Annotated in this window: 44 protein-coding genes and 1 tRNA gene (1 of these 45 running past the window's edge); 22 read left to right on the forward strand and 23 right to left on the reverse strand. The window is 53.8% G+C overall.

Translation table 11 applies throughout. The annotated features are described in order from the left end of the window. Positions 1–290 precede the first annotated feature (290 nt). The 7 genes from hpsH to G497_RS0106440 form a co-directional block, all read right to left on the reverse strand. Positions 291–1241, reverse strand: coding sequence for a (2S)-3-sulfopropanediol dehydratase activating enzyme (gene hpsH / locus G497_RS0106405; protein ID WP_027187537.1), 951 nt, complete (start codon positions 1239–1241; stop codon positions 291–293). A gap of 237 nt (positions 1242–1478) precedes the next feature. Then, the gene (gene hpsG, locus G497_RS0106410) at positions 1479–3983 is read right to left on the reverse strand and encodes a (2S)-3-sulfopropanediol dehydratase (protein WP_027187538.1); all 2505 of its coding nucleotides are present in this window, start codon (positions 3981–3983) and stop codon (positions 1479–1481) included. Between the two features lie 771 nt (positions 3984–4754). After that, complete coding sequence (locus tag G497_RS17060) at positions 4755–5951, reverse strand: DUF3179 domain-containing protein (protein WP_051257903.1); 1197 nt, start codon at positions 5949–5951, stop codon at positions 4755–4757. Positions 5952–6036: 85 nt separating this feature from the next. Next, a complete protein-coding gene (gene cmk / locus G497_RS0106425) occupies positions 6037–6741 on the reverse strand; it encodes a (d)CMP kinase (protein ID WP_027187540.1) in 705 nt (234 codons plus the stop codon). After that, positions 6734–7852 (reverse strand): histidinol-phosphate transaminase, encoded by a 1119-nt coding sequence (gene hisC, locus G497_RS0106430; protein WP_027187541.1) that lies wholly within the window; start codon positions 7850–7852, stop codon positions 6734–6736. The genes cmk and hisC overlap by 8 nt, the downstream gene beginning before the upstream one ends. A 318-nt stretch (positions 7853–8170) precedes the next feature. Beyond that, positions 8171–9415, reverse strand: a complete 1245-nt coding sequence (locus tag G497_RS0106435; RefSeq protein ID WP_027187542.1) for an MFS transporter — start codon at positions 9413–9415, stop codon at positions 8171–8173. A 372-nt stretch (positions 9416–9787) separates the two neighbouring features. After that, positions 9788–10357, reverse strand: a complete 570-nt coding sequence (locus G497_RS0106440) for a peptidylprolyl isomerase (RefSeq protein WP_211228746.1) — start codon at positions 10355–10357, stop codon at positions 9788–9790. A gap of 356 nt (positions 10358–10713) precedes the next feature. Between G497_RS0106440 and argF the strand changes: the two genes are divergently transcribed. The 5 genes from argF to G497_RS0106465 all read left to right on the forward strand — a co-directional run bounded on the left by argF (position 10714) and on the right by G497_RS0106465 (position 17381). Further along, positions 10714–11619 carry an ornithine carbamoyltransferase gene (gene argF / locus G497_RS0106445; protein WP_027187544.1) on the forward strand — a complete coding sequence of 302 codons (906 nt, stop codon included), beginning with the start codon at positions 10714–10716 and terminating at the stop codon, positions 11617–11619. 73 nt (positions 11620–11692) lie between these two features. After that, complete coding sequence (locus G497_RS0106450) at positions 11693–12886, forward strand: argininosuccinate synthase (RefSeq protein ID WP_027187545.1); 1194 nt, start codon at positions 11693–11695, stop codon at positions 12884–12886. A gap of 300 nt (positions 12887–13186) precedes the next feature. Further along, positions 13187–14575 carry an argininosuccinate lyase gene (gene argH, locus G497_RS0106455; protein WP_027187546.1) on the forward strand — a complete coding sequence of 463 codons (1389 nt, stop codon included), beginning with the start codon at positions 13187–13189 and terminating at the stop codon, positions 14573–14575. Between the two features lie 290 nt (positions 14576–14865). Next, entirely contained in the window at positions 14866–16845 is a 1980-nt protein-coding gene (locus tag G497_RS17065) for an LTA synthase family protein (protein WP_051257904.1), read from the forward strand. A 53-nt stretch (positions 16846–16898) separates the two neighbouring features. Further along, positions 16899–17381 carry a GNAT family N-acetyltransferase gene (locus G497_RS0106465; protein WP_027187547.1) on the forward strand — a complete coding sequence of 161 codons (483 nt, stop codon included), beginning with the start codon at positions 16899–16901 and terminating at the stop codon, positions 17379–17381. Positions 17382–17690: 309 nt separating this feature from the next. On the opposite strand, the gene yfcE is transcribed toward G497_RS0106465, so the two are convergent. Together yfcE and G497_RS0106475 are read right to left on the reverse strand one after the other, a co-directional pair. Then, positions 17691–18236 (reverse strand): phosphodiesterase, encoded by a 546-nt coding sequence (yfcE, locus tag G497_RS0106470; protein WP_027187548.1) that lies wholly within the window; start codon positions 18234–18236, stop codon positions 17691–17693. A 129-nt stretch (positions 18237–18365) separates the two neighbouring features. Next, positions 18366–18575, reverse strand: a complete 210-nt coding sequence (locus tag G497_RS0106475) for a Trm112 family protein (RefSeq protein ID WP_027187549.1) — start codon at positions 18573–18575, stop codon at positions 18366–18368. A 139-nt stretch (positions 18576–18714) separates the two neighbouring features. Between G497_RS0106475 and G497_RS0106480 the strand changes: the two genes are divergently transcribed. Beyond that, complete coding sequence (locus G497_RS0106480) at positions 18715–19596, forward strand: PHP domain-containing protein (protein ID WP_027187550.1); 882 nt, start codon at positions 18715–18717, stop codon at positions 19594–19596. 186 nt (positions 19597–19782) lie between these two features. Here the strand turns inward: G497_RS0106480 and G497_RS0106485 are convergent, their stop codons facing one another. From G497_RS0106485 to G497_RS17090, 9 genes are all read right to left on the reverse strand, one after another. Next, complete coding sequence (locus tag G497_RS0106485; protein WP_027187551.1) at positions 19783–22788, reverse strand: heavy metal translocating P-type ATPase; 3006 nt, start codon at positions 22786–22788, stop codon at positions 19783–19785. A 283-nt stretch (positions 22789–23071) separates the two neighbouring features. Beyond that, positions 23072–23656: a 4Fe-4S dicluster domain-containing protein gene (locus G497_RS17070; RefSeq protein ID WP_084516057.1), complete on the reverse strand. Its 585-nt coding sequence runs from the start codon at positions 23654–23656 to the stop codon at positions 23072–23074. Between the two features lie 86 nt (positions 23657–23742). After that, positions 23743–24126 (reverse strand): hydrogenase maturation nickel metallochaperone HypA/HybF, encoded by a 384-nt coding sequence (locus tag G497_RS0106495; RefSeq protein ID WP_027187552.1) that lies wholly within the window; start codon positions 24124–24126, stop codon positions 23743–23745. Between the two features lie 215 nt (positions 24127–24341). Next, positions 24342–25436, reverse strand: a complete 1095-nt coding sequence (locus tag G497_RS0106500; protein WP_027187553.1) for a hydrogenase large subunit — start codon at positions 25434–25436, stop codon at positions 24342–24344. 70 nt (positions 25437–25506) lie between these two features. Next, on the reverse strand, positions 25507–26175 hold the full coding sequence (locus G497_RS17075; protein WP_084516059.1) for an NADH-quinone oxidoreductase subunit C: 669 nt from the start codon (positions 26173–26175) through the stop codon (positions 25507–25509). Continuing rightward, positions 26153–26686, reverse strand: a complete 534-nt coding sequence (locus tag G497_RS17080; RefSeq protein ID WP_034636986.1) for a 4Fe-4S dicluster domain-containing protein — start codon at positions 26684–26686, stop codon at positions 26153–26155. The genes G497_RS17075 and G497_RS17080 overlap by 23 nt, the downstream gene beginning before the upstream one ends. Then, positions 26670–27146 carry an NADH-quinone oxidoreductase subunit B family protein gene (locus G497_RS17085; protein WP_051257905.1) on the reverse strand — a complete coding sequence of 159 codons (477 nt, stop codon included), beginning with the start codon at positions 27144–27146 and terminating at the stop codon, positions 26670–26672. Before G497_RS17085 ends, G497_RS17080 begins: the two co-directional genes overlap by 17 nt. Positions 27147–27161: 15 nt before the next feature. Continuing rightward, the gene (locus G497_RS0106520; RefSeq protein WP_051257906.1) at positions 27162–28142 is read right to left on the reverse strand and encodes a respiratory chain complex I subunit 1 family protein; all 981 of its coding nucleotides are present in this window, start codon (positions 28140–28142) and stop codon (positions 27162–27164) included. Between the two features lie 97 nt (positions 28143–28239). Beyond that, complete coding sequence (locus G497_RS17090; protein ID WP_051257907.1) at positions 28240–32019, reverse strand: complex I subunit 5 family protein; 3780 nt, start codon at positions 32017–32019, stop codon at positions 28240–28242. A gap of 517 nt (positions 32020–32536) precedes the next feature. On the opposite strand from G497_RS17090, the gene G497_RS0106530 reads away from it, so the two are divergent. The 6 genes from G497_RS0106530 (at position 32537) to ybgF (ending at position 39240) form a co-directional block, all read left to right on the forward strand. After that, entirely contained in the window at positions 32537–33205 is a 669-nt protein-coding gene (locus tag G497_RS0106530) for an HAD family hydrolase (protein WP_027187555.1), read from the forward strand. A 198-nt stretch (positions 33206–33403) separates the two neighbouring features. Beyond that, positions 33404–34099 carry a Sir2 family NAD+-dependent deacetylase gene (cobB, locus tag G497_RS0106535; protein ID WP_034636988.1) on the forward strand — a complete coding sequence of 232 codons (696 nt, stop codon included), beginning with the start codon at positions 33404–33406 and terminating at the stop codon, positions 34097–34099. A gap of 263 nt (positions 34100–34362) precedes the next feature. Further along, on the forward strand, positions 34363–37170 hold the full coding sequence (ileS, locus tag G497_RS0106540) for an isoleucine--tRNA ligase (RefSeq protein ID WP_027187557.1): 2808 nt from the start codon (positions 34363–34365) through the stop codon (positions 37168–37170). Positions 37171–37176: 6 nt separating this feature from the next. Beyond that, positions 37177–37668, forward strand: coding sequence for a signal peptidase II (gene lspA, locus G497_RS0106545; protein ID WP_027187558.1), 492 nt, complete (start codon positions 37177–37179; stop codon positions 37666–37668). Beyond that, on the forward strand, positions 37665–37862 hold the full coding sequence (locus G497_RS0106550; protein ID WP_027187559.1) for a PLD nuclease N-terminal domain-containing protein: 198 nt from the start codon (positions 37665–37667) through the stop codon (positions 37860–37862). The genes lspA and G497_RS0106550 overlap by 4 nt, the downstream gene beginning before the upstream one ends. A gap of 481 nt (positions 37863–38343) precedes the next feature. Continuing rightward, complete coding sequence (gene ybgF / locus G497_RS0106555) at positions 38344–39240, forward strand: tol-pal system protein YbgF (RefSeq protein ID WP_027187560.1); 897 nt, start codon at positions 38344–38346, stop codon at positions 39238–39240. A 267-nt stretch (positions 39241–39507) separates the two neighbouring features. On the opposite strand, the gene G497_RS0106560 is transcribed toward ybgF, so the two are convergent. Beyond that, positions 39508–40011, reverse strand: coding sequence for a cob(I)yrinic acid a,c-diamide adenosyltransferase (locus G497_RS0106560; RefSeq protein ID WP_027187561.1), 504 nt, complete (start codon positions 40009–40011; stop codon positions 39508–39510). 260 nt (positions 40012–40271) lie between these two features. On the opposite strand from G497_RS0106560, the gene purM reads away from it, so the two are divergent. After that, positions 40272–41354, forward strand: a complete 1083-nt coding sequence (purM, locus tag G497_RS0106565; protein WP_245576358.1) for a phosphoribosylformylglycinamidine cyclo-ligase — start codon at positions 40272–40274, stop codon at positions 41352–41354. A gap of 109 nt (positions 41355–41463) precedes the next feature. Here purM and alr read toward each other — a convergent pair whose 3' ends face one another. Next, positions 41464–42633: an alanine racemase gene (gene alr / locus G497_RS0106570; RefSeq protein ID WP_051257908.1), complete on the reverse strand. Its 1170-nt coding sequence runs from the start codon at positions 42631–42633 to the stop codon at positions 41464–41466. Positions 42634–42892: 259 nt separating this feature from the next. On the opposite strand from alr, the gene G497_RS0106580 reads away from it, so the two are divergent. From G497_RS0106580 to G497_RS0106620, 6 genes are all read left to right on the forward strand, one after another. Beyond that, a complete protein-coding gene (locus tag G497_RS0106580; protein WP_169726977.1) occupies positions 42893–45220 on the forward strand; it encodes an LPS-assembly protein LptD in 2328 nt (775 codons plus the stop codon). Positions 45221–45654: 434 nt separating this feature from the next. After that, a complete protein-coding gene (locus G497_RS20335; protein ID WP_169726978.1) occupies positions 45655–45831 on the forward strand; it encodes a hypothetical protein in 177 nt (58 codons plus the stop codon). A gap of 96 nt (positions 45832–45927) precedes the next feature. After that, a complete protein-coding gene (locus tag G497_RS0106595; protein ID WP_027187565.1) occupies positions 45928–46749 on the forward strand; it encodes a transporter substrate-binding domain-containing protein in 822 nt (273 codons plus the stop codon). A gap of 255 nt (positions 46750–47004) precedes the next feature. Continuing rightward, positions 47005–48021 carry an amino acid ABC transporter permease gene (locus G497_RS0106600; protein WP_027187566.1) on the forward strand — a complete coding sequence of 339 codons (1017 nt, stop codon included), beginning with the start codon at positions 47005–47007 and terminating at the stop codon, positions 48019–48021. Next, positions 48021–48752, forward strand: a complete 732-nt coding sequence (locus tag G497_RS0106605; RefSeq protein ID WP_027187567.1) for an amino acid ABC transporter ATP-binding protein — start codon at positions 48021–48023, stop codon at positions 48750–48752. Before G497_RS0106600 ends, G497_RS0106605 begins: the two co-directional genes overlap by 1 nt. A gap of 290 nt (positions 48753–49042) precedes the next feature. Then, the gene (locus tag G497_RS0106620) at positions 49043–50422 is read left to right on the forward strand and encodes a hypothetical protein (protein WP_027187568.1); all 1380 of its coding nucleotides are present in this window, start codon (positions 49043–49045) and stop codon (positions 50420–50422) included. Between the two features lie 134 nt (positions 50423–50556). Here the strand turns inward: G497_RS0106620 and G497_RS0106625 are convergent, their stop codons facing one another. Together G497_RS0106625 and G497_RS0106630 are read right to left on the reverse strand one after the other, a co-directional pair. Then, on the reverse strand, positions 50557–52131 hold the full coding sequence (locus G497_RS0106625) for a TerC family protein (protein WP_027187569.1): 1575 nt from the start codon (positions 52129–52131) through the stop codon (positions 50557–50559). A gap of 8 nt (positions 52132–52139) precedes the next feature. Next, positions 52140–52682 carry a hypothetical protein gene (locus G497_RS0106630; RefSeq protein WP_027187570.1) on the reverse strand — a complete coding sequence of 181 codons (543 nt, stop codon included), beginning with the start codon at positions 52680–52682 and terminating at the stop codon, positions 52140–52142. Positions 52683–53073: 391 nt separating this feature from the next. On the opposite strand from G497_RS0106630, the gene G497_RS17095 reads away from it, so the two are divergent. The 3 genes from G497_RS17095 to G497_RS20085 all read left to right on the forward strand — a co-directional run bounded on the left by G497_RS17095 (position 53074) and on the right by G497_RS20085 (position 55406). Beyond that, on the forward strand, positions 53074–54558 hold the full coding sequence (locus G497_RS17095) for an ATP-binding protein (protein WP_051257909.1): 1485 nt from the start codon (positions 53074–53076) through the stop codon (positions 54556–54558). A 176-nt stretch (positions 54559–54734) separates the two neighbouring features. Further along, a tRNA-Met gene (locus G497_RS0106645) sits at positions 54735–54811 on the forward strand. Positions 54812–55259: 448 nt separating this feature from the next. Continuing rightward, positions 55260–55406 carry a hypothetical protein gene (locus G497_RS20085; protein WP_156907976.1) on the forward strand — a complete coding sequence of 49 codons (147 nt, stop codon included), beginning with the start codon at positions 55260–55262 and terminating at the stop codon, positions 55404–55406. 110 nt (positions 55407–55516) lie between these two features. Here the strand turns inward: G497_RS20085 and G497_RS0106655 are convergent, their stop codons facing one another. After that, a protein-coding gene (locus tag G497_RS0106655; RefSeq protein ID WP_027187571.1) for a HigA family addiction module antitoxin crosses the window boundary here: on the reverse strand, positions 55517–57671 show its 3' portion. 1970 nt of this gene lie beyond the right edge of the window; only the last 2155 of its 4125 coding nucleotides appear in the window; the start codon falls outside the window, past its right edge; its stop codon occupies positions 55517–55519.

Below are 57671 nucleotides of genomic sequence, written 5' to 3' on the forward strand. Positions count from 1 at the left end.
CCCTCCGCCCTCGCTCCACGGCTCGCTACGCTCGCGACTGCCGTCGGCTTTAGGGAAGGTTTTGGCTGCGTGGAGATGTGCGGTCAGCAAAGCTGCCCGCAGACGCGCCTACCCATACCCCCCCCACCTTATGTGCGCTTTGTCGCGCCTCCCATAAGGAAGGTTATCAGAATATTTATAACCATTTTGTTCATGCTGCATCTCCGCCTTGTTCATGCTTTACAAGGAACCACTGAATTACTCCGCGTTTCCAAAACACAAGGCACATGCCTGAATCTATTTACAAACAATTACGCTTTGGTCATTTCACCAGCCAGCCGGGCCAGCGTTGTAAACACGCTAGTATCCAGGGTGGCATCCCCCAGGGGGGCTTCCCGCCCCAAGAATAAATACTTTTGGGTGCCCAACCTGTGGTAGGGTAACAGTTCGTAGGTAATGCCTGCACCATCCAGGGGTCTGCTTTGCCGTGCTTCACGCACAAGGCTGGCAATGCCGGTTATGCAGGCTTCGTCATCGTTAAAGCCCGGAATGACAGGGGTACGCACAACTATGGGCAGGTTGGGGAATAATTTTGCCACGGCGAGAAAGTTGGCAATAATTTTTTCGTTCCCATGCCCGGTGGCAGCGGCGTGCTTTTCACTGTTGCTATGCTTTATGTCGAACATCATGCTGTTCAGAAATTTGGCGGCTTCCACCATCACTTCAAGGGAAGTACAGCCGCACGTTTCAATGCTTGTTTTAATGCGGCGCTTGCGTGCTTCACGCAGCAGGGCCAGGGAAAATTCGGGTTGGGCCAGGGGTTCGCCCCCGCTTAAGGTAAGGCCCCCGCCGGAGCGGGTGTAGAACATGCTGTCTTGCTCCACGGCATCAATCACTGTGGCAACACTCTGCTTTTCCCCATAAGTAATAAGAGCCAGGGCAGGGCAGTGGGGCACGCAGTTTTCCGTGCAGTGTGTGCACCGTGCACGGTCAATGGCAGCCTTGCCATCTTGCGCAAAGCCAATGGCATTTTCCGGGCATACGTTTTTGCAGCGGCTGCATTTATCTTGCCCAAGGCACTTGCCGGGGTTGTAGGCCAGCTCCGGGGTGAACACTTGCGATTCCGGGTTGCTGCACCATGAACAACGCAACGGGCAGCCTTTAAGGAACACCAGGGTGCGTATGCCGGGGCCATCGTGCACAGAGTATTTCTGGATGTTAAAAATGGTTCCCATTTGTTTTGTGTCGTCTATGTGGAGCATGGTCCCTGCCTGGTTCGCTGTGTTTCTGGAGTGTTTGTGCCATGTTATATCAGTTCCAAGTAAATACTGCCGAATTGGTATAACGGAGCCTGCCCAAGCAGACGACCAAAACCGAAGGTTTTGGAGGAGCAAGGCGGCTGGGCCGCCGTTAGCGGCTCTCCAAGGAAAAACGCAATTTTTACTTGAAAATGGAATCAAGCACGGCCAGAGGGCTGTATGCCCCCTGGCCGTGTGGTGTTAGTTAACGGTGGTATGCTCGGTACGGGCAATCAGGTCGTTTTGCAGGTCAGGGGAAAGGTCTACAAAGTATGCGCTGTACCCTGCAATGCGCACAATGAGGTTGCGGTACTTGGAAGGGTCGCGCTGTGCAGCCACAAGGGTGTCGCGGTTGATAACGTTAAACTGCACGTGCCACAGGCGCAGGTCGCAGAAGGTACGAATGAAGGAAGCCAGCTTTTCGGTGCCTTCTTCGCCTTCAACGCACTTGGGAGTGAACTTGATGTTCACCAGGCGGGCGGCGCGTTCACGCAGGTCGTAGTTTTTGGAGTTGAAGTTGGAAAGCATAACGGCGGTGGGGCCGTTGCGGTCTGCCCCGTGGGAAGCGGAAGCACCGTCGGAAAGGGGCGACCATGCCTTGCGGCCGTTGGGGGTTGCGCTAACCACTTTACCAAAGGGCACGTGAGAGGTGAAGGGCACCAGGCGCAAATCAAGGAACACGCCCAGCTCTTTGGCGTACTTCTTGGTGAACTCTACGGAAACCCTGTCAATTTCTTTGGCAATGCTGTCTGCATAGTTGTCGTTGTTGCCGTAGCAGGGGCAGTTGCGCAGCATTTCCTGGATGTCTTCATACCCTTCAAAGTTGTGTTCCATGGCTTCAATAATTTGGGCCAGGGTAATTTTTTTGTCTTCAAACACAAGCTTTTTAATGGCTGCCAGGGAATCTGTTACCGTGCCGTAGCCAATGCATTCAAAGTACCCAAGGTTAATACCTTCGGGAATTTGCGGGGTGTGCAGGTCAAGGCAATGCTTCATGCACAAGTCGTGCAGGGCAGAACCCATGGGGGCTGCAAAGTGGCGTGCCCGCAGCTTGATGATGATGCTTTGCTGAATAAAGGCATGCTTGATGAAGTTCAGTTGCTGCTTCAGGTAGGCATCCCACAGTTGTTCCCAGGAAGTGAAGTTGCGCGGGTCGCCTGTTTCAAAGCTCAGCAACTTGTCGCCAAACTTTTTCATGCGCCCGTTGTACAGGGTCATTTCCAGGGCAGCAGCGTAGTTAATGTAGGCGCAACCGCTGGTGTAGGTGTCGCGGTTGGGCATACGAATTTCAGCGCAACCGGAAACGGCGTAGTCGTATATTTCTTCAAAGTTTGCGCCTTTTGCCAGGTGCAGGGGAATAACTTCTTCGTCGTTAATGAGTTTGGGGAAGCCGGAACCTTCTTTGATGGTTTCCGCAATTTCCCAAATAAAGCGCTCAGGGGCACGGGCGTGAATACGGGCTGCCAGGTCTGGGTAGTGCAGGGGGAATTCACGCTTGGAGCGCAGGAACAGGTAGGAAAGTTCGTTGCTGGCGTCGCGCCCGTCTGGGGTTTGCCCGCCCACGGTAACGGCTTCCCAGTGTGCATACCCTTCGTTAAAGGCGCCGCCTGTAGGGGAAATGTACAGGTCAATAAACTGGGCCATGCCCACCCACATGCACTCAATAAGCTCAATGGCCTTGTCTTCATTCATGCGGCCTTCTTCCACGTCCTTTTTGTAGTAGGGGTAGAAGTATTGGTCCATGCGGCCGTTGGAAATGATGGTGCCTGTTTTTTGCTCCATGCGGGAAAACATTTGCACAAACCACTGGGACTGCACTGCTTCATGGAAGGTACGGGCAGGGTTGGCTGGCACCCATTCGCAGTTTTCAGCAATAAGCAGCAGCTCGGCCTTGCGCTTGGGGTCTTTTTCTTTGGCAGCCATTTCACGGGCAAGCACAGCGTGGCGCTTGGCCCACAAAATAATGGCATCGCTCACAATAACAATGGCTTCAAGGAAGGGCTTTTTTTCCACGTTGTCTGTGGGGGAGAAGGGGTCAAGGGCCGCCAGTTTGTCCAGGGCTTCCTGCTTCAGGCCATTAAAGCCGCGCTTCAGTACCTTTTCAAAGTCATGCACCCATTGCAGGGAAGAACGGAAGGAAGATGTTTCGTTCACGATGAAACGGGAAATCAGCCCTTCTGGGTCATCGTAGGTCAGGGTGTGGGTATCTTTGGGCAGGTGAATGTTCAGGTCTTCGTGGTAGGTTTTGCCTTTCCAGTAGGGGGCAATGTCGTTCACCACGGTAGGAATGTCTTTGGGGTTAATGCTGAAAGGAGAGGTTTTGCGGCTTGGCAGGTCTTCCACGGCCTGGCCCAGGAAGTCGCCATCCAGTTCAGGGTACAAAATGCCATAACGGCCCTGGCAGCCGCAGCGCCCGGCAAGCAGTTGCTTGTCGTCTATGTACACAGAAATGTTTTCGGCAATGTGCTTCATGGCCTTTGCCCAACGCAGCACAAGGGCTTCACCTTCTGTCTGCTTCATGGACTCGGTAAAAAACTTGGCCCGCTCAATGTCAATAATGGGCTGCTTGCCATCAAAGCTGTCGATAATTTCAAATACTCTGGCGTGGGCAGGGGTGTTGCGGTAAGTGTCTTCTTTACCTGCAATTTTGTCCTGAAGGCGTTTTTCGTGCGGAGATAAACATGCACAACAAGGTTCAGCACTCATTTTTTCTCTCCTGAAGCGGTAAAAGTACGGGTTATGATGTTCCTGCAAGGCCGGGGTGAAAACAGGTGAACACGGGGCGTGCCCGCAGCAAAGCACCTTGGAACAATTGCGCAAGGTGGTGTGAGGAGTTCCCAGACACCACCTTTTTGTGAAGGCGTTGGCGGGGCAGCGCGGATTCCCTGAGCGAAAAGGGCATTTGCTTGCGTGCACGTGTTCCCAAAAATGTGAACAGCAAGGTGCACTGCTTTGCTTGTTCCAAATAGAGCAATTATGGTGCCAATGAGTTATTTTTTTGAAAAAGCGTATTAATTTATAGTGTTAAGTGTTGTTTGTGTTGTTGTTCTTTCAGTTTTTTTGGTGCAAAAATGCAACAGATGTTGCTGGCGCTTACTGAGAAATGAATATGGATTACTATAATTGGCCTAAATGATGAGGTTTATTTGTGGTGCAAGGCTGCAACTATGCAAAAGTTCCATGCCATAGGCCTGAACTATTGTGACCGATTTCACAATAAATGTGTGCTGTCATGCTCCCTTCAAAGAAGTGCTTCTAGGGGGCGCTGCCTGATGAGGGAAAGGACCGTGAGGTATGCCAAGCATGAGGGCGGAAAGAACAGAGTGCAATGTTGCAGGGTTGCATCATGGCTTGGGGGTGCCATTCTTATGGCATTACACGCACAAGCCCCCTGTTTCGCAGGGGAAACAGGGGGCTTGCAGAAGAGGCGGGCAGGAGGGCAGGGTTCGTTCAGGAATAGATCTGCATTTTTTTAGGCTATTGCCTTGTAATAGGGGGGAATACCATGGTTTGGCGGTGGAAGGCCGCCCAGGCAAACCACATGGAATCAATGGCCAGCACCGGGGTAAGGCGTTTGCCGTTATACCTGCCATAGGTGCATTCACCTGCTGGTGTCCACTGGCTTTTGGTGGCCTCGTCCACAAACTGGTTTTCAAAAAAAGAAAAATTCATCACGTTGCGGGCGTCACCATCCAGCCTGCGGTCAAACACGCGCACGGCGTCCAGGTCTTTGTCATACAGGGCCACCATGGGCACTATGCCAATGGTAAAGTTCAGGAACATGTTGTCTTTTACTTCCTGCACCTGCACTGCCCCGCGAATGCTTTCCTGCTCTATGCCTAAAATACGTTTTTTGGCAGGCAGGCGGGTGTCCAGGGTAACTACCGGGTGCACAAGGCGCGAGTTGTCGTAATATGTGCCTGTGGACTGGTACGAACCGTAAGGGTCGCGCCCATAGGTGCGCTTGTGCCCTGTAGCGCGTGAAAGTACTTCGGCTTTGCCGTTATACGCTTCCCGCACCCCTTTCCAGGTGGCCCAGAGCACGGGAATGCGTTCCAGGCGTTTGCCTTTCAGGGGGCCATCAATGCACAGGGCCAGCAACTGGCTCCATTGGCTCAGGCTGATGCGGTCGTACAGCACGCTGTTGTTGAACAGCAAGTCGCCCGTAACCCCGAAGGAGGAAGGGTATTGCCCCGCCATAGAGCGAAAGGCTGTTACTGTGCCGGTAAGCGGGCTGTAGCTTATGGTGTAGGCTTTGCCAGCTGCTTCCGGGCTGCCGGGCTGAGGTATGTTGCCCGCGGCGTCGGGCAGCACATCGTTCACCACCTCATGCCACACCAGAATGCGCTGGGGATATATGCGAATGCGTCCTTCCGGGTAAAATACCACAAACACCACTTCATTGTCGTCCATGGCAAGGCTGGCATCGGAAACCGTGACATAGCGCGGGTTGTTCAGGGCAGGAATGCCGTCGCGGCCAATGCCTGTGCGCACAATCTGGTCAAACAGTTTGCGCAGGGCTGCTTGGGAAAGGCCCAGGGGCAGGGCAGGTTCAGTACTGGCAGGTACGCCCTGCGCAGTGTTCTTGGCAGGGGCGGCAGCAAGGGCTGGTGGGCCAGCAATAAGCAGGCACGCAGCGGTAAGGTACAGGGCAAGGGCAAACGCACGAATCATGGTGGCTCCTTGGTAAGGTGGCGAAAGTAGCCCAAGGCGGGGCTGGTGCGGGTAAACACAGCAGCCCCGCCTTGGGGCGCAAACCTTACTGGGGGCAAGCCCCAGGGGCTTTGGCCTGCACGGCCTGGAAAATGGTCTGGAAGACCTCTTCCAGGGAAAGAGTTGAGGTGTCAATAATGACCGCATCGGCGGCAGGGCGCAGGGGGGCAATGGCCCGGTTCCTGTCCTGGGCATCACGCTGGGCAATTTGGGCTGTCAGGGTGGGCAAATCTGCTGGGGAGCCCATTTCCTGCAATTGCAAAAAACGGCGCTTGGCCCGTACTTCAGGGGAGGCATCTAAAAAGATTTTGCAGGCAGCTTGCGGGAACACTTCGGTTCCCATGTCACGCCCTTCTGCCACCAGGGAAAAACGTGCCCCAAGGGCCTGCTGGGCCGCTTTCAAAAAGGTACGCACTTCCGGCGAAACAGCCACAGCAGCCGCCATGAGGCCTGCTTCTTCGCTGCGAATTTCATTACCTACGGGGCGATTGTTGCACAGTAAGGTTGTTGTTTCTCCGTTGCCTTGCAGGGCAAAGGTAAATTGGTGCAGGGCCGCTTCCAGGGCAGGGCCGTGCAGGGTTAGGCAGCGCTGTGCGGTGTCAATATGTTCTTTCAGCCCCAGGGCAATGGTGCGGAACATGGCCCCTGTGTCCATGTAGGCAATGCCAAGGTGGCCTGCCACGTTGCGGGCCAGGGTGCTTTTGCCCACTCCGGCGGGGCCGTCCAGGGTAACCACAAGGGGGCTATGCATGGCGCAGTACCCCGGTAAGTTCCTGTACGAACAGGGCGTTTTCTTGCGCTGTGCCCACGGTAACACGCAAGTGGTCGGCAAGGTTGTAACTGTTGAGGGGGCGAATGATAATGCCGCGCTCCAGCAGGCTGGCAAACACTTCTTTGGCCTGTTTGGTGCAGCCCTGGGGCAGCCGGAACATAAGGAAGTTAGCTTGGCTGGGGAACACGGTGCAGCCAAGGGCGGTGAGCTGTTCCTGCAAATAGGCGCGGCCTGTTTTTACGGTGTGCATGGTGGCAGCGCGAAAGGTGGTGTCTTCCAATGCCGCTATTCCGGCAATTTCTGCCAGAATGTTTACGGAAAACGGCGGGCGGATGGCACACAGGCAGGTTGCCAGCTTTTGCGGCATAACGCCAAAACCAAGGCGCATGCCTGCAAGGCCAAAGCTTTTGGAAAAGGTGCGCAGCACCACCACATTAGGCCGGGTGGCGAGCAGGGGCAGCAGGGAACTTTCCTGTTCGTTTTCGCAAAAATCTATGTAGGCTTCATCCACCACCAAAAGGCAGGTGGGGGGCAGGCTGGCGGCAAAGGCCAGCACTTCTTCCCGCGGGGGGCAAAAGCCGGAAGGGTTGTCTGGTGTGGTAATAAACACCAGGGCGGTGTGTTCGTCTACCGCAGCGCGCATGGCCTGCCAGGGGAAGGAGAAGTCCGGGTTTAGGGGCACTTCACGCAGGGCAACGCCGCACAGCTTGCTTTGCAGGGTGTACAGGCTGAAGCACGGGGTGCAGGTAACCACGTTGTGTATGCCGGGGGTGGGGCAGGCACGAATGAGCAGGTCTATGACTTCATCAGAGCCATTGCCCAGCACCACGCAGGCAGGGGGCACTTGAAAAAAATGGGCCACGGCTTCCACAAGGCGCGGTGCACCAGACTGAATATAGCGGAACATGGTGCCAGCAGCCTTGCACACCCGTTCCTGCACCAGGGGGGATGTGCCCAGGGGGTTTTCATTGCTGGCCATTTTCACCACTTGGGAAAGGCCGTAACGCTCTTTGATTTCATCAATGGAAAGCCCCGGCGTATAGGGGGTAAATTCAAGAACAGCAGGACGAATGGGGTATGAGGCGGTCATGAAGTATCCCATGGGGTTTTGTTGGGGAAACGCTGATTTATTCCGTTTGGCGGCGTTACTTGCTTTTTTTGAAGCGGGGCAGGACCAAAGAGTTGACTCGGCCCGTCCTGGGCCTCGGCCTTCGGCTCCCGCACTGCGCGCGGTTCCCAATTCCGCTTTCCTGCGGAATTGTCAGCACCCGCCTCAAAAAAAGCTGCGCCTTGCCAAACGAAATAACTGCGCGTTTCCAAAATACCAATTAATCAGTGCTTCCCTAATATATTTCGTTAAGCGCCTGCCAATGTACTTTACGCAGGGCTGGTTGACAAGGGTAGTTCTTTACTGCGGGGCATGTTCCTCTGGTATAGACAACCGCAGTGTAATGAGCCCTGCAACAAGCGTTGCGCCAACATACAGCCACAAGGTAAGGGAGAGCAAGGCCGCTGGGCCAGAGGCAAGCCCTAAAGCATGGGTAATGGTTCCGGCAGCCTGGTAGAACACTGCGCCCCCAACAAATGGGAACATGTTCACGAAGCCTGCGCTGGTGGCTTCAAGGCCGGGTGGGGAAAGTTTTCTGGCAGAGGCAAAGGCTATGGCTGCCCCGCCAATGCCCGCCGTGCTGAACAGAAAAAGGGCCACAGCTTGCACCCACACCGAAGGGGGCAACCAGTTGAACAGCATGGGCAGGGTGGTGGCAGCCTGCATAAAGGCCAGCAGAGACATGGCCTTTTGTAAGGACAGGCCTTTTTCATGCAACCAGGTGAAAAAGGGTGCAGTGGCAAGGGCAAAAGCTGCCGGGGTAAGTGCCCAGCCCACTTGGGTGGGTTCCAGCCCCAGTTGGGCAAGGTATTGCCCCCCCCAGGCTCCCATAAAGGAAAAGTAGGCGCCGCAGGTAAGGCTGTACCAAATGCCAATGCGCCACAACCCGCCGTGGCGCAGGAGGCGGGTAAGGTTTTGGTACATTTTTGTGCGGGAATTTGTTGCTGTGGGAGGCAGGTTGGGTTCTGTGGTGCGTTCTTTCACACCCAGGGCAATCATAATAGTGCAGGCAAAGGTAAGAATGCCCACCACGATAAAGCTGCCACGCCAGCCCACCAGGGCTGTAAGGTAGGTCATGGGGGCTGTGGGCAGCCAGTAGCCCACACTGCCAAGGGTGAACAGCCACCCCAGCACCCGCGCATAACTACCAGGGGAAAACCACATGGCCAGCAGCTTCACGCTGGGTATAAACACCACAGAAATAACAAACCCTGCTGCCATGCGGGCGGCAAGGGCGCTGGAAAATGTGGTGGCAAATGAAAACCACACGGTAGCTAAGGCAGCCAACACAAGGGCGGTAACCATGCAGCGCTTGGGGCCGAAGGTGTCTGTGAGCATGCCAGCCGGAATTTGCATAAAGGCATAGGGCAGGGAAAAGGCCATGCCTAGCCAGCCCATGTCTTGCATGGAAACATCAAGGGAAGCGGCAACGTCGCCCATAACGGTGGAAAGGCTGATTTGCTGGAAATACGGAAACATGCTGACCACAACCAGCATGGCAAACAATTTCCGGGAATAGTCGCAGGGGGGGCGCTCTGGAAACATGGCGTTCTTTTTTCCTTTCTCCGCTAGGGCTTCGTGGAGATGCTTCAGCGGCGTAGCCGCTTTCGCCCTCCGCCCTCGCTCCACGGCTCGCTACGCTCGCGACTGCCGTCTACTATTCTTCGCTCGGGCTTCGTGGAGATGCTTCAGCGGCGTAGCCGCTTTCGCCCTCCGCCCTCGCTCCACGGCTCGCTACGCTCGCGACTGCCGTCGGCTTTAGGGAAGGCTCTCCCCCCCCCGGCGTAGAGGCTTTAGGCAGGGCTTGTTCGCGGCTGCTATAGGCTTTCTCCGCTTGGGCTGCTTGGAGAAAAACAACCGCCGCATGGGCCGGGAAAAAACCAAGCAACATGCGGCGGGAAACACAGTGCGGGCGCGTTACTTGCGCACAACAGCCTTGGTAATAATAACAGGCTCAACAGGCACATCGTCGTGAAAGCCCTTGCTGCCTGTGGCAACTTTTTCAATGGCGTCCACCACGTCCTGGCCTTCAATCACTTTACCGAACACAGCATAACCCCAGCCCTGAATGGTGGGGGAGGAGTGGTTCAGGAAGGCATTGTTCTTGGTGTTGATGAAGAACTGGGCACTGGCAGAATGCGGGTCGTTGGTGCGGGCCATGGCAAGGGTGTACTTGTCGTTGGAAAGGCCATTGTCAGCTTCGTTTGTAATGGGTTCGCGGGTGGCTTTTTCTTTCATGTCAGCCGTCATGCCGCCGCCCTGAACCATAAAGCCGCTAATAACGCGGTGAAAAATCATATTGTCGTAAAAGCCGTCTTCTACATACTGCTTGAAGTTGGCAGCCGTTACCGGAGCTTTCTCAGTATTCAGTTCAACAACAATCACGCCTTTTGTGGTGTGCAGTTCAATCACAGGGAACTCCTTTTGAGCGTTGGCTGCCTGGGGCACAAGCAGCATAAAAAGCAGAGCAAAAAGGAAAATACGCATAACCAATGCTCCTTTGTCGCACTCTCATTGTATACCAGTTGCAGATACAACCAGCGTTGGTATCTGAAAAGCCGCAACAAGCGGCAAGGCATGGCCTTGCGGCCCGTGTGTGCGTGTTGTTGGGGTAAGGTAGCGGAGTTGCTTTGCGGGATGTAGCCTAAAATGCCTCCTTAGGCAAGAGTGATTCAGGGTCTTTCTGGCTTCAGCGTTTGTAAGGTTGCTTCCTTTCTCCTGCCCGGCGTCTTTTCCCCCAAAAAGCCCGTGTTGCCACTTTACAAACAGGCCGTGTGCTTCTATGGTATGCGTTTGGTGTTGATTCATCGTGGGCTATGCCCCGTAGCTATTGCGAGAAGCGCATGACCAAACATTTCACTCACATTCGCCAACTTAACGCGGAGCAGGGCATGCACCTGGTTCGCCGGGCCAAGGCCATGAAAGACAGCCGTTTTACCAGCAGCTTGCTGCACGGTAAAACCATTATGCTGATTTTTGAAAAAGCCTCTACCCGAACGCGAATTTCATTTGATATAGCCGTGCGCCAGCTTGGTGGGGGAACCATTTTCATGACCCCCATGGAAAGCCAGCTTGGTCGTTCCGAACCCCTGCGCGACACTGCCCGCGTGCTTTCCCGCTATGCCGACGGCATGGTGGTGCGTACCTTTGGGCAGCAAAAGCTGGACGAACTCATGGCCTTTGGCTCCATTCCCGTGGTGAACGCCCTTACCGACCAAGGCCACCCTTGCCAGGTAATGAGCGACATGCTTACCATGTATGAGCGCACCCCGAACCTTGCTTCCCTTACGGTAGCCTGGGTGGGCGACGGCAACAACATGGCCAATTCCCTGGTGGAAGCTGCCATGGTGTTTGGCTTTACCTTAAAGCTTGCCTGCCCCAAAGGGTTTGGGCCAGACGTTGAATTGCTGGCAGAAGCCGCTGCCAGTGGGGCAAACGTATTTCTTATGGAAAACCCTGAAGAAGCCGTGGCTGGTGCGCACTACGTGCACACCGACGTATGGGCTTCCATGGGCCAGGAAGAAGAAATGCGCGAGCGCGTGAAGGTGTTTTCCCGCTACTCCGTGAATGAAGCCCTTATGCGCAAGGCTGCGCCGGGTGCCTGCTTTATGCACTGCCTGCCTGCCCACCGGGGCGAGGAAGTGATGGAAGAGGTGTTTGAAGGGCAGTCTTCCATTGTGTGGGACCAGGCGGAAAACCGCCTGCACATGCAAAAGGCCATTCTTGAATGGGTGTTCACCCAAGAATAAGCAAAGTTTCTGAAAATTTAGAGGGCGGCTGCAAGCAGCCTGCCCACCCAAGAACAAAGAAGGAATGTTTCAAATGAGTAAAGCGATAAAGAAAGTGGTGCTGGCCTACTCTGGCGGTATGGACACTTCCGTTATTCTGAAGTGGATTAAAGATACCTACCAGTGTGAAGTGGTCACCGTTACCTGCGACCTTGGGCAGGAAGAAGAGCTGGATGGCATTGAAGAAAAAGCCCTGACCACAGGTGCCGTGAAAGCCTTTGTGGAAGATGTGCGCGAAGAATTTGCCAAAGACTTCATTTTCCCTATGTTCCGTGCTGGGGCCCTTTATGAAGGGCGCTACCTGCTGGGCACTTCCATTGCCCGCCCCCTTATTGCCAAAAGACTGGTGGAAATTGCCCGCCGGGAAGGCGCAGACGCCATTGCCCACGGTGCCACTGGCAAAGGCAACGATCAGGTGCGCTTTGAGCTTTCCATTAACTCCCTGGCCCCGGACCTGCAAGTAATTGCCCCCTGGCGCGTGTGGGATTTGTGTTCGCGTACCGACCTGACCTCGTTTGCGGAAAAGCACGGCATTCCGTTAAGCGCAGGCTCCAAGCATTATAGCATGGACCGCAACATGCTGCACCTGAGCTTTGAAGGGGGCGAACTGGAAGACCCCTGGCAGGAAGCGGGTGAAGGCAGCTACATGATGACTGTGCCGCCGGAAAAAGCACCCAACACGCCAGAATATATTGAGGTGGAATTTGAAGGGGGCAACCCCGTGGCTGTGAATGGCAAGGTGCTCAGCCCCGCTGCCCTTATTCGTACCCTCAACGAAGTTGGGGGCCGCCATGGCATTGGCCGCATTGACCTGGTGGAAAACCGCTTCGTGGGCATGAAGTCCCGCGGTGTGTATGAAACCCCCGGCGGTACCATTATTCACGCTGCTCACCGCGACCTGGAAGGCATTTGCCTTGACCGCGAAGTGATGCGCCAGCGCGATACCATGATTCCGGCCTACGCGGCTGCCGTGTATAACGGCTTCTGGTATGCCCCGGAACGTGAAGCCATGCAGGCCTTTTTTGACGCCACCCAGCACCGCGTTACTGGCGTTGTGCGCCTGAAGCTGTACAAGGGCAACGTGTACCCCGTGGGGCGCAAGTCGCCTTACTCCCTGTTCCGCCAGGACCTGTGCACCTTTGAACGCGACGAAGTGTACAACCAAGGCGATGCCACCGGGTTCATCCGTTTAAATGGGTTGCGTATTCAGGGCTACAAAGCTCGGTAAACGCTCATTTTTTCCGTTTGGCGGCGTTGTTTCATGTTTTTTACAGGGGGGCAGGGCCAAAGAGCCCACCCCCCCTATAAAAAACAATCACGCCTTGCCAAACGAAAAAACTGAGCGTTTACCAAGATTCGTGGTTTTATAGGGAAGATGACGTTTCTCTCAAAGGCGTTATGGTGCCGCGCTTTGCATGGGCAGTGCTTTTGGCGCTGTGCTGCAAATGCGCGGCTTTTGCTTATATGGTGCAAAGCGTCTTTTATGGGAGCACGGGAAAAATCAGCGTTTCCTTAATTAGGGGGAGATATGGGTAATAAAGGAACGATGTGGGGCGGTCGGTTTGCCGCTGGCACAGATGCGTTGGTGCAAGAATATACGGAGAGTGTTTCCTACGACAGGGCGTTGTACCGGCAAGACATTGCAGGTTCCAAGGCCCATGCCCGTATGCTGGCCCGGCAGGGCGTGTTGCAGGCGGCGGAAGCGGAACAGATTTGCGCTGGGCTTGATGCCATTTTGCAGGAAATTGAGCAGGGCACGTTTGCATGGAAGGTGGCCCTGGAAGATGTGCACATGAACATTGAGAGCCGCCTGACAGAGCTGGTGGGGGACGTGGGCAAAAAACTGCACACGGGCCGCAGCCGTAACGACCAGGTGGCCCTTGGCTTCCGGCTGTTTGTTTCGGCCCGCACCCAGGAATGGCGGCACCTGTTGCGCCACCTTGTGGCGGTGCTGGTAACCACGGCAGATGCCCATAAGGAAACGCTGCTGCCCGGCTGCACCCACTTGCAGCCTGCCCAGCCCGTAAGCCTTGCCCAGCATCTGTTGGCCTATGCCGCCATGTTCCGGCGCGACTTTGACCGCCTTGCAGATGGCGACAAGCGCACCCGGGTGTGCCCCCTTGGGGCTGCGGCCCTTGCAGGCACAACCTACCCCTTAAGCCCCGCCTTTGTGGCAGAACAGCTTGATATGGCAGGGGTGTTCAGCAACAGCATGGACGCCGTTTCCGACAGGGACTTCGCCCTGGAAGCCTTGTTCGGGGCTTCCCTGATAATGGCGCACCTTTCCCGCCTGTGTGAAGACCTGATTATTTGGGCCAACCCGGCCTTTGGCTTTGTGCGCCTGCCAGATGGCTACGCCACTGGTTCCAGCATTATGCCGCAAAAGAAAAACCCCGATGTGGCAGAACTGATGCGCGGGAAAACAGGGCGGGTGTATGGGGCGCTTATGGGGCTGCTCACCACCCTGAAGGGCCTGCCCATGACCTATAACCGCGACCTTCAAGAAGACAAGGAACCGTTCCTGGACACAGATAAAACTGTAAGCGCTTCCTTGGCCCTTATGGCAGGAATGATGGAGGCCATGGTGTTTGTGCCCCAGCGCATGGAAGCGGCCCTGGAGCGCGGGTTCCTGAACGCCACAGAACTGGCAGACTATTTGGTGGGCAAGGGTATGCCCTTTCGGGAAGCGCACCACCACACCGGGGCGGCAGTGGCCCTGGCCGAAGCACGCGGTGTAACCCTGGAAGCGCTGCCCCTGGCAGACTTGCAGCACATCAGCCCACTTATTACAGATGACGTGTACCCTGTGCTTGCCCACAAGGCGGCGGTGGCCCGGCGCAACACTTCCGGCGGCACTGGCCCGCAGCCTGTGGCGGCCCAAATTGCGGCGTTGCAGGCATGGCTGCAAGTAGAGTAACTCAGTATTTCCTAAGTTGATGCTATTTATTACAGGGGGCTTTTGCCCCCTTTTGTATGACTGGAATGCAGCGATGCAGTGTGAGGTATTATACGTTTGCCAGAGAGGGGAGAGCGCCTGCTCAAGTTTATAATATCATTTCTTGCTATGGGGGTATGCTTGGACTACAATAACCACATAGCAGTCACTACGGTTTGTCACAATAATTCAACCTATTGTCTCAGTTTTCAGGGTCTCTGCTTATGCTGGTGCATGCACAATGCACTCATTTTTTCGTTGCAGGAGCAGATATGAAATTGTGTTTGGCGCGTATTTTGGACAAATTTCGTCTGGATTATATAGGGTTGCTGGCAGTCTTGTTTCTGGTGGTGAACACCTGCACACGGTTTGCGCTGCTCGTTGCCTTCCCCGAAACCCTTGCCCTTTCTGGTGCCTTGTTGCCTGCCCTGGCAAAAGGTATAGTAAACGACCTTGCCACCCTGGGGTTTGTGTTGCCCCTTCCGGCGTTGCTGTTTTTACTACCGAGCAATGCGTTTTTTAAAAAATCAATTGGCCGTGTATATACCGCAGGTATATTCTTCACTTGTTCACTGGTGTTTATTTTTACCGCCTTTGCCGAATACTTTTTTTGGGATGAATTCAGCGCCCGGTTTAACTTTATTGCTGTAGATTATTTGCTCTACACCAATGAAGTGGTGCATAACATTATGGAATCATACCCAATGGCTCCGTTGCTGGGCACCGTGTTTGCGCTAGGGGTTATTTCCACGTATGTGTTGCTGAAAAGCGTGCGGCGCATTCGGGCCAAGCTGAATGTGTTGTTGCAGGGTGCATTGCAGGGGAACACCCTGGGCAGCCGTGTTGCCGCCCCTGGTGCCATATTTGGGGCAGGTGTTTTGCTGTTTGTGTTGTTCTCTCCCGTTGCGGTGCGCACCAACAGCTTGTGGAATGAATTTGCCAAAAATGGCCTGTACGAGTTGTTTTCCGCGTACCGCAACAACCAGCTTGATTACCGCGCCTTTTATAAAACCATGGACAAGGCGGCAGCATTTGCTTTGATGCAGCAGCAAATACGTGACGCTGATCCCATTTTTATGGCCCCAGCGGGGAACAGCCTGATGCGGGTTGTTGCGGCCGGGCCGGAGCAAAAAAAGCCAAATGTTATTGTGGTGGTTATGGAGAGCATGGGCAGCAAGTGGCTGGGGGAATATACCCCTAACCTGAATGAACTCGCTGCGGGGGGGCTTTCCTTTACCAACATGATGTCCACGGGCACGCGCACTGTGCGTGGGCTTGAGGCCGTGATGCTGAGTGTGCCACCCACCCCTGGCAGTTCCATTGTGCGCCGGCCGGATAATGAGCATTTGTTCAGCCTTGGCACGGTGTTTGCCGAAAAAGGCTATGATTTGTCGTTTATTTACGGCGGGCTTGGCTTTTTCGACAACATGGGTGCTTTTTTTACTGCCAATAATTACACCACCGTGGATAAGAACGACTTTGCCCCGGAGAATAAAACTTTTTCCAATGCCTGGGGCCAGTGCGACGAAGATTTGTATGCCCAAAGCCTGACCCTTGCCGATGCAAGCTACACGGCAGGCAAGCTCTTTCAACAGGTGCTGCTTACCACCTCCAACCACAGGCCCTTTACCTACCCTGATGGCAAGGTGGCAATACCTTCCGGCACAGGGCGCAGGGGCGCTGTGCAGTATACGGATTACGCCATTGGGGAATTTATGCGGGAAGCCAGAACGCGGCCCTGGTTTGATAATACCGTTTTTGTGTTTATTGGCGACCACCCTTCTGCCATTGCTGGAAAAACCGACGTTCCGGCGGATGCCTACGGCATTGTGAGCATTCTTTACGGCCCGAAATTTATCCAACCGCAAACGGTAGATACTTTGAGTAGCCAAATTGACCTTGCCCCAACCTTGCTGGCCAGTTTGGGCTGGGGGTATATTTCTCAATTCTTTGGTACCGATGCCCGGACACTCCCCAAGAATGAAGGGCGGGCCTGGATTTCAACCTACCAACTGGTTGCCCTGCGCACCAATGAAAGCCTGGTTGTGTTGAAGCCGGGAAGAAAAGTCGATGCCAGCAGACTATCTCCTTTGTTTGCAGACATAGCAGGACCTTCTTTGCCTGAAGTGACCCAACGGGCAATTGCCTCCTACCAGTGTGCCTATGATTTGTTTGTGGGCAAGGAACTTACCGAAAGCACGGTGCATGCCTATGCCCCGGTTGCCAAAGCCGCAAACACCGTTATACAGTAGCTGAAAATGTACACCCCAGCAGGGCAGCATGTAACGGTGAAAGGAAGAAATTCATGATAATTCAACCCTATACACAGCAATATCAAGAGGCAGTCATTACGCTTATTTTGTCCATCCAGCAGGGGGAATTCCAACTGCCTGTGGGGCGTGAAGACCAGCCAGACCTTGAGCGTATTGCCGAGGAATACCAGCAGAGTGGTGGGAATTTTTGGGTTGCCTTGCAGGGGGGCACTGTGGTGGGTACCCTGGCCCTGAAAGCCGCGGGCACGGGGGTGGGGGCCTTGCGTAAAATGTTCGTGGCCCCGGCGTTTCGTGGCAAGCAACATGGCACGGCCCAACGCCTGCTGGACGCACTGTTTGCCCATGCCCGTGCAGCAGGTATGCAGCATGTGTACCTGGGCACCACGGCTGTTTATTTGGCAGCCCATCGTTTTTATGAACGTAACGGTTTTGTGCGTATTACGCGGGAAGAAGTGCCCGCTTGCGTGCCCTTAATGGCTGTTGATACGGTGTTTTACCGCAAAGCCATTCTGTAGGGAAACGCTGATTTTTTCCGTCTGGCGGCGTTGCTTCATTTTTTTTAAAGGGGGGCAGGGCCAAAGGCCCCCCCATTTTAAAAAAACTTGCGCCTTGCCAGACGAAAAAACTGAGCGTTTCCAAGGTCTGTGCTTTTATGAGAGTTGCCAGAGATCATTATCCGTGAAACCCTCCCTAAAGCCGACGGCAGTCGCGAGCGTAGCGAGCCGTGGAGCGAGGGCGGAGGGAACAGGCAGCTTCGCTGGCTGTTCATCACCACGACGTCTGAGCGAAAGAAAGTCGCCAAACGGAATAACTGAGTGTTTCCCTTAGAGGCCTTCCAGGCGCAAATATACCTCATCAGACTGGGTAATAACCGCAAAGCAACCCCCGTCAAACAGGCCGTAGCAGGCAGGGTGGTCTTGCTTGGGGTTGGTCAGGGTGCCTGGGTTGCACAGCACAATGCCTTTGTGGATGTTGGCTGTGGGAACATGGGTGTGGCCTGAAAGGAAAATGTCCCCCACGGCAAGGGGAGGCAGGTTTTGCGGCGAATAGGTGTGCCCGTGGGTGGCAAAAATGCGCAGCCCTTCGGCAAACAGCCAGGTGAAGGAATCTGCCATGGGGAAGGGCAGCAGGTTCATGTCCACTTCACTGTCGCAGTTGCCGCGCACAGCAATAATGCGTTCTGCCAGGGGGGTCAGTTCACGCACGCAGGCTTGCGGGTCGTACCCTTGCGGAATAGGATTGCGCGGCCCGTGGTATAAAATATCTCCCAGCAGAACAATTTGGTTGGGGCGGTGTTGTACCGCCAGTTCCACAATGCGCCGGGCCGTGGGCAGGCTGCCGTGTATGTCACCAAATACCAGTATTCTCATAGTATGTTGCTTGGCAGGCAAAGGCCGGGTTGTAGGGGAATGTTGGTTCCATCAGCCTATTGGAAATACACAATTATTTTGTTTGGGAAGCAACGCCGCCAAACGGAATAAATCAGCGTTTCTTCAGGGTTATTCCCCTTTGCAGGCCGGGCCGGGGCGCTTGCCCGTGTCCCATTGGGCCTGGGGAATGGCTTCTTCCACCAGCAATACAGGAATGGAGTCTACAATGGGGTACACCACCTGGCAGGCAGCGCACAAAAGGCCTTCAGTGCCGCTGTACAAGGTAAGGGGGCCTTTGCAGCGCGGGCAGGCCAGTATTGAGAGCAAATCAGCGTCCATGTATGGAAATCCTTGGTAAGTAGCTTGTTTTTGGTGGAGAATAACGGTAGGTTGAAGCATGAAAAGCATGGCATGGGCCACACCCTATGGATTACTCATAGCATGACGCACGGCGGCTTTCAAGAGGAGCAAGAGCATCATGCCCCCTTTATGGATAGATTTACATACCCACAGTACTGCTTCTGACGGTACTGATTCCCCGGCAGAACTGGCCCGCAAGGCTGCCCAGTGTGGCCTACGCGCTTTTGCCCTTACCGACCACGACACCATTGCTGGCCTTGATGCGGCGGAAGAAGCCGCCAGGGAACATGGGGTGCAGTGTATTCGCGGGTGTGAACTTGCTGCTGCGTGGCAGGGCAGGGAACTGCATTTTGTGGGCTATTATGTGCCCCGGAATAACCAGGAACTTGTGGCTGCCCTGGAAGTTTCCTGTGGTGGGCGGGCGCAGCGTAACCAGCATATTGTGGAAAAATTGTGCGCCTTGGGTATGGAACTGACCTTGGCAGAGGTAAACGCCCTGGCAGGAGATGGGGTTGTGGGCCGCCCCCATATTGCCATGGCTTTATATTCCAAGGGCTACGTGGCTTCCACGCATGAAGCCTTTGATAAATTTCTTGGTATAAAGGGCCGTGCCTATGTGCCGCGCCCGTTGCTTTCCCCTGAAGAATGCATTGGCTTGCTGCGTAGGGCCGGGGCAACCGTAACTTGGGCACACCCTTTTTTGCAGGCCCATACAGAACGCCAGGTGTTTGAAAACATGCTTGCCACGTTTGTGGAGTGTGGCCTTGGTGCCATTGAAGCCTACCACACCACCCATAACGCTGCCCACATTCGCACCTGCCTGCGCCTTGCCAAACGCCACGATTTATTGCTGACGGGTGGATCAGACTACCACGGTATACGCAAACCCGGTGTGGCCCTTGGCTATGCCGGGGCACAGGTGCGAGTGCCCTTTACCTTGTTGGAAGCGATGGAAGCGCGGCGGCGTGAACAGGGCTTGTGGACCTTGGATGCCCCTTAAATGAAATAACTCGCGTTTCCAGTCCTTGCGGAGTAGATGCATAAAGAAGAAACACAGGCTGAGGCGGCGGCACGCCGCACCAAACCACGCCGTATAAAAACAAGTCGTACCACCTTCTAAAAACTCACAACCGCCCATGTGCTTTGGTAGCGCATGGGCGGTTGTTGTTTCTGTGTATTTCAGTGGTTAGTCAATGACTGAGATAACCTCATACCCGGCATCCGTCACCGTCTTTTCCAGTGTTGCCGCATCCACGTTTTGGGGGGCAGTTACTGCCACCTGTTTTGTTTCCAGGGTTACGGTGGCGGTGACGCCGGGCAGAGTGGCAAGGGCTTTTTCCACCCGTGCTTTGCAGTGCCCGCAGGTCATGCCGTTTACTGTCATTGTCCATTGGGCCGTTGCGGTTTGTTGTGTTGCTTCCATGGTTACTACCTCGTATCCTGCTTCTTGCACAGCGGTTTGCAGTGCCTCGGCAGTGGTTGTTTCCGGTGCGGCAATATGCACCTGTTTTGTTTCCAGGGTGACTGTGGCGGTTACTCCGGGCAGGGTGGCAAGGGCTTTTTCTACCCGTGCCTTGCAGTGCCCGCATGTCATGCCATTTACTGTCATTACCCATTGGGCGTCTTCCGGTGCAACGTCCTTGGGCTGTGTTTGTACTGTATTCAGCGGGGTCAGTGTGGTTTGCCCAAAGGGAGTCTGACCGGGGGCCTGACCTGCTATGGGAATGGGGCAGGCTTCTGCTGTTCCTTCTGCCGTTTTGGCGGCGTTTACTGCTGCCATGGTGGGGAAGGGAGCGGAATTACGAGATGTAAGCGGTGCAGGCGGGGCAGGCTGTGCTGTTGTTACACTGCCCTGTGTTGTTGCCTGTGTGCTTGCCGGGAGTGTTGCAGCGGGCTGCACAATAACCCCCTGGGGCGGAACCGGTTTTTGGAACAGGTTCAGGCGCAGGGCGTTGGTCACCACAAACACGCTGGAAAGGCCCATGGCAGCGGCGGCAAACATGGGGTTCAGGGTTAAACCAAAAGCCGGGTACAGCAGCCCTGCTGCCAGAGGAATGCCCAGAATGTTATAGAAAAAAGCCCAGAACAGGTTCATTTTGATGTTTTTCAAGGTGGCTCGGGAAAGGTCAAAGGCCGTTACCGCGTCCCACAAATCGCTTTTTATCAGCACTACCTCGGCAGATTCAATGGCTACTTCTGCCCCTGCCCCAATGGCCACGCCCACGTCGGCCCGGGCCAAGGCCGGGGCATCGTTAATGCCGTCGCCCACCATGGCGGTTTTGTGGCCCTGGGTCATAAAGCGCTGTACCTGTGCGTCTTTGTCTTGGGGCAGCACGTCAGCAATAGCTTCGTCAATGCCCACTTCCCGGCGCACGGCTTCCGCTGTGGCGGCGTTGTCCCCTGTAAGCATAACCACATGCACCCCGCGCTGTTTCAGGGCGGCAATGGCAGCGGCGCTGCTGGGCTTGGGCTTGTCTGCAACGGCAATAATGCCTGCAAGGCTGCCGTTCAGGGCAAAGTACAAGGGTGTTTTGCCCGCTTCTGCCAGGGTGGTGGGCAGGGTGCCTGCTGCGGCGGTGTTAATGCCTTGCTGGTTCATAAGGCGCAAGTTACCAGCCACGCACAGGCCAAGGGGCGTTTGAGCCCGTAGCCCAAGGCCGGAAAGAGCGGTGAAGCCGCTGGCCTGCAAGGGGGCAATATTTCTGGTGGCAGCTTCCTGCACAATGGCTTTGGCCAGGGGGTGTTCGCTCATGGCTTCCACCCCGGCGGCAAGGGCCAGCAAGGTGGGTTCATCACTGGCAAGGGGCAGAATGTCGGTTACTACTGGCTTGCCAGAAGTGACGGTGCCTGTTTTATCCAGCACCATGGTATGAATTTTACCGAACCCTTCCAGGGCCTGGGCGCTTTTAAACAGAATGCCGTTTTTGGCCCCTTGGCCAGTGCCTGCCATAATGGCCACAGGCGTTGCCAGCCCAAGGGCGCATGGGCAGGAAATAATCAGCACGGCAATGGCACGGGCCAGGGCAAATTCCACTTGGCTGCCAGCCAGCAGCCAGCCCGCAAAGGTAAGGGCCGCAATACCCATGACCACAGGCACAAATATGCCGCTAATGGCATCTGCCAGGCGGGCAATAGGGGCTTTGGTGGCTCCGGCTTGCTCTACCAGGGCAATAATTTGGGCCAGGGTGGTGTCGTTGCCCACGCGCTTGGCCTGCATCACAATGTAGCCGCTGGTGTTTACCGTGGCCCCGGTAACAGTGTCGCCGGGGGCTTTTTCCACAGGTACGCTCTCTCCCGTGAGGGCAGATTCATCCACCGCAGAGGTGCCTTGCAGCACAATACCATCCACAGGCACGCGGGAACCCGGCTTGACTGCCAGGGTGTCTCCCGGCTGAATTCCTTCCACAGGAATGGTTTCTTCCTGCCCGTTACGAAGGCGCAAGGCCGTTTTTGGGGCCAGGTTCAACAGGGCGGTAATGGCAGCGCCCGTGCGGCCCTTGCCCACGGCTTCCAGTGTTTTGCCAAGGGTGATAAGGGCCAGAATCATGCCCGCGCTTTCAAAATATAAGTCGTGCAGGTAGTGGGCTGCCACCATGTGGTTGCCTGCCCCAAGTGCCCAACCCATGTGGTAAATGGCGAAAATCCCGTAAATGAGCGCAGAGGAAGTGCCCACCGCCACAAGGCTGTCCATGTTGGGGCTACGGTGCCAAAGTGCTTTGAAGCCGCCCCGGAAATAGGCACTGTTTACCAGCACCACAGGCAGGCACAGCAATAGCTGGGTAAAGGCCATGGGAATGGCGTTTTCCACCCCCACCAGGGAAGCGGGCAGGGGCAGGCCCATCATGGGGGCCATGCTCAGGTACATGAGGGGCACCATAAACCCGAAGGAAACCACGGCCCGGCGCTTCATGGCAGCAATGGCCTTGCTGGCGTCGAACCCGTTTTTTTGCGGGGCAGGGGCTGCGCCGTGCCCTTGGGGCAGGCGGGGGGTGGCGCTGTACCCGGCGGCTTCAATGGCAGCCTGCACAGCTTCCATTGTGGTCTGGTTCGGGTCGTGTTCCACCAGCATACTGTTGCCCAGCAGGTTGGCTTCCGCCCGGGTTATGCCGGGCAGCTTCTTCACTGCTTTTTCCACATTGCTTACGCAGGCGGAACAGGTCATGCCTGTGACATCAAATAATGTTTGCTTCATTGCTCGCCTGCTTGGGAAACTCTGATGTATGCAGTCTTTCCCTAAGTGTAGGGTGTGTATGCAAAAAGGCAACGGGCAAGGAAAAGGAGATTTCCTGCTGCGGGCAGGTTCCTTGTTGTAGTGCTTCCGTCACATGGGACATATATGCTGTATAGGTAAGGCCGCCGGGCTGTAGCGTCAAGCCGTGGCGTGGGCACCAAGCATAGAAACGCCCAAAAGCCCATGCCACTAAGTATTGGTGGGCATGGGCTTTTGGTAAATACAGCAAATGCAGTGAGGCTGATTATTTTTCCGGAGTGTTTTCTGCCGGGGTTTCTTCCAGCATGGAAGGTTCCACAGCACCACCACTGGCAAGGCGGCGGTATTCATCAATGGGCATCATGCGCAAGGCCCCGGCGGCGCAGGCTTCCACACAGGCGCTTACCTGTTTGCCTTCCCGTTCCCGCCATTCGGCGCACATGTCGCAGCGCACGGCAATCATGCGGTTTTCGGATTTGTCCAAATTGGCTTTTTCTTTTTCCGTCAGCTTGATAAATTCGGGGCTGATGGCCCCATAAGGGCAGGCGGCAATGCACAGCCCGCAGCCTGCACAAAACTGGGTGCGCATAACAATGCGGCCCCGTTCATTAAGCACCAGTGCCTGGGTGGGGCAAATGTTGGCACAGGGGGCATTTTCACACTGGCGGCACTGCACTGGCATACGAATTTTATCGGTTTTTACCACATGCACACGTGATGCAAGGGTTTTACGGTGCTTTACCGCTTCTTTAATGGTCATGTTGTGGTGGGAGGCAATGCAGGCAAGTTCGCACTTGGTGCAGCCCTTGCACTTGGCAGAGTCCACATAAATAACAAAATTGCTTTCCATATAAAGTCCTTATTCTCTCATTGTAACGTATGTGTTGTTTGTACCGATGTCATCGTTTGCCAAATACCAGGCAGTGGTGGTGGGCTTTATGTAACTGCCTGCACTGCGGTGCCGTAGGGGGCCACCTTGATGGTGTCAATGTACAGTTGGTTGCCCTCAGCCCAGCGCACCCCTTCTCCCCCGCATTGCGGGCAGGAAAAACGGCGGCTGGTGGTGCTTACACTGGCCTTGCAAGCCGGGCAATGCCCCGTAAGCGGTTCCACCACCACTTCAAGGGTGGCCCCTTCCGCAGGGGTACCTTCTGCCAGCAACGAAAAACAGCCAGTTAGGGTGTGGGCCTCCACACAGGCTAAAAGCCCTGCCCGCAAGCGCACATGCTTCACCTGCAACGCTGCGCCTTGCGTTTCATGGCGCTTGGCTTCTTCCAGCACGATGCGTAGCAGTGAACTGGCAAAAACTGTTTCGTGCATGATTATATGTTCCTATTGCATTGGGGAAGGCTCTGCCTCCCCCAAGATGAAAACAGTCAGTTTTCCCAAATAGTTGGTTGAGAACTCTGGGAAACGCTGAATTTTTTCGTCTGGCAAGGCGCGAGTGTTTTTTACAGAGGGGGTGGGCTCTTTGGCCCTGCCCCTCTGTAAAAAACAGGAAGCAACGCAGCCAGACGGGAAAAGGCAGTGTTTCCTTATCGTTCGGTGCAGGAAACGCAAGGATCAATGCTGTTGACGATGAGAGAAACGTCAGCCACGGCGCAGTCTTTCATCATCACTTCCAGGGCGTCCCAGTTCATGTAGGAGGGCACGCGCCATTTTAAGCGGGTAGGAATGTCTGATTCATCGGTACGGATGAAGTAGAACAGTTCCCCGCGTGGGGCTTCAGTGCGGGCGCAGCCCTGGCCTGCGGGAATAACGGGCAGTGGGGCGGTGAGCTTGCCTTCCGGCAGGTTGGCCGCAATCTGGCGGATAAGGCTGATGCTTTCATTCACTTCGCGCAGGCGTACCATGGCGCGTGAATGCACGTCGCCGCCTGTTTCCGTAATCACGTTAAAGGACAGCTCCGGGTATATGCCATAGGGTGCGTCGCGGCGCACGTCCACAGCCAGGCCGCTGCCCCGTGCCACTGGGCCTACAAGGCCATAGCGTATGGCTTCATCCTTTGGCAGTACGCCCACACCCACGGTGCGGGAGCACAGCATGGGGTTAGAGGCGTAAATGTCGATGATTTCCTGCATGTGCCCTTCAAGGCGCTGCAAGCTGCGGGTAATGTAGCCGAATAGTTGGGCGTCCACATCGTTCTTCACACCGCCAAGGGTGTTGGCGGCAAGGTCCATGCGGTTGCCATATACGGTTTCCTTCACGTCCTGCATAATTTCACGCACTTCCATAACGTGCATGAACAGTGACTTGTACCCGATAATGTGGGCCAGAATAGCCACGTTAAACAGGTGTGAAGCTACGCGCTTGATTTCATCTGCCAGCACACGCAGGTACTGTGCCCGGCGGGGCACTTCAATGCCTGCCAGGTTTTCAATAGCCATGCAGTAGGTCAGGGGGTGGCTGTTGGAACACAGGGAACACACCCGTTCTGTCAGCACAATGTTCTGGAACAGGTTGCGTTTGGTGGCCAGGGCTTCCATGCCACGGTGGACGTGGCCGGACGTAATTTCCACGTGGCGCACCCGTTCCCCTTCCACTGTTACCTTGAAGTACATGGGCTCTTCCAGGGCAACGTGCATGGGGCCAAGGGGCAATGTAAACTCTTTACCAAGGGCTTCGCTCATAGCGGCTCCTATAAAACTGGCGTTGATGCGGGCCAGTGAATGCTTGCAAATATGTTGTGTTTTGAGTTCCCTAGTTTCCGTTTTCAGGGGCAGTGGCGGAAACAGGGGTAAACGTGGGTTCCTCAATTGGCGGGGTGCTTATGTCGGTTGGTGCCCCGTGCGGGTTTTCAAGCCCGTAGCTGCCGTCGCTTCCGGTAATATCCACCCCTTTTGCCGCCATAACCTGTTCCCACAGGTTGCGGGTGGCAGCGCCATGCACCATGGCAGAAAAAGGAATGAGGGAAGACATAATGCCCGCATCCAGGCGTTCATCCAGAAACAAACGCTTGGGGTTGGGGTGGTCCACAATGTCAATGCCGAACATTTCATGGAACTCGCGTTCGTTCCAGTCTGCATTGCGGAACCAGGAGGTAATGGAAGGCACTGCCACGGGGGTGTCGCACCCGGCGGTATACAGGGGCACAGTCACCGTGACCACGGTATTTGCCAGGGCAAAATGGTAGGCAATGGCTTTTTTATTGCTGTTTTCGCCGCGCTCTTCCACATAGGCTGTCATGGTGCACAGGCGTGCGCCGTTTTCGGCCAGGGCTTTGGCGGCGGGGCGCAGGCTTTCGGTATTGTTCAGGCGCAGCCAGCCAAAGGCGTTCTGCTTCACGTCAAATGTCCACTGCGTGGCAAGCTCTGTGGCTTGCAGCAGGGCATCATGCACTATTTCGTTACTCTTGTTCGTGGGTGTCATTGCTGATTTCCTCCCGGCGGGCCGCAGCCAGTTGGCGGCAGCTTGGGCAGAGTTTCAAAAGGTCGGTCATGTCCACAGGGCTGTGAGCGTATAGCCGGGCTGCCAGTTGTGGGGGCAGCATGCGAATGTGGGCCCCGCACCCGGCGCAGGCAAGGTACGGAATGCTGTAGTGGGCGGCCCAGTCGTATTTATCTTCCTGGGTGTGGGCGTTGTGCCAGTCTGTGCTCAGGGTAATGGCCTTGGTGGGGCAATAGTGCCGGCACATGCCGCACAAAGCACAGGTGTTATGCCACACGGTGAAGTTATAACCTGTTTTTTCTTCATTATCTTCAATGCGAATGGCCCCGCCTGCACACATATGGTGGCAAATGCGGCAACCCACGCACTGTTCCGGGTTTACCACCACCCGGCCACGAAAGCGTTCCGGTGTGTGGGCTTCTTTTGCGGGAAAGGGGTCTGTGGAAGGGCCTTGGGCAAGGTTTTTGCCCAAAAGTTTAAGGAAGCGAAACATGGCGTTCCTCCTTGTGGCCTGGGGCAATGCCGTTGAGCCTGTCCAACCATATTTTCTTTGCCAGCAACACCCCTTCCATAATGGACTGGGGGCGCGGCGGACAGCCGGGTACGTTGACATCAACAGGAATATACCGGTCAATGGGGCCTTCAATGGAGTGCCCACCTCGGAACACACCGCCGCTAATGGGGCAAATGCCCACGGCAACGGTCACTTTTGGTTCAGGAATTTCCTGCCATACGCGCAGCACTTTGTCGCGCACGCGCAGGGTAAGGGGGCCGGTTATAAGGACAATGTCTGCATGGCGCGGGCTACCGCAATAACGGCAACCAAGGCGTTCCACGTCGTAGCGGGGAATGCAGGCAGTGGTGGCCAGTTCCACATCGCAGCCGTTACAAGAGCCTGCGTTAATGCGGTACAGCCACGGGGAGCGAACCACTATATCAGAAAACAAGTTCACGGGAAGCTCCTTGGGTTACAAAGAAACCCATGCCAGCACAACACTTACCAGGGCAAGCGTGGCGGGGTATTTCAGGTAGAAGGAAAGGGCCTGTTCAATGCGCATGCGGGCTGTTGCCGCCTTGCACAGGGTAAGGGCCACCAGCATAAGCAGCAGGCATTTGGCGGCAAACCACACAATGTTTACCAGTGGGCCACCTGCCACTGTGCCTGGGAAGAACATAACCACCCCAAAGCCAAGGGCAATAACCAGCTTCATGGCGCTGGTGAGCTGGAAAAAGGCCAGAAGCCCGCCGGAATATTCCAGCAGGGGGCCTTCCAGAATTTCTGTTTCCGCTTCTGCCACGTCAAAGGGGGGCACACCCATGGTCCCTGGCAGGTACAGCAGGTAGGCCACAAAGGCGGGCAGCATGGAAAGGGTGAACCCGAAGGAGCCGTGTTCACGCTGGTATTCAATGATTTTACGCAGGGAAAATTCCGCGCTGCCTTCCCCGCCCACTTGCATGGCCACGGCCAGAATAACCAGTAGCAGGGGCACTTCATAGGCAAACATCAGGGTCATTTCACGGGAAAAGCCCAGCGCACCGAAGGGAGAACTGGAAGAAGAACCCGCCACCATCAGGGCAATGGCAGGCAAGGGAAGCAGGTAGAAAAACACCAGCATGTCGCCCATGTTTTCCATACCGTAATACACGCCGGGCACAGGCAGCAGGGCAAGGCACACTGCCATGCCTGTGAAGCCCAAAAGCGGGGCATACATAAACAGCGTTTTGTTGGCTGTTTCCGGGATAATGGTTTCTTTGCTGGCAAGTTTTACCAGGTCGTAAAACGGTTGCAGCAGGGGGGGGCCAACGCGCCGTTGCAGGCGTGCCTCCACTTTGCGGTCAATGCCTTTCAGCACAAGGCCAAAAAGCAGGGCAAACAGGCCGCCGGGAAATACCACAAGGTGGAACAGCCCGGTGGCTGATTGGGAGATGAGAGAGAATATGTCGCTCATGGTTTGTGTGCTCCATGCGGGGTAAACACCGTGTATTCATGCCGGGGCTGCTTGTTAGCCCAGCCCCGGTCCACCATAACATTACGCTTGGCTACTGCTATTTTTTCCAGTTGTCCCACAGGGCAGCCGGGGAAGAATAGATGTCTTTTGTGGTGGTGCGCAGGTTCAGGTCGTCCGGGTCAATACCGCAGGTGTGAATGGGGCTTACCCGTTGGTTTTTGGTGAACATGAGCAGCACTTTTCTTCCCCCAAACCAGGCCGCAGCTACCAGCACGCTGGCAACGGTGGCGTTCCATGCCCCTTTGCCCGAAGCAATGCCCCACGGGGCAATTTCAAGGGGCGTGAGGGAGAACTGCGTAAGCACATTGTTCAGCGGGGCAAGGAGCAGGCCGGGGAATACGCTGGTGACTACGCAGGCCAGGGCCAGCAGGCCCATGGGCACCAGCATGGCTTTGGGGGCTTCCTGCACATTTTCCAGGCCAGGGGCTGGCTGCCCCAGGAATACGGAGTGCATGAGCTTGGCAAAGTAGGCCAGGGTAATAACGCTGCCCATGAGGGAAAGAATGGCTACCAGCACGTGGCCTTGCTCCATAAGAGCGTGGTAAATAATCCACTTGGAAGTAAAGCCGTTGCTGGGGGGCACGCCAATAACGCACAAGGCACCAATGGCAAACAACCCCATGGTAATGGGCATACGCTTGCCAAGGCCGCCCATGGCGTCCACTGAATGGCGGTGCGATTGCAGAATAAGGGAGCCTGCCACAAGGAACAGGAGGTCTTTAAAGAACACGTGGTTGAGCAGGTGCAACAGGCCACCTGCCACCCCAAGGGAAGTGCCAAGGGCCACGCCTACTACCATGTAGCCAAGCTGGCTTACGGTGGAATAAATAAGCACCAGCTTGAGGTCTGACTGGAACACGGCGTACGCGGCAGCCATAACAATGGTAATGCCGCCCACCCACACCACAAGGGTTTGGATGGCGTTTTGCCCGAACAGACCGGCTGTTTGGGCCAGCAGCGCGCCGCCGCCCAGCACAAGGAACAGCTTGGCAAGGCCGAAAATGGCGCTTTTAAGCAGAACGGAAGAAATGTAGCCGGAAACAGGCGTGGGGGCCGTTGCCGGGTGCATTTGCACGTCAATGCGGAAGGGGAGCTGGGCTGCCTTCATCACAAAACCCGTGGCCATAAGCAGCAGGGCAATGAATATTTTACTGCTGGAAAGGCCGGGCAGGGCAGCAGTTACCGTGGTAAATTCGGCACCGCCGCAACAGTTTACAAGCAGCACAACGCCAAGGAACAGGAAGGCTGCCCCCAGCACGTTGAAGAAGAAGTACTTGAAGCCTTCTTGCAGCGCTTCTTTGTTTTCTTCATGCACAATAACAAAGTACAGGCTCCAGGAACTCATTATTTCCCAGAACAGGAAGAAGTTGAACAGGTCCTGGCTGGCGGCAACCCCGGTAAGGCCTGCTGTCATAACCAGGAAGAAGGCGTAAAAGCGCCACTGGGTGTGGCTGTGGTCCATGTAGGCCGAAGCGTAGTACATGTTCACTGCGCCAATGGTAGGCACAATAAAGGCGAATATGAAAGAAAGCGTGTCCAACCCTTGCCCGAACAGCAGCACAAGTATGGCTGCAACGGCAAGTACGCCAGCAGTGGCACGGCCTGCCTTGGCAGGTTCAGCCCGCAGCAGCACAGGCACCGCAGCGCCCAGCAGCAGCACCAGGGTAAAGGGCTGCCAGATAATGTTCAGGCTGGGCAGGCTTTGGGCGGCAATTTTGCCGGAAGCCACAAGGCCGTTCACCACGGGCAACACAAGGGAAAGGCCCAGTTGCGGGAACAACCCAAGCACCACGCACAGGGCGGCAAGAATGCCTATGGGCAGGCGCATGGCCAGGGGAGCTTCTTCCACTGCTGCGCCTTCATAGGGTTCAAACACCAGCACGCGCACAATGCGCATGTAATACACACACCCGGCAAGGCTTGCCAGCAGCATAAGGCCTGCCAGCAGGGGGCTTTTGTCTGCCAGGGCAAACAGCATCAGGTACTTGCTCATGAACCCGGCAAAGGGCGGCAGGCCCATAATGGCAATAAGGCCCACCACCATGCAGCCTGTGGTAAAGGGCATAACCCTGCCAAGGCCTTTCAGGCCGTCCAGGTTGCGTGTGCCCGCCCGCAGAATCAGTGCGCCAGAACACAGGAAGAGCAGGTCTTTCATAATGGCATGGTTCACCACGTGCAGGAGTGCCCCGGTGGTGGCAAGCCAGGTGCACAGGCCAAGGGTCATGGTGATTTCACCAATCTGCCCCATGGTGGAATAGGCGAACAGGCGCTTTATGTCTTGCTGGCGCAGGGCCATGAATTCACCATATAACATGGTGATAAGGCCAAGCCCGGTAAGGAGCTTGCCCACCCCGGGAATAGCAGCAGGAATGCCCGCCGCCATGTCCGCTTGCTGGGGAGCGCCTTGCAAAAAGGCCCCGGTACCCAGAATAACCAGGAATATCTGCACAATGCCGAATATGCCTGCTTTGGTGAGCACACCGGAAAGAGGAGCAGAAACAGAAGAAGGAGCCGCGGGGTGCGCATCCGGCAGCCATGCGTGGCCGGGCACAAGGCCAGCTTTTACGCCAAAGCCCACCAGGGTCAGCAGGGCCACCAGGGTTGCCATGCCGGGGGCAAGGGTTGCACCCATGCTCGCCAAGGCGGCAATATCCAGGGTGCCAAGTTTGGCGGAAAGCACCAGCAGGCCGGGCAGCATAACCGCCGCAGCCACGCTGCACATAATGAAGTACTTGATGGCGGCTTTGTGGGCACTTTCAGTGCCTTCATAGGCTACCAGCACGTAGGAAGTCAGGGTCATTATTTCCCAAAATACATAGAACCCGCCCAGGTTGCCCGCAGTGGCAATGCCTGCCAGGGAACCGAACATAAGCAACAGGAAAAAGAAGTAGCCGGGGGCGCTCATGCTGGGGCCATTATGAATGTACCCGCAAGAGTAAATAGTCACCAAAAGGCCTATGCCCGTTACCAGCACGGCAAACAGGCGGCCCACCGGGGCCAGGGAGGTGTCTGCCACTGCAAAAGCAAATGCCAGAAGCATGGCCCCAATGGCAATAATGTTGCGTACCTTTTCCCCCATGCTGGCGGTGCACCACACAACCACGCCCGCTACAAAGGGAATAAGGGCGGCGCTGTGCCAATGCACGGCAAAATCGGGTAAGGTGGCTGCGCTTGCACCAACCAGGGCGGCAGCCATGCTGCCAAGGCTGTGCCCGCCAAGGCCCATAAGCACAAGCAGGCCAGCCAGGGCAAGGCCGCTGGTGTTCTGGTTCAGGCGTTCATCTTCCGCGGCAAAGGAGCCGTTGCCAAGCCACAGCCCATGCACCAGCAGCACGGTGGTGACTGCCATAAGGGCATTGGCAGCCACCACAATGGCAGGTGTAAGCCACGCTCCGCCAGCTAATACCCCTTGCAGAATAAATGGTTTTGCGTCTGGGGTAAGGAAGGGGCTTACCCCCAGGGCCGCAAACATGGCAAAGGCAAAGAGCGTGGTGGTAACCCGGCGCGCTTTGCCTATGCCATATAAATTTTCAGTGTGCTGTACGCTGGCAAATTCCACCAGACGCATTGCGCAGGAATATGCCAAAAAACGGGCAATCCCTGTGTACACAAGTTGCAGCACTGCTCCGGTTTGCCCGCCATCTGTGCCGCTGGCCATGCCCACAAGCAATGTGCCCACATCCGCAATGCATAACCAGGTAACGCTTTGTATGAGGTTAGAGCGTTTCTTCCAGGCCATAAACGCGCCATATGCAAGCACGGCGACGCCAAGCCATGAGATGAGAAAAAACCCCACTTGGGAAAGGAATGAAAACATGACTTATTTCCTGTGAATTAAGGGTGCCATTCAAGTGTCCGTAAGCCATTCCAATTGTTTTGTCCTTCTTAAAGAAGGCATTTTGGCTGGAAGGAGGTTATATCCGCGGCATGGCCTAAAAAACAAGCTTTATTTTGACTGATTCTCATTAGGCTGTTCCTTATGGCTTGGTACCAGAGTTATTGACTTTTTCAATTGTGAAAAAAAACTCAAGCCTGAATATGTTACTCCTACCAGCTTGAAGGGAGGAACTCAACTAAATTTTGGTATAAAAATTTATCAGGTATGAATTTCTTCTCATAATGAACTCTCCGAGTTGTATTATGAGCTTGTGGGGGAGCGCCCATGGAAAGAGGGGGGGGCACATGGAGTGTGTACTCATTTACTCCTATATGTGCACGGTGCGTACGTAGCGTTGTGCGGTTTTTCTCATAATCGAGTGTGCCCCCCTGGTTGACAAGGGGCATAGCCTCTGCCTAATGACATGAGTCTATTGTAAGAACCAAGGGGAAAATGTATGGCACAGGCACTACCAGCAAAAGCTGTTTTTTTTGATTTAGATGGAACGCTCATTAATAGCCTGGAAGATTTGGCTGACACCACCAATGATGTGCTTGCGGGGCATAATCTGCCAACCCACCCGGTGCAGGACTACCGTTATTTCGTGGGAGATGGCATTCATACCATGTTGCAGCGCACCGTTCCTAAAGGTACAGACCCGGCCCTGGTGGATGCCCTGGTGGCCCAGGCCAAAGTGGAATATGGGCAGTACTGGGCCCGGAAGACCCATGTGTATGCGGGTATTTTCACCATGCTGGAACAGTTGCAGGCCAAAGGGATGCAGTTGGCGGTGCTTTCCAACAAGTTACAGGAATTTACCACAATGGTGGTGCAGCACTTTTTCCCGCTACAGCCGTTTGTATTGGTAAAAGGCAGCCCGGAAGGGGGCAAGGCCAAGCCAGACCCCACCATGGCCCTTGCCATGGCCAAGGAACTGGGCCTGCACCCGCAAGAGGTGCTGTTTATGGGGGATACGCGGGTAGATATGGAAACCGCCACCGCTGCGGGCATGGTGCCCGTGGGGGTGCTGTGGGGGTTCCGGCCCAAGGAAGAATTGCTGGCTTACGGGGCCAGGTATTTGCTGGAGCAACCGCAGGATGTTTTGCAATACTGCGGAAAACGCTGATTGTTCCGTTTGGCGGCGTTGCTTCTCTCTTTTTGAAGCGGGGCAGGGCCCAAAGAGCCCAGCACCCACTTCCCAAAAAGCTCGTGCCTTGCCAAACGAAGAACTGAGCGTTTTCCAATACACGATGTGTTTCTTCACCATAAACTTGCACCTTAGTAGATAAATAGTATCCCCTCTTATGACTAAAGGACTGTGCTTATGATAGTCATTCTTACCGGAGCAGGCATTAGCCACGAAAGCGGCATTGCTACTTTCAGAGATAGTGACGGCCTGTGGGAGAACGAGCGGGTGGAAGATGTAGCCACCCCCGGTGGCTTTGCCAGAGACCCGGAACGGGTGTACCGTTTTTACAACCAGCGGCGGCGTGATTTGCAAAACGGCATCATTGCCCCCAATGCAGCCCACAAGGCCTTGGCCCGGCTGGAAGCGGAATACCCCGGCAAGGTGCTGGTGGTTACACAAAACGTGGACAACCTGCACGAACGTGGCGGCAGCCACAATGTGTTGCACATGCACGGGGAATTACTGCAAGGGCGCTGCGCCGCGTGCGAAGCTGTGTTCCCGTGTTTTGAGGACATGAGCAGTAAAGACGTGTGCCCCAGTTGCGGTAAGGCCGGGTATGTGCGCCCGCACATTGTGTGGTTTGAGGAAATGCCCTTGTATATGCAACAAATAGAAGAGGCCCTGGAGCAGTGCCGGGTGTTTGCTTCCATTGGTACTTCCGGCAATGTGTACCCTGCTTCTGGCTTTGTGCGCCATGCCAAGGCTTATGGGGCACACACCGTGGAACTGAACTTGCAACCCAGCGTTGGGGCTTCCGTATTTGCTGAAAGCCGTTATGGGCTGGCCACGCAGGTGGTACCAGCCTGGGTGGATAAACTCCTTTTCTCTTGACTTATGCTGCCGCTTCAAGGAAGAATATGGGTTGCCTTGCTGGCACCTGCGTGCGTAACTCCCTCTATGGAAACGCTGATTTATTTCGTTTGGCGGCGTTGCTTCACTTTTTTTGAAACAGTCGAGGACAGAAGAGTCAACTCCTGCTTCAAAAAAAGCTCGCGCCTTGCCAAACGAAATAACTGCGCGTTTCCAAAGTGCCACTTAATCAGTGTTTCCCTATATTTACCGCTGCCAAAGGCAGACTATTTTTTGGAGCAGCCATGAGCGACTATAAAAATACCCTGAATCTTCCTGAAACAAAATTCCCCATGAAAGCCAACCTGACCCAGCGTGAGCCTGAAATGTTGCGTCATTGGGAAAGTATTGGTGCGTATGAAGCCATGGTGGCAGCCGGGGGCGAAAAAGGCACCTTTGTGCTGCACGACGGCCCCCCCTATGCTAACGGGCACATTCACCTTGGCACCGCATTGAACAAGATTATCAAGGATATTATTGTTAAGTCGCGCAACATGCAGGGCTTTCGGGCCGAATATGTGCCCGGCTGGGACTGCCATGGCCTGCCCATTGAACTGAAAGTGGAGCAGGAACTCAGCGAAAAAAAGAAAGATCTGCCCGCCAAGGTTGTGCGCCGCCTGTGCCGGGAATATGCCGCAAAGTGGATTACCACCCAGCGTAAAGAATTCAAGCGCCTGGGGGTTATGGGTGAATGGGAAAAGCCGTACCTTTCCATGGACCCTTCCTATGAAGCCGCCACAGCGCGTGAGCTGGGCAACTTCATGGCAGCAGGTTCCGTGGTGCGCAGCAAAAAGCCCATTCACTGGTGCGCTTCTTGCCGCACAGCCCTGGCCGAGGCAGAGGTGGAATATTACGACCACACCTCGCCTTCCATTTATGTGCGTTTTCCCGTTACCGACCCAGCCCTGAAAAGCAAGCTGCCCAAGGCAGAAGCTGGCAAGACATGGCTGGTTATCTGGACAACCACCCCTTGGACCATTCCCGATAACATGGCTGTGTGCCTGCACCCGGAATTTGATTACGCCCTGGTGGCGGTGGAAGGGCACCACTACATTCTGGCAGAAGGCTTGCTGGATGAATGCAGCAAGGCCTTTGGCTGGATTAGCCCCACCATTGTGAGCATGGTGAAGGGCGCTGCCCTGGAAGGGTTGCAGGCCAAGCACCCCATTTATGACCGCCCCTCTCCGGTAGTGCTTGGTGACCACGTAACCCTGGACGCTGGTACGGGCTGCGTACACACAGCACCGGGCCACGGGCGTGAAGACTATGACATGGGCTTGAAGTATGGCCTGGAAATTTACTCCCCCATGGACGACAACGGGCGTTTTTACGATACCGTGGAGTTTTTTGGCGGGAAAACCATTTTTGAAGCCAACCCCCTGGTTATTGAAAAGCTTCTGGAAACAGGTAGTCTTATTACCCAGGGCAAGGTACGCCACTCTTACCCGCACTGCTGGCGCTGCAAAGAACCCGTATTTTTCCGGGCCACCACCCAGTGGTTTATCAGCATGGATAAAAATAAGCTGCGTGCCCGCGCCCTGGAAGCCATCCGCAACGATGTGCGCTGGATTCCTGCCTGGGGCGAAGAGCGTATTTACTCCATGATTGAACACCGCCCGGACTGGTGTATTTCCCGTCAGCGCACCTGGGGCGTGCCCATTACCGCCCTGCTTTGTGAAGGCTGCGGTGAAGCGTGGCACAGCCACGAATGGACAAAAAGCCTGGCTGAACGCTTTGCCGCGCACCCCACCGGGTGTGATTACTGGTTTGAAGCGCCCCTGGAAGATATTGTACCCCAAGGGTTGAAGTGCCCTTCTTGCGGGCAGCAGCGCTGGAAGCGTGAAACAGACATTCTGGACGTGTGGTTTGATTCCGGCACCAGCTTTGCCGCTGTGCTGGAGCAGCGCAAGGAATGCCGCTTCCCCGCCGACCTGTACCTGGAAGGGTCCGACCAGCACCGCGGCTGGTTTCACAGCTCCCTGCTTGTTTCCCTTGGCACCCGCAATGTGCCCCCCTACAAGTCTGTGCTGACCCACGGCTATGTGGTGGACGGGGAAGGGCGAAAAATGTCCAAATCTGTCGGCAACGTGGTGGCCCCGGAAGAAGTCATTGCCAAGTACGGCGCGGAAATTCTGCGCATGTGGGTGGCTTCTGTGGATTACCGCGAAGACGTGCGTATTTCAGAAGAAATTCTACACCGCCAGGTAGACGCTTACCGCCGCATTCGTAACACCTGCCGTTACCTGCTGGGCAACCTGGGTGATTTTACCCCGGAAGATGCCATTCCCTTTGCCGAAATGGACCCACTGGACCGCTTCGCCCTGGAAGTGGTGAGCCGTGCCTATAAAGAAGTGGAAAGCGCGTTTACCGATTACGAATTCCACCGGGTGTTCCACACCTTGCACAACCTGTGCGTGACCGACCTTTCCGCCTTCTACCTGGATGTACTGAAAGACAGGCTCTACGCTTCCGGCAAAACAAGCAAGGAACGGCGTTCCGCCCAAACTGCCCTGTGGCGCATAGTGCAGTTACTTACCTCTGCCATGGCCCCGGTGCTTTCCTTTACAGCGGAAGAAGTGTTCCAGCACCTTTCACAAGAGCTGCGCCACGATGTGAAGACCATTTTTGCATTGAGCGGCACCGATATGCCCCTGGTTACCCTGCCGGAAGAAGAACGCAAGCGTTGGGAAACACTGCTGGCTGTCCGTTCCCTGGTTACTGCCGCCATTGAGCCCTTGCGCAAGGCAGGGGAAATTGGCCATGCCCTGGATACCTGCGTGACCCTGTTTGTGGACGCCCCCATGCGCACCCTGCTGGAAGGCCTGGGCACAGACCTGCGGGCCTTGTTCATTGTGTCCCAGTTGGCCTTGCAACCCCTTGAAAGTGCCCCGGCAGATGCCTTGTGCGACGAACTTGTGCCCGGCGTTGCCGTGGGCGTTGGCAAAGCCCAGGGGGCCAAGTGCAGCCGCTGCTGGATTTACAGCACCGAGCTTGGCACACACCCGGAACACCCGGAAGCGTGCCCCCGCTGCACCAAAGTACTGGTAGGGTAGGGCGCAGTGCGCTACCGTATAATCGCATTTGTTGCCTTTGTGGCACTGCTGCTGGACCAGGGCACCAAAGCCCTGGTGTTGCAGCAGTTGCCCCTGGATGCGGGCATTCCTGTGACCTCGTTTTTTTCCCTTGTGCATGTGCAAAACCACGGGGCTGCCTTTGGTTTTTTGAATGACCCCGGCACCACGTGGCAATTCTGGCTTTTTACCCTGGCAACCCTGGCAGCCATTGTGGTGGTGGTGGTTATGGCCCGCAGTGCCAAAGAGCATGAACGTATGCTGTTCGTGGCTTTTGGAGCCATTGTGGGAGGGGCCCTGGGTAATTTTATCGACCGGGTACGGTTTCGGGCTGTGGTGGATTTTTTGGACTTTTATTGGGCAGGGTGGCATTGGCCCGCATTTAACGTGGCAGATGTTTTTATCTGCTTCGGGGCTGTTCTGCTTGTGCTGCACTCGTTTTGTGCGCCCAATACCCCCAAGGAAGGGAGCAGAACATGACCAACATGCAAGCCATGCTGTATTTTTTACCTGCGCAGTTGTTAAACCTGTGGGCTATTTGGCATGCCTTCAACCATACGTTTGCCACCCCTGGGGAACGTATTTTGTGGATGTGCGCCGGGGTATTTTTGCCCTTTATCGGTGGGCTTGCCTATGTGTTGTTTGGCATTCGCCGCACCCAAGGCAAAGCTTGAGCTTTGCAGAATTACAGGAATTGTGTTACCCTGTATTTGTGGTTTTTTTGAACACATAGGGAACGCTGATTATATAGAATTTTGGAAACGCTCAGTTATTTCGTTTGGCAAGGTCGGGGACACAGGCTCTGTGCGCGAACTTTTTTTGAAGCAGGAGTGATCATTCTGCAGGAAAGCAGAATTGGGAACCGCCCGCAGGGCGGGAGCCGAAGCCGAGGCCCAGGACGGGCCGAGTCAACTCTTCCGTCCTCGACTGTTTCAAAAAACCTTAAAGGCGACGGCAGTCGCGAGCGTAGCGAGCCGTGGAGCGAGGGCGGAGGGAACAGACAGCTTTGCTGGCTGTTCATCCCAACAACGCCCGAGCGGAAAAAGGTCACAACGACGCCAAACGGAATAAATCAGCGTTTCCCTAAGATACAAGAATGCCAGTGGTATGCGGTTGTTACCAGCCAGACCACACGGGAAAATAAAGGAGATTTGCATGAAAACACGCGTACTTTCGTTATTGGCGTGTGCCGGGTTGGCCCTTTCCATGACAGGGTGTGTCACCACTGGGAGTTCTTCGGGCTCATCCGGCGGGGCTGACGATTTGCGCCAGCAGGTAGCCCGCCACGATCAGCAAATTCAAGGGTTACTTTCCCAGGTGGGGCAGGTGGAAAACGTGCTGCCGGGGCAAGCGGAAGTGTGGTCGCAAATGCAGCTTATGCGCCAGGAGCTGAACCAGCTTCAAGGCGGCGGGGCAGGGGGCGAGGCTGGCCGCTTGGCTGAACGGGTAGACCGCCTGGAAGCCATGGTGCGTAAAATGGCTTCCCAGCTTGCCATAAGCACTGATTCTTTGGATGCCCCCAGCGCAGTGCCCAGTGCGGGCGTGCGCCCCTATACGCCGCCCATGGCAACACCGCCTATGGCAGTTGTTCCCCCCACCCCAGGGGCCACCAGTGGCGTTGCCCTGGTGAATGAAGCCGCGGACACCACAGCAGTGGAAGCTGGTTCGGAACAGGCCGGCGGGGCCAAAGGGCTGTATGATTCCGGCATAAAAGCCTTTGACCAAAAGCGCTATAAAGACGCTGTGGTGGCTTTTAAAGACTTTGGCACCAAGCACCCCAAAGACAAACTGGCAGGGAATGCCTTTTTCTGGCAGGGGGAAAGCTATTTTCAAATGAAAGATTATGCCAGAGCCGCCTTGGCCTACCAGGAAATTATTACGAAATATCCTGGCAACGGCAAATTTCAGGCTGCCATGCTCAAACAGGGCATTGCCCTGCATAATGTGAATAAAAAAGACGCTGCCCGCGAGCGCCTGGAAGAATTGGTGAAGCGCTACCCCAATAGCCCGGAAGCCACCCGCGCCAAGCAGTTTTTGAAAGAAAATAAGTAACATAGTGTGTTATAAGGGGGACGCTGTCCCCCTAACCCCCTGCAAGGGGAATGATTCCCCTTGACCCCCATTAGCGCCTCCTTTCTTGCTTTGCTCGAAAGGAGGCATTTTTTTAAGGAAGCGCTGATTACATGGCTCTTTGGAAACGCGTAGTTATTTCGTTTGGCAAGGCGCAAGCTTTTTTTGAAGCAGGAGTGGACTCTTTCGTCCTCGACTGCTTCAAAAAAAGTGAAGCAACGCCGCCAAACGGAATAAATCAGCGTTTCCCTAATATTCGATTCCTTTGCCGGCCCTCTCCCCCAAATTGTATGGGTGCTTAATTTCCATCATTTCGGTCACCAGGTCGGCCCGTTCCCGCAGCCAGTCCGGTAGGCCCCTGCCGGAAAGTACCACGTGGGTTCCGGCGCGTTCTGCAGCGTCCAGCAGGGTTGTTATTTCCTGCTGGGTAAGCAGGCCGCTGCCCAGGGCGTACAGGGTTTCATCCAGAATAATCATGTCCGCTGTGTCAAGGTGGGCGGTGGCCCATTGCAGCAGGTGCAGTGCGGCTTCCCTGTGGGTGGGGCGCTCTTCTTCCTTACGGAAAAAACCGGCCCCGCAGGCTAAAAAACGCTCGTTAAGAAGTGTTGCCAGTATTTTTTGTTCTCCGGCCTGCTCCGGGCGTTTCATGAACTGGCCAAAATATACTGTAAGCCCTTGGCCCAGGGCGCGTATGGCCTGCCCAACTGAAGCAGACGTTTTTCCTTTGCCGTTTCCTGTATAAATGAGCAGCATTTTCTTTCCTTTTATTGAATTTTGTCCAGGGAAGTGGGAATAATTACCAAGAGTGTTTAATGAAAATCTCGTGAATTTCTTGTAGAAGCGTATGATTCTTATGAAAAAAAATCAAGCGTACCCCTTTTGGGTAGTTTCTCTTTATTGCATAGTATTGAAATTAGACGTATAGTATTTTTTTGTGTAACTAATCCGCTAGTGCAAAAGGGCCGAAGGCTAATTTTCTCTCTTTTTCAGCGGAGCGAGCAAGGAGTTCAGGAATGAGTATGCCCCCATCCACCTTACGAGCAAAAGCTTACAAGGAGGCTGGCGTTGATATTGACGGCGGCAATAACCTTGTGCAACGTATAAAATCCATGGTTGGGCAAACCCATATTCCCGGTGTGCTTTCTGATATCGGTGGTTTTGGTGGTTTGTTCAAGCCTGACGTGGGCAATACTGAAAGCCCTGTGCTGGTTGCTTCCACCGATGGTGTTGGCACCAAGCTCAAACTTGCTTTTGCCTGGAACAAGCACGATACCGTGGGTATTGACCTTGTTGCCATGAGTGCCAACGACATTTTGGTGCAAGGGGCAAAGCCCTTATTTTTTCTGGATTATTTTGCCACAGGTAAGCTGGATGTTGACGTGGCCGCCACTGTTATTGCTGGCGTTGCAGAAGGCTGCAAGCAGGCAGGGTGCGCTTTGCTTGGCGGGGAAACGGCTGAAATGCCTGATATGTATCAGCCTGGTGAATATGACCTTGCCGGTTTTTGTGTAGGCATGGTGCCTAATAATGATATTGTGGACGGCTCTTCCGTAAAGGTTGGCGACACCATTATTGGCCTTGCCTCTTCTGGCGTGCATTCCAACGGCTTTTCCCTGGTACGTAAAATTCTGGACCAAAGTGGTTTACAGGGCAGCGATATTTTCCCCGGCACCAATAATACGGTGTGCGACGTGCTGCTGGCCCCTACCGTGATTTATGCTGAGTGTGTGCGTAATATTATGCGCGACATTCCGGTAAACAGCATGGTGCATGTAACGGGTGGTGGTTTTTATGAAAATATTCCCCGCGCCTTGCCTGCCCAGGTAAAAGCCAGCATCCAATTTGGCACATGGGATATGCCCCCGGTGTTCACCTGGCTGTTGCAGGAAGGCAAGCTGACTTGGCCTGAAATGATGCAGATTTTCAACTGTGGCATTGGGTATGTGCTGGTAGTGGGCAACAACCATGCTGAAGATGTGCTCAACAGGCTGGAAGCCATGAATGTTAAAGCATGGGAAATTGGCCGTATTGAGCGCTTTGGTGCGAAAGATGAAGAGCGCGTACAGGTAGTCTTCCCTGGTGAATCAGCCAGCTAGATCTGCCTTCCGAAAAGAGTAAACTCTTTTGTTTTATTGATGCTTGATAAAAAGCCGGGTACGTTGCGTTCCCGGCTTTTTTGTGGCTTTTGGCCCGTGCTGGAATCGGCTATTCGTGGTATTCGTGGGTGTTTTTGCCCAGCAGGCACAGCAGTTCATAGGGAATGGTGTTGCAGGCGGCGGCAAGTTCTGTGGCTGTTGGGGCAGCCGCAAACGGCCCCCCCATGACCCAGGCCGGGTCGCCAAGGCCAAGGCTGGGGACGGCACTTACGTCCACTGTGGTCATTTGCATGGAAATGCGCCCAACAATGGGGCACTTTATGCCGTGAATGCATACATGGCCTTTGGCGGAAAGCTGGCGCGGGTATCCATGGGAATAGCCAATGCCAATAAAGGCCACGCGCATTTCATGCGGGGCGGTAAAGGTCAGGCCGTAGCCTGTCCCTTCGCCTTTGTGCAAGGTGCGCAGGGCAAGCACCGGGGCACGCATGGCCATTGCCGGGCGCAGGGAAGGGCCGGGGGCAATGGTGGCATCGTGCAGCGGGCTTATACCGTAAAGGGCAAGGCCAGGGCGGCAGGCATGTGGGCCAATGGCGCGGCTAAGAGCAGAATGCATAAACAGCCCGGCAGAGTTGCCAAGGGAAGCCTGCATGTGGGGCCAATGCGCGCGGAGAATGCCAAGGGCTTCACCAAAGCGCGTTGCCTGGTGCAGGGCTTCGGCTTCTCCGCCTGGTTCATCGGCCGTAGCAAGGTGGGAAAGGGCTAGTACCGGGTTCAGCCACGGTGCTTGCTTGAGCTGGTGCGCCAGTTCCGGCAGTGCCGCAAGAGAAAAGCCAAGCCTGCCCATGCCGGAATTGCATTTAATAGCAATGTTCAGGGGTTTGCGGGCAGAAATGTATACGGCAAGCTGTTCTAGGGAATGCAGGGTGGCTACAAGGTTGTGTTCTTGGGCCAGCGTGCATTCACATTCCTGCAAGGCGCCCAGCAGGGAAACAATGGCAGGCTGCCCGTGCGGGGCAAGGCAATTGCGTAGGGCGGCTGCCTCAGGCAATGAACCAGAAGCAAACGCCCCGGCCCCCTCTTGCACAAGAGCTTTGGCAACGCGCGCATAACCATGGCCATAAGCATCGGCTTTAACCACAGGCAATAACAGGGGCCAGGGCCGAGCCGTGTTTGGGGGCTGTGCCTGCCCAGCCGCATGCTGTAGCATCTGCTGGTGGTTGTGGCGTATGTTGTTGATATAAATAACGGTTATGGGGTGGTGGAAGGTGTGGCTCACAATCTCTCCATGTATGCAATTAAGGAATGTGTGTAGCACTTAGGCGTATGCTTGCGCAATGTTTTTCCCTGGTGCATTTCTTGCTAAAAAGGCCCTTCCTTCTGCTTTCCCTTTACAGCGAAATATGCTACGGGTTTATTTGATAGTTACGCTGACCATATAAGTAGCATATGGCACGGCTTGTGTTTTTATTCTCACAACCATCGAGGCGGCAATTTTCCCAATGCATGTATTACGTCCTTTTCTTTCAGCATTATGCTTGGCCCTTCTCTTATTTGCCGCTACCGGGGCAACTAGGGCGTTTGCTGCGGCAAGCCCCCTGGAAATGCGCACTGAAGATGAGCGTCTTGTCCGCTGGGATTTGACTGCGGATTCGCTCATTACCCACAATGATACTGAAGTGCTGGAAGCAAAGGGTAATGTTGTGCTACGCCGCGGCAACGATGTACTGAAAGCCGATTTTGCCCGGTACTATATGAGTACCAAATGGGTGTTTCTGCAAGGGAACGTTGTTGTACGCATGGGAAAGGACGACATGCGTGCAGAACAGGCCGAATTTGATTTGCGCAGCCGTGTGGGTTGGCTCAAGAATGGGGAAATTTTTATGGAAGGCCCCCATGCCTATCTTTCCGGCACGCGCATTAATAAATATTGGGGTGATGTATACACCTTCCAGAATGCCAAGGTGACCACGTGTGACACTGAAGACGGTCAGGCCCCCGCCTGGTCACTGACCGCCGATGAAGCCATTGTGGAAATGGATGGCTATGCCCGCCTTGTGCGTTCTTCTTTTCAGGTAAAAGGAACGCCTGTGGCGTACACCCCCTATTTTCTGTTTCCTACAAAAACCGACCGCCAAACGGGCTTCCTGGTGCCTGAATTCGGGAATAGTAGTAAAAAAGGCTTCTTTTATAACCAGCCTTTCTTTTGGGCCATTAACCAACAGTCTGACCTGATGGTGAATGGTGAAATGATGACAAAGCGTGGGTTTATGCATGGGGTGGAATACCGCACCCAGCCCAGCAACACTACCAAAGGCTGGATTCGCTACGACTGGCTGTATGACCAGGAACGGGACACCAGCGGGCGTGATGCCACCCTGTTTTCCGGAGAAACAGAACGCACCAACCGTAACCGTTACTGGGTGCGTGGTATGCTTGATACCCGCTTTGATGACCCGCGGTGGCGCTTGAAGGCAGACCTGGATTACGTTTCCGACCAGGACTACCTGACAGATTTTAAAAGCGGCATGGGCGGCTTTAACCGTTCTCGTGATGAAATGTTCTCCTGGTTCAGCCGTGACTTGCAAGAAAAGAACAAAAAACGTGAAAGTGGCGTGCTGCTTTCACGCGACTGGGAACGGGTAACCGTTTCACTGTATGGTGCTTACACCCAAAACCCAACTCTTGGGCATGGTAATTACAGTCGTTCAAGCGACACCACTGTGCAGCGTTTACCCCAGTTGGATGCCTTTTTACATAAAGGCCGCATTTTTTCTTCCCTTCCCCTGGAAGCTAACGTAAGCGCCCAGGCCGGGTATTATTACCGCCGAACAGGCACCCGCGGTGCACGGTATGAAGTGGTACCTACCTTAACCGTTCCCATTACCGGGCGGCTTGGCTCCCTTATTACTTCTGCCGGAGTTCGCCAAACTATTTATAATACCGAATCCGCCAGCCAGTCGCGCTGGGAAGGTGAACTGGCCTCTTGGGAGGCAGAACGGGGTGGCAGGGAAACAGACGTAACCCGGACGTTGCCCGAATTTTCTTCCGCTGCAAGCACAGAACTTGCCAGGGTGTATGACTTTAAACCCACGCCGCTTCCTCTTACCAACAGCACAGTGGGGGAAAGCCGCTGGCAGGGCCTGCGCCATGCTGTGCAGCCCCGTGTGGAATTTGCCTACAGAAGGAATGAAAACCAGGAAGACAACCCGTATTACGATGAAATGGACAGGCTCATGCCCCATACAGAGGTTGCCTATTCCTTGACCAACGTGATTACCCGTAAACGCCACACCGTGGTTATGGAAAAGAATGACAAAGGGGAAATGGTCCCCAAGATCAAGGAAGATTTCATTGACTTGCTGCGGCTGCGGTTGGAACAAGCCTATGACCAACGTGAAGCAACCCGCACAGACATGCGCGACAGGTATGAACGGCGCCCCTTTGGCGACGTACTGGGGGAAGCCACTTTTGGCCTGACTTCTGTTGTCTCTCTATATACAAGAAACTACTACTCTCCCTATGAAAACAAGCTTACTCGCCATGAAAGCGGCATGGGCTTTGTTTGGCCTGAATACGGTCACTTTTCCTTTGGGTATGATCAACGTATGAAAATTGATGAATACAAGCGTCGGCGCGACAGCAACATTCAATACATCAGCACCCGGGCCGGATTTACCCTGTTCGGGGGTTCCATTGGGCTGGACACGGGCTTTAACCAGGACTTCAAAGACACCTCCAACAGGGAAGTACTTTTTGACCTTACCTATAACCACCAGTGTTTCTCCATTATTGGGCGCACTGTGTTGGAGCCGGACGATAAAAGCTATTCCCTTATGGTTAAGCTGACAGGCCTTGGCGACTAGCCCATTTCAATTTTGAAATGGGGTGTGGAGGCATTGCGGACATTCGTGAAGCGTGTCGTTTTAACCCATGATCACCATTGATTTTGTTGATATGTCCTTGTGTGTTGCGGAAAAGAAGTCAGCTTTTCAATGGTAACATGCCCTGGGGGGGCTGCCCACAGTGCGTCATTATGGCCTTTTGCGTGGCTTGGGGCACAGTGTGCGGCCATTGTGGTTTGGGAAAACGTTTTCCTCATACACAGTTTTTCCTGTGTGAGAGCATAGAATGACTGAAATGTGCATATGTCATGGGGCTTGTACAGCGTATGCTTTTAAGGCGTCAGGTATCAACATTGGCAGATTTCGCCGCATTGGCACCGGGTTTTGTCCTGGGGGAATGTTCCTTTGGCGCAAAGCATGTGAGAGTTGTACTTGCCTGGTAAAGGAGATATGACATGAAGCCTAAAGATGGACTGTTCTCTGGCAGGTATTCCCGGGAGTTTATTGAAGTTATTTGCCCAACCTGCAAGCTGACAAAAATCATTTGCGTGCCAAAAGAATCCATTCCTAAGTGTGAGCGGTGCCACAAAGACATGATTATCAAAGAAATTTTAACGGAAGGAAAATATTAGACCCCATGCCCTTGCAGTGAATGGGCATGGCGTATTTTTATTGTTCTTTTGTTGTCATTCATGTGTTTTGAACCTTCTTTTTCTCAGGAGATACTAATGAAAAAAGTTCTTGCCTGCCTTTGGCTGATTGCAGCCATGTTGCTTGGTACTGTTGCCCAGGCTGCGGATACTGACCTGGCAAAAAAATCCACCATCAATGAAATTTTGGCCAGAAAGGAACTGCGAGTCGGTTTTGATTCCGGCTACATGCCCTTTGAAATGACAGACAAGAACGGCAACTACATTGGTTTTGACCTGGACCTGGCCCGCGAACTTGCCAAAAGTATGGGGGTAAAGCTTGTTCCTGTGAATATCGATTTTGACGGGATCATTCCTGCCCTGCTCACAGGCAAAATTGATGTGATTATCAGCGGCATGACCCTGACGCAGGAGCGCAACCTGAAAATTGGCTTCACAGACCCCTATATTCAGATCGGGCAGTCCGTTTTGCTGAATAAAAAGCATGAAGGTACTATTACTTCCTGGCAGCAACTTAACGACCTCAAGTTTTTGGTGATTTCCCGCCAGGGCACAACCGGGGAAGAAGCTGTAAAACGCAACATGCCCAAAGCCCAGTTCAAAACGTTTGAAAAAGAAGCTGATGGCGCCCTTGAAGTGGCTAATGGCCGCGCTGACGCCTGGGTGTATGACATGCCCTTTAACATTGTGTTTTTTGCGGAGCACGGTGGTGGCAAACTGGTACACCTTGATACTCCCTTTACCTATGAACCCCTTGCTATGGGCATTCGCCAGGGTGACCCTGACTTTATGAATTTTCTCAACAACTTTTTGCGTCAGGTAAAGGCCGACGGCCGCTATGACCGCATGTATAACAAGTGGATTAAATCCACTGACTGGTTCGGTCAAACCCAGCGCTAGAACGTGTGCAGCCCCCGGCTTGCTGCTTGCCAGGCGAGCCGGGGCCTTTTTTGTGGAGCCGCTGATGCATTGCCATTGATCAGCTCTATGCCCAAGCAAGCGAAGGTCCACTTGTTTGGGAAAGGCGCAGAATCCACTCATTTTACAGGAGAAATGAATTCTCCTAATTGGTAGATTCTGGTCTTTTTACTGCGTAAAACGACATCGGTAAACACTTCCCCTGTGTTTCCATGTATCTTCACGAAGGACGCCCCCATGTCGTATTTCGGTTTAGACCGACCCCGCTCCCCATTGTACTACACCGCTTGGAAAATCACGTTTGTTGTTGGCTTGTTGCTTACCTGCGGTCTTTTTTACTATGCCGCCGCTTCCGTACATTACGACTGGCGCTGGTACCGTGTTCCCCAGTACTTTTGGTACAGTGGGCAGGAAGATATCCGCAGCGATTTTTCCGGCACGGTAAAAGAAGTGCAACACACCCCCAGCGGAACCGTTATTCGCTTTGCTGCGGAAGATCACCCTGGTGAACTGGTTTCCATGACCTTGGGGGCTGGGTCTGAAGCTTTGGTGCAGCCGGAAACGGATGTGTACATGGGCGACATTATTGCCAAGCGTTCCTTCAGCAAGCCGGGCATTCTGCTTGAAGGGCTGTGGGTGACAGTGGTTGTCAGCTCGTTTGCCATTGTGGCAGGCATTGGCATTGGTCTGGTTACCGGGTTATGCCGCCTTTCAAACAACCCTGCCTTGCGCTGGGGGGCCATTACCTACATAGAAATCATTCGTGGTTCACCACTTTTGGTGCAAATTTTCCTGTGGTATTTTGTTGTGGGCTTTGTGGTGGACGCCCTGCTGGGCCAGGTGGGGCTACCGGGTATTGCTCCATTATGGTATGGCGTTGCAGCCCTTGCCATTTTCACCGGTGCGTATGTGGCTGAAATTGTCCGGGCGGGCATTCAGTCTGTGCACCGTGGGCAAATGGAAGCGGCACGTTCCCTGGGCATGACCCACTCTCAGGCCATGCGAAAAATTATTCTGCCCCAGGCTTTTCGCCGTATTTTGCCCCCCCTTGCCGGGCAGTTCATCAGCCTTATTAAAGACTCTTCCCTGCTTGGGGTTATGGCTGTGCGTGAACTGACCAAAGCCACGCGGGAAGCGGTTACTTCTTCTCTGCAATCGCTGGAACTTTGGTTTACCTGTGCGCTGTTGTACCTGGTGCTTACCTTCATGCTGTCACTTTTTGTGCAATACCTTGAAAGACGGGCGGTTCGCTAATGATTCATGCCAAACATGTGCATAAATATTTTTGGATTCCCCACCAGCTTCATGCGCTTAAAGACGTTTCCCTGGAAGTGGCAAAAGGTGAAGCCTTGGTTATTATCGGGCCATCCGGTTCTGGTAAGTCTACTTTCCTGCGCTGCATGAACAGGCTGGAGTATGCCGATGCAGGGGAAATTTGGGTGAACGGCACCAACATTCTGGATGTGGATTGTGACATAAACAAACTGCGTGCTGAAGTGGGTATGGTATTTCAATCGTTTAACTTGTTCCCGCACCTTACCGTGCTGCAAAACTTGACCCTTGCTCCGGAAACGGTGCTGGGCCGCAGTTCCAAGCAGGCCAATGAAAAAGCCATGAGCCTGCTGGAAAAGGTGGGCATTGCGGAAAAATGCGAGGTCTACCCGGACCAGCTTTCCGGCGGGCAGCAACAACGTGTTGCCATTGCCCGTGCCCTGGCCATGGACCCGCAAGTGATGTTGTTTGATGAGCCCACCTCTGCACTAGACCCTGAAATGGTTGGTGAAGTGCTGGACGTTATGCGTACCCTGGCCCGTGAAGGCATGACCATGGTGGTGGTAACCCACGAAATGGGCTTTGCCCGTGAAGTGGCAGACAGGCTTGTGTTTATGGACCAAGGGGCCATTGTGGAGCAGGGCACCCCGGAAGAGATTTTCCAGAATGCCCAGAATGATAGGACTAAGCTGTTTTTGAGTCAGATTTTATAAGGTGCTTCCAGGGGGTGCAGCCTGCATGGGGGCATTCGGGCCAGCCCGGTGAAACTGCTTATTCAGCGCAATGCAAGGCAACTTGCACTGCGCTGTTTTTTTACCCTTAGTATTATTTTTTTTGTGCCGATATGATGAGAGCAATCATTATGAATGTGTTGTTGCCCCATTGGCCTGGGGGGGTGCTCCCTGTGCCTTCAGGGCAAGCATACTTTCATTGTCATGAAGCAGGGCATGAACTGCCGCAAGGCTGCCTTGCAGGGGTATGATACCAGAAAGGAATAGTTATTATGGGAATAATGCTGAAAACGCTTCGCTTTTTTCCAGTGGCCGCCTTTGTTTGTGCCAGTTCATTGCTTCTGGCAGAAGCTGCCTTTGCTGCTGACGACCTGGACCGTATTCTGGGAAACACAGAGAACTCTTTTACCATGTGCATGCAGCGGTGCGATGAGCAAACATCACTTGGGCGTATGTCCCGGCGTGGCTGTGTGCCGGGGTGTGAACAGACAAGGGAGAATTTTTCCTTGCGCGGCAGGTCGTTCCGCTCCTTTCAGCGTTGTTCCGAAGCTGTGGAGCGCGTGCTTTTGAACCGCACGCGTATCATTCAGCGTGAGCAACAGTGGTGCAGAAACAACTTTACCCACCTGCACCATTTGCGTGGCTGCCTGGATGCTGTGAATGTATTTTACCAGAATGTGTCGGTGGAAAGTATTTGTGGACGTACCCCTGCCCGGCCTGCCGCAACCCCGCCTGTGGTTGTTGCCCAGGTGCCCGGTGCAACACCAGGGCTGGTTGTTGCCCGTGGCCCGCAGCCGGCAACACCAATGCTGCAAGACACCCCCAAGTATCAAACTAAGCCCAGCAGCAAGAAGCACGGAAAAGCTGGTGTAGCCAAGGCCGTGGAAAAAACCCCGGCCAAGGCAGCTACCCCAGGCAAGGTTTCTGCCAGTGGTAATGGTACTCTGAAAAAGCAACCTGCTGTGAACACAACAGGAAAAGGGCTGAAAGCGTTGAGCGCCAATGGTACACAGCCCAAGGAAAAAGATGCGCCTTTTACCCCTCCTGCGGTAAACCTTGAAGGAGTGGTGCCTGCCCCCACACCTTCTGCCCCGGTAAAAGCACCAGCGGCCCCGGTTAACGTTCCTTCAAGTGCGCTGCAAGCGCCTTCAGCCGTTATGCCTGAAGCAAGTGGGGCTGCTCCTGCCCTTCCTGTGCAAGCAAAGAAGGATTTTGCCGCGCCTGCCCCTGTTGACTCTGTTGTTCCTGTTGCCTCTGTTGCGCCTGCCCCTGTTGCCACGTCTGAACAATCTGCACTGGCAGTGCCCCAGGTGGAGCCACCAGCGGTATCACTGCAACAATCAGCCGTGCAACCAACCCCGAAACTGGCAGCACCGGAGGCGCTGAAAGTGCCCGAAGCCGCCGCGCCGCACACCGCCCCTGCCCCTAGTGCTGTTGCTTCTGCCCCGGTAGGTAACCAAAATGCCACGGCCCCTGTGCCCCCGGCACCGTATGTGCCCCTGCCAGAAGCCACAGCAGGGAAAGGGCCAGTACAGAACGATGCTCCGCTGCCCTTGTTGCCGGAACTGAACAGGGCAGAGCCCCCCACAGAGCTGCCCCCTGCCCCTACCAAAGATATGGCATTGCCGTCCATTAATCCGTTGCTCAAGTAAAGAGTATTGTTTTTCCATCCTTTGTGTGACTAAACAAAAAAAGAGCAATTTCCCTGGGGAGTTGCTCTTTTTTTGGTCGATGCGTAAAAAGTCTTAAGCGGCCTTTTTGTGACTTAGGCCATAGTTTGCTGGCATCACAGCCTCTTACTTAATTTGTTGTTGGGAAGCCTTTCCACATCCACCAAGGCAATGCGCCTTCCTTCCACTTCCGCCACACGGAACAGAAAGTTGTTGTGGCGCACATGTTCACCAATTTCAGGCAGCCTGCCCAGTTCAAATAACATAAACCCGGCCAGGGTGGTGTAGTTGTTGGAATCTTCGGCAATGCCCTCAACGCCAAGAAAATGCTGGAAATAGTGGATGTCTGTGCTGCCTTCCATTTGCCATTTGCCTTCCCCCAGGGAAACAATGGGGGGGACTTCGCCGTCTTCCGGCAAAGCGCCTGTAATGGCTTCCAGTATGTCCATAAGGGTAACAACCCCCTCAATAGAGCCGTATTCATCGCCCACCAGGGCAATGTGCATGCGGTTTTTTTGCAGGGTATGCAGCAGTTTTGGGGCTCGCATTGATTCAGGAATAATAATGGGTTCGTGCATGGTTTCCGGCTGAATTTTTTGAAAGCGGGTGAGGTCTGCCAGCACATCCACGGCATAGGCCACCCCCACCACGTGGTCCAGGTCGCCACGGCACAAAGGAACAATGTCTGGCGTTCCTTCATAGAGCTGTTGCTGCAACTGTATGGCAGGCAGCTCTATGTTCAGGTACACGGTTTCTCCCCGGTAGGTCATCAGGGAGCGGGCAGTGCGTTCCGAAAGGGTCAGCACGCGGCTTACCATGTCGACTTCTTCTTCAGCAAAACGGCGGGGCACAATGCTTTGCTTGCCCCCATTCTTTTCACCTTCATGGTTGTTTGTGGTTTCATTGCTTTGCAGCTCAGTGCCCATTATACGCAGCAGCGCTTCTGCTGTACGCAGGCGCAGGGGTTTTAACCCCTGGTGCTTGCGTTCATTGCGGGTTGCCATTTGGTTGAACATTTCAATGAGGACGGAAAAGCCAATGGCTGCATACAGGTACCCTTTGGGAACAGAAAAGCCCAAACCTTCCGCCAGCAGGCCAAAGCCAATAAGCAGCAGAAAGCTGAGGCAAAGCACCACCACGGAAGGGTGGGCATTAATAAACCGGGCCAAAGGGCGTGCCGCAAGGGCCATTACCCCAACGGCCAAAATTACCGCCAGCATCATAATGGGCAGGTGGTCTACCATGCCCACAGCGGTAATGACGGCGTCTAGAGAAAAAACAGCATCCAGCACGACTATTTGGGCAACAACCTGCCAAAAGCCTGCATAGTTTTGTTGGGCTGCAAGGGAGTGTGGGGTGCCTTCCAGGCGTTCGTGCAGTTCCCTGGTGGCTTTGAACAGCAGAAAGAGCCCCCCCATAAACAGAATGATATCGCGCCAGGAAAACGGCTGCCCCCAAATGACAAACAGGGTGGCCTTCAGGGAAACCACCCAGGAAATAAGGGAAAGCAACAACAGGCGCATGAGCATGGCCAAAACAAGGCCAATAAGGCGTGCCCTGTCGCGCTGTTCAGGGGGCAGTTTTTCGGCAAGAATGGCAATGAACAGCAGGTTGTCTATGCCAAGAACAACCTCAAGAAGAACAAGTGTGCCAAGGGCTACAAGTGCTGCAGGTGATAAAAAAACTTCCATGGCTGGCGCTACCTGGCACTCTCCATGTGTAATGAAGGCATGGTTGCCCCGGCAGGGGTGCTGCGCAGTGCCTGCAAGGCCAGGGCAATGCTTTCAGTATCAATGACAAATTCAGGAGCTTGGCGGTCTTCTTCTTCACTCCATGGGGCAAGAGCAAGGCGTTTTACCCCTTCCAAAAAGCCCAGCAAGGCAAAAAGAGGCAGTTCCGCAAGGCGAATGACCAGCATGCGTGTGCCTTCCTGTTCTTTGGCAAGGGGCAGTTGCCATGCCAGAAGGCGCAGTTCTGCAAGGTCCATGGCAATGTCTTCCAGCTCGTCAAACAGTTCGTCCAGGTCATCTTCTTCCGCTTGCGGAATGTCTTCTGTCAGGGCATGCAGGGCAGGTAATGCGTCATTCAGGGCTTCACCAAGTTCGCTGCACAGTTCTTCCAGGCTGGGAACGGGTGGCTCTGCCTGAAAGGAAGAAGGTTCTGCCAACAGGCGCACCACTTCGCTGGTAATGCGTGCGGCACCTTCAGCAAGGGCAGGCACAGTGGTAAGGGGAATAGTCATATGTTTCCTTATGGTTAGGTTGCATTGCGCGTTTGCTGTGGCTGTTGCCAGGCAAACGTTGTGGGGGTGATAAAAATTGGATTCGTTAAACTTTATAAAATATAGCCATAAAGCCCCAGTTTGCCAAGTGGCTGTTTTATGCTTTGCGCAGAAAAATCGCGGAGGGGTGAGGAATAAGCTGCCCATGGTCTTTCTTTATTTTATTTGTTATGGTAATTTTTCCAACGCAGGGCAAGGTCTTTTTCATCCTTGGCCATATGCTTGAACCCGTTTTTTTTACATAAAAAGGATTCGCAACGGCTTACGTGCCTACGGCCCCCATATGAAATCAGCCCCTTTGCAAGCAACCATTCCACCTAGAAAGCTCCCTTTTTGTAAAAGGGTGAAGCCTGTGCTGTGCTATACAATGTATGGCATCTTCTTTGGCTTTTGTTTTCCTTTGTTGGCATGGGCCTTTGATTTCTGGTATCATGGGTATTCCCCTTCATGGGACAACCTTGGGGCCATTCACCGCAACAACCCCATGCTGTATATGATTGATACAGCCCCGCTTTTTTTGGGGATTTTTGCTTTTGTTGCAGGGCGGCATAAGGCTGCCACGGAACGTTACAGCCTGCAATTGCAAGACATGGTGCTTAACCTTGAACACAAGGTGGACGAACGCACCGAAGAATTGCGCCACGCCAATACCCAGCTTGAAGAATCTGCCAACCAGGCGGCAGCCTTTGCCGAATCAAAAGCGGCTTTTTTGGCAAACATGAGCCATGAAATTCGTACCCCGCTTAACGCCATTATCGGCATGGCCACCATTGCCCAAAAACAGCTTGTTCCCCCGGTGGACACGGCCCGCATTGGGCAAAGCATTCGCCAAATTTTGACCTCTTCCGACCACCTGCTGCGGCTTATTAACAACATTCTGGACCTTTCCAAGCTGGACGCCGGGGAACTTACCCTGGCGGAAGACGCCTTTGGCCTTACTTCCATGCTGGAAGAAGCAGGCCTTATGCTGCTGCCCCGGTGCCAGGAAAAGCGCATTCACTTTGTGGTGGAAACAGAAGGGTGTGATGGCCTGTATGTGCGCAGCGACAGGCTGCGCCTGACCCAGGTGTTCATTAACCTTGCGGGCAATGCCATCAAGTTTACCCCGGAAGGGGGAACCATTCACCTTATGGCGCGTGTGCTGCACCTGCTAGAAGGCCAGGCGCAGGTGTATTTTGCTGTGCGCGATTCCGGCATTGGCATTAGTGAAGATAACATAAAGCAACTGTTCCAGCGCTTTAAGCAGGTGCAAAATGACCCTGTCTATAATGTGGGGGGCACAGGGCTTGGCCTTACCATTAGCCAGCGTATTATTGAACTTTTGGGCGGCAAAATTGAGGCTTCCAGCAAAGTGGGGCAGGGCAGCACCTTCTTCTTTACCATTCCTTTAGAAGTGGCAGAAGCCATGCACGAAGAAACGGTTGTGGCAGAAGTAGGCACCCCAGACTTGCACGGCAAGCGCATTCTGCTGGCAGACGATGTGGAAGTGAACCGGCTGATTGTGGAAGAACTGCTGGCCGACACAGGCGTAACCCTGGAAATGGCGGAAGACGGAAAGCAGGCCTTGCACATGTTTGAACAGTCTGCCCCCGGTTACTATGACCTGGTGTTTATGGACGTGCAAATGCCCCATATGGACGGTTATGAAGCCACACGGTGCATTCGTGCCCTAAGCCACCCAGACGCCGAGAACGTACCCATAATTGCCATGACAGCCAACGCCATGCGTGAAGATGCCCTGAAAGCGGAAACAAGCGGCATGAACGGGCACCTTTCCAAACCCATTGATTACCCCGCCATGCTGGCCCTGCTGCAACGGTACCTGGGCAAGAAATAGGGAAACGCTCCATGCTCTGCCTTTATGTTTTATCTGCGTAATTTTGCTCTATTTTTTATTTTCTTACGGGGAGAATATGAAACAGGATTATTCCACTCTTTTTTTCCATAACTTGAATATTTTTACTTTTTTCGCTTGACTTCTTTCACTGAAACCAATAGAACTACCTTTCTTGACGCGGGATGGAGCAGTTCGGTAGCTCGTCGGGCTCATAACCCGAAGGTCGTAGGTTCAAATCCTGCTCCCGCAACCAAGCAAATCAAGCCCTTACAGTGGAAACGCTGTAGGGGCTTTTTCTGTTTTCTAACCTATTTCTAACCACAGTGGGGGAATGGTGGAAGCGCTTGGCCTAGCATTGACGCGGTTTTCTGGGGGTGTACTGGGCTTGTGAGGAATCAGGAGAAGGGAAAGCCAAGGCGCGGTGAGCCTGAGTAGTGAGAGTCTGCTTGGGCCGTTGCTGTGTGTGGTAGTGACGTTCCTAACGAGATTCCTAACCTTTTCTAACCATTTTCTAACTGCCAACTTTCCCGCCTGTTTGAAACACTGACCTAGACGTGATGGAGAGTAAAACCATATCCGAGGCACCGCTCCATGCAAATGCTGGCCCGCTATAGCCACTTGCGGGCGCATAAGCTGGCAGACAGACTGGCAAGGAAGAAACGTGGGGAACAATAACCTATTCTTGTAGTAAGGGGGCAGCTATGATGGATTTTGACACTATGATTGACCACATTGAACAATTGCGGGCTGAGAATGACGCTGAAGATGCCTTGGATGAACAATGCCTACAGGCTCTTGTGGTGCAATATGGTGAAGAGCAGGGCCAAGCTTTGTTTGCGGAGAAGTAAGGCTTGTATGGCCCAGCCGCAATTAAAAGGGGTTACGATGGGTATATCTGTCGTAACCCCTTCTTGCTTCCCCACATAATCCCCCGCAGGCAGGGGGGGAATTACCTGGACTAGAACCTGCTTAATCGATGTCTTGTTGCGCTTTCAATATCTTCTTGTTCTGCTTGTTTTTCATAAGTTAGCGCCAAAGCATTAAGCAATTGTGAGGCAACAAAGGGATGTGTAATTTGTAATTGTTTTTCCCATCCTCGATATTTTTCTGCCAGGGTAAGTTCTTGAAGTCCTCCGTCTCTTGGGGAGCGCCATGTCACCCCCCGTGAATTGTAAGCCCCATTGAACATGCCGTTTATAATTTCTTTTGAATGTAATTTTTCCATGATATCTCGTATCTCTTCGCATGGCCATGCACCGTCTTTACCAGCCGAAGAGTGGGCAAGTAGTTTTCCAAGGCAAAGGTCACCTACACTACTTCTACCTTGCTCTTTGCATAGTGTTCTGACTGAATGTATCCACTTATTAAGCTTGTCAGCACTTGCATCCCCTGATGTATTGCAGCCAGGGATTTTTTTATAAAGATCTAATGTGCGGTGGGCGCGCTCTGCCATGCGCTCAATTTGTTCGTTAGTTAACTCTTCAATAACAGAATTTTGCTGCCTATCATCTGGTTTATATACCCATGAGACTAGTTGAGCAAAAAATTCAGGATGATTTTCAATGTAAAGTTCAAGCTGTGGGATTTTGTTTAATAGCTGTACATAGGCAAATTCTAGAGTAGCCATTTCATCGTGACTTATGATTCCAGAATTATTAAGAATACCAAAAGCTTTTTCTACATCATACTCCCTCAATAAGTATTCGCTTGTTCGCTCATCGTTACTTTTTGCGATGGCATCAAGTATATGATAGAGAAGGCGATGATCTATTTTTCCAACAACACAATGGATATAAGAAAATGCTGCACGAGGTCGTTTAGCCTGAAGCAAACAAGTGACGGCTTGATGAGTTTCTGCCGTAAAGTCTACAGCCAAGCTTGGGTAAACCTTACTCCAATACTCTTCATTGATGTCATTGGCGTATGATTTGACTATGTCCCACGTGGCCTTGCAAAAAGGAGATAATAATAAAAGTGGTGCAATTGATTTGATCTCACAACTTTCACTTAGCTGTTGAACTAGTTTATGCAATTGATTTTTATCAAGGGCATGGAGTATTCCCGATAGTAACCGCTTTTGTGGAAGAATGTTCTCTTGGTCTTCTATGATCGCTTTGAGCGTTAAGCTAGATAATAGTGTAATTTCTTTTGGCGAAAGAGTATTTTTTGCCAAAAGTCCTCCAACGAGTTCTGCACATTCTCCATGCTTAACCAAATCAAACAATCCGCAATTCCCTTTTTGGGCATAGACCTCTTTTAACGCCTCAATTCGTGCGTGTTGAACCCTTTCGTCACGCTTAGCAAAATTGTCATCATCTATTGCATTTTCGAGTTCGTCAGCAGATTCATCGACCCATATTTGTGTGAAAAGCCATTTATGCTTGTTGATAATATCCGTTGGTTCGAGCAAGGCATATGTATCCGCATCCAAGAAGGATTTTCCTTTCGCAGCAGTATTCTTTTTCATGCGCTTGACTGCACGCCGGGAAAGCATGTTTGTTCGTATCTTTTCACGTAGTAAGGCTTTCTCTTCATCTGTTGCGGACGTTATTGCCCAACTAGAAATAATTTTCCATATTTTTTTGCATGATTGCAGCGGGAAATTGGGCAAGCGCTCCACCAATTCGCAAAGCATAGTTACTGTGTATTGCTCCCAACTGGTAATCATAGACGCCACTTCGACTAAGAATTGTTGAACGTCTTTATTATTTGGCTCAATGAAGCCCATGCCTTCATCTCGCCAGCGATACCTATGTGTATAATTACCGATTTGACTGCCAAGACTAAACTGCTCAATGCAAATACGCCAAGCAACTTCTGGATTATTGCGCATTAGTATTTTGAGTAAAGTAATGCGCTCATTATTGGTTGCTGTCGTTTGAGGCATCCATGAACGAAAGATGTCAAGTAATGAGTTGATAGGCTTATTGACCCAATTATCATTGATTTCCGTCTGCGCAAGCTGAGTAAGTATTAATACAGACCTTGAAAATGTAGAAGGATTCCAGGCAAGACCCTCTAATGCCCATAGAATTCCCGTTCTCTTTGGGCTACTCCATAATCCATTGCTCGTGGGCAGCAGTAACCCATAGAGAGCAGGGGAGTCTGCTCTT

The sequence above is a fragment of the Desulfovibrio cuneatus DSM 11391 genome (genome assembly GCF_000430005.1).
GTDB lineage: Bacteria > Desulfobacterota > Desulfovibrionia > Desulfovibrionales > Desulfovibrionaceae > Frigididesulfovibrio > Frigididesulfovibrio cuneatus.

Coding starts and splice junctions, on each gene's coding strand:
- hpsH (WP_027187537.1), bottom strand. CDS start 1,241: ATGCTCCACATAGACGACACAAAACAAATGGGAACCATTTTTAACATC.
- hpsG (WP_027187538.1), bottom strand. CDS start 3,983: ATGAGTGCTGAACCTTGTTGTGCATGTTTATCTCCGCACGAAAAACGC.
- G497_RS17060 (WP_051257903.1), bottom strand. CDS start 5,951: ATGATTCGTGCGTTTGCCCTTGCCCTGTACCTTACCGCTGCGTGCCTG.
- cmk (WP_027187540.1), bottom strand. CDS start 6,741: ATGCATAGCCCCCTTGTGGTTACCCTGGACGGCCCCGCCGGAGTGGGC.
- hisC (WP_027187541.1), bottom strand. CDS start 7,852: ATGACCGCCTCATACCCCATTCGTCCTGCTGTTCTTGAATTTACCCCC.
- G497_RS0106435 (WP_027187542.1), bottom strand. CDS start 9,415: ATGTTTCCAGAGCGCCCCCCCTGCGACTATTCCCGGAAATTGTTTGCC.
- G497_RS0106440 (WP_211228746.1), bottom strand. CDS start 10,357: ATGCGTATTTTCCTTTTTGCTCTGCTTTTTATGCTGCTTGTGCCCCAG.
- argF (WP_027187544.1), top strand. CDS start 10,714: ATGACCAAACATTTCACTCACATTCGCCAACTTAACGCGGAGCAGGGC.
- G497_RS0106450 (WP_027187545.1), top strand. CDS start 11,693: ATGAGTAAAGCGATAAAGAAAGTGGTGCTGGCCTACTCTGGCGGTATG.
- argH (WP_027187546.1), top strand. CDS start 13,187: ATGGGTAATAAAGGAACGATGTGGGGCGGTCGGTTTGCCGCTGGCACA.
- G497_RS17065 (WP_051257904.1), top strand. CDS start 14,866: ATGAAATTGTGTTTGGCGCGTATTTTGGACAAATTTCGTCTGGATTAT.
- G497_RS0106465 (WP_027187547.1), top strand. CDS start 16,899: ATGATAATTCAACCCTATACACAGCAATATCAAGAGGCAGTCATTACG.
- yfcE (WP_027187548.1), bottom strand. CDS start 18,236: ATGAGAATACTGGTATTTGGTGACATACACGGCAGCCTGCCCACGGCC.
- G497_RS0106475 (WP_027187549.1), bottom strand. CDS start 18,575: ATGGACGCTGATTTGCTCTCAATACTGGCCTGCCCGCGCTGCAAAGGC.
- G497_RS0106480 (WP_027187550.1), top strand. CDS start 18,715: ATGCCCCCTTTATGGATAGATTTACATACCCACAGTACTGCTTCTGAC.
- G497_RS0106485 (WP_027187551.1), bottom strand. CDS start 22,788: ATGAAGCAAACATTATTTGATGTCACAGGCATGACCTGTTCCGCCTGC.
- G497_RS17070 (WP_084516057.1), bottom strand. CDS start 23,656: ATGGAAAGCAATTTTGTTATTTATGTGGACTCTGCCAAGTGCAAGGGC.
- G497_RS0106495 (WP_027187552.1), bottom strand. CDS start 24,126: ATGCACGAAACAGTTTTTGCCAGTTCACTGCTACGCATCGTGCTGGAA.
- G497_RS0106500 (WP_027187553.1), bottom strand. CDS start 25,436: ATGAGCGAAGCCCTTGGTAAAGAGTTTACATTGCCCCTTGGCCCCATG.
- G497_RS17075 (WP_084516059.1), bottom strand. CDS start 26,175: ATGACACCCACGAACAAGAGTAACGAAATAGTGCATGATGCCCTGCTG.
- G497_RS17080 (WP_034636986.1), bottom strand. CDS start 26,686: ATGTTTCGCTTCCTTAAACTTTTGGGCAAAAACCTTGCCCAAGGCCCT.
- G497_RS0106520 (WP_051257906.1), bottom strand. CDS start 28,142: ATGAGCGACATATTCTCTCTCATCTCCCAATCAGCCACCGGGCTGTTC.
- G497_RS17090 (WP_051257907.1), bottom strand. CDS start 32,019: ATGTTTTCATTCCTTTCCCAAGTGGGGTTTTTTCTCATCTCATGGCTT.
- G497_RS0106530 (WP_027187555.1), top strand. CDS start 32,537: ATGGCACAGGCACTACCAGCAAAAGCTGTTTTTTTTGATTTAGATGGA.
- cobB (WP_034636988.1), top strand. CDS start 33,404: ATGATAGTCATTCTTACCGGAGCAGGCATTAGCCACGAAAGCGGCATT.
- ileS (WP_027187557.1), top strand. CDS start 34,363: ATGAGCGACTATAAAAATACCCTGAATCTTCCTGAAACAAAATTCCCC.
- G497_RS0106550 (WP_027187559.1), top strand. CDS start 37,665: ATGACCAACATGCAAGCCATGCTGTATTTTTTACCTGCGCAGTTGTTA.
- ybgF (WP_027187560.1), top strand. CDS start 38,344: ATGAAAACACGCGTACTTTCGTTATTGGCGTGTGCCGGGTTGGCCCTT.
- G497_RS0106560 (WP_027187561.1), bottom strand. CDS start 40,011: ATGCTGCTCATTTATACAGGAAACGGCAAAGGAAAAACGTCTGCTTCA.
- purM (WP_245576358.1), top strand. CDS start 40,272: ATGAGTATGCCCCCATCCACCTTACGAGCAAAAGCTTACAAGGAGGCT.
- G497_RS20335 (WP_169726978.1), top strand. CDS start 45,655: ATGAAGCCTAAAGATGGACTGTTCTCTGGCAGGTATTCCCGGGAGTTT.
- G497_RS0106595 (WP_027187565.1), top strand. CDS start 45,928: ATGAAAAAAGTTCTTGCCTGCCTTTGGCTGATTGCAGCCATGTTGCTT.
- G497_RS0106600 (WP_027187566.1), top strand. CDS start 47,005: ATGTCGTATTTCGGTTTAGACCGACCCCGCTCCCCATTGTACTACACC.
- G497_RS0106605 (WP_027187567.1), top strand. CDS start 48,021: ATGATTCATGCCAAACATGTGCATAAATATTTTTGGATTCCCCACCAG.
- G497_RS0106620 (WP_027187568.1), top strand. CDS start 49,043: ATGGGAATAATGCTGAAAACGCTTCGCTTTTTTCCAGTGGCCGCCTTT.
- G497_RS0106625 (WP_027187569.1), bottom strand. CDS start 52,131: ATGGAAGTTTTTTTATCACCTGCAGCACTTGTAGCCCTTGGCACACTT.
- G497_RS0106630 (WP_027187570.1), bottom strand. CDS start 52,682: ATGACTATTCCCCTTACCACTGTGCCTGCCCTTGCTGAAGGTGCCGCA.
- G497_RS20085 (WP_156907976.1), top strand. CDS start 55,260: ATGATGGATTTTGACACTATGATTGACCACATTGAACAATTGCGGGCT.